Genomic DNA, 56,272 nt, shown 5'->3' on the forward strand with positions numbered 1-56,272 from the left:
TTTCAGGTTAAAGGATACAACTTTAATGTCTCTACACATGAGGGGGTGATGCTTTCGGACGATGAATTTATCCCCAGTAAAACGGTGATATGGACGGCGGGAATGCGGGCCAGCGCGTTAGCCGGGCTCATCCCGGGCGACCACGATAATCTGGGCCGTGTTATTGGGGATGCGTATCTGCGGGCACCTGCCGCCAGGGGTATCTTCGTTACCGGCGATACCGTAAAAGTCCCTACGGATGATGAAGGTAATTATAACGTCATGTCCTGCCAGCATGCGATGAGCCTGGGGCGCGTCGCCGGTCATAACGCGGCAGCAGAAATACTGGGATTACCGCTGCATTCTTACAGCCAGCCAAAATATGTTACCTGTCTTGATCTGGGCAAATGGGGGGCGGTCTACACGGAAGGCTGGGATCATCAGGTTATGTACCAGGGCATGGAAGCGAAAAAAATAAAGCAGGAAATTAATACTCAGTGGATTTATCCGCCAGAACCCGACAGAGAGAAAATGTTTTCTGTTGCTAACCCTGATTACATTATTGTTCCGTAACAGGCCATCTCTGTTGATGCTGCCTGGCGGCAGGCAGCATCAACGCGTGTTCTTTTTTTCACGCCATTGACCGGGGGTCAAGCCTGTTATTTTTCTGAAGGCCTGGGTAAATGCATTTTGCGAGCCATAGCCGCTTTCAATGGCAATTTCTGTAATCAGTTTATCGGTGTGTTGTAACTCGTGGAAAGCGCGTTCCATTACGCGCTGCTTAAGCCACCCGTACGGGGTTAAGCCGGTACTGTTTTTAAAGGCACGGCAGAAATGAGCTGAGGAAACTCCCAGTTCAAGAGCCAGTGATTTAATCGTGACATCACCTATCGGGCTGTTATCCAGTTTTTCCAGCGCCATTTTTAATGCGCGCGAAGACAATACTCCTTGCGACTGGCCTGCGGCTGTCAGCGTGTTGGAGTGGTTTTTTATTAACTGTAATATTAATGACAGTGTTAAGTGCTCGCAGAGCAGTTGGTTAATTTTGTTATTGTCCGAAATGATTTCCGCAACGGCCAGCGTAATTTTTGATGCCGTCTCATCAAAATGCGCTGTGCGTAAGAGTAACTCAGCAGTGGGTATCTCCATTTGATTCAGAAGATCGGCGAAAATATTATCAGGAATATATAAATGCATAACATCTACAAGACCAGCAATATCCCAGCGAGATGTACTTCCCTGAGGAATTGTCGTGATGGCGCCTTTCCGGATCGTGTTTTTAACGATTTTATTTTCTGTTTTTCGCTCAACACGCTGCATATGTCCAACGTGAGCAATAATCACATGTTGATCGAGTGGCGGGATAGTTTCATGCAATGGCCCATGCGGCCAGTGATAACAGCGAATTTGCAGCGCATCTCCACTGTCTATGCCTAATTCAGGTCGGTTCTTTAATACCTGAGCCATTTTATGAACGGCATCGTCAAGAGGAATGTCATGATTTTTCATGAGTATACCTGTTAATAACAGTGGGCATCCTAAGAGTATAGCGATGTTTTAACCCTGTTTCATTGTGTTCTGTCTGCATGTTTATTTTTGATGATGGGAAATAACAGAGGGGAAAAAGTCATTTCTACGGTGTGTATACCCTTAAATCGATTAATTATGTTGTCCGGAGGAAATATGGCGATATCTAAGAATGATGCAGCGTCGTTAGCACCTGTTAATGGTACCTCGCATGTGGAAGCCGTTTATGAAAAGGTGCCATCACGTTATGCACTACAGGTCGGTAAGATTGATGTTCTGGTGATCAGTGACGGCGTGTTGTCATTACCTGGACCCATGTTGGGTCATAACGCGGAGGCCTCCGAACGTACCCACTGGTTTGAAGATAAGTTTCTGCCTGCCGATTTTCTCGACTGGGCATTAAATGTGGTTCTCGTGCATAGCGGTGACCGGACGATCCTGGTTGATGCAGGGATGGGGGAGGCTTTCCCTGATTTACCCCGCGCCGGGCGAACGGTTAACCGCCTGGCGTCAGCGGGGATAGATCTTGCCAGCGTCACGGATGTGATTATCACGCATCTGCATATGGATCACGTTGGTGGGCTGCTTATTGAGGGTGTGAAAGCGCGCATGCGGTCAGATCTTCGCATTCATGTCGCTGCTGCTGAGGTGGAATTTTGGCGTGACCCCGATTTTTCACAGGTTTCCATGCCGCCTGGTTTCCCGGAAGCGCTGCGCCAAACCGCTACCCAATTTTTGCAAGCGTACCAGACTCAACTGCATACATTCGAAGATGAATACGAGGTTGCACCCGGCGTGCGTGTTGTTCGTACAGGCGGGCATACTCCCGGACACAGCGTGGTAAGGCTGGCCTCTGAGGGGGAACGACTCACCTTTGCCGGCGATGCTATTTTCCAGGTTGGGTTTGAACATCCTGACTGGTTCAATGGTTTCGACCATTATCCCGAAGAAGCGGCACAGATTCGCATTCGTCTGTTGCAGGAACTGGCAGATAACAGGGAGTCATTGATCGCTACTCATCTCTCATTCCCGTCTGTCTGCCATGTTGCTGTCGACGGCGATACGTTCCGTTGCATTCCGGGTCCCTGGGATTATTAAGAATACCGCGGATGTCATTTTCACGGATACCGGCAGGAACATAAGAGGCATTACATATACGGCCATCCCTCAGACGAGGGATGGCGTTCAGGGGGGAGAGCGATGTTTACTTCGCCGCTTCCTCAATAAGTGTGGCAACGTCCTGCGGATGAGAAACCATCACGACATGGGATGCGCCCTTGATCACCACGGTGTGTTTTGAGCCCGCGCGTTCAGCCATGAATCGCAAACCCTGGGCGGGGATATTCTTGTCGCCGTCACCGTAAATAAAGTAAGAGGGCAGTTTTTTCCAGGCAGGCGCACCTGACTTTTCAGTTAAAGCCGCTTCGGTAATCGGTCTTTGCCCTGCGGCCATCAGCGCTGCCTCTTTAGCTGAAACGTCATGTGCGAATTGCTGGTGGAACTTCGCCTGGTCGATGGAGAGATCGACGCTACCATCAGCCAGCTTCACCGGTGCGGCGAGCGCCTGGCCAAGCGTGCCGCCAGGGAATTTTCCGGCCAGGTCGGCCGCCGCTTCACCGGCATCCGGAGCAAATGCGGCGACATACACCAGCGATTTCACATTGTTTGTATCACGGGCCGCGTTCGTAATGACCTGGCCACCATAGGAATGGCCGACAAGGACGACCGGCCCCTTAATATTGTTCACCACGGAAGAGACGTAAGCCGCATCAGTCGAAACACTGCGCAGCGGATTCGCCGCAGCGACGACGTTATACCCGTCCTTTTGCAGGATTTGGGTAACGCCATTCCAGCTAGAAGAGTCGGCAAAGGCACCATGAACCAGGACAACAGTCGGCTTAGCGGTTTCTGCGATAGCGCTGGCAGACAGCAAAACGGTGGCAACGGCAAGGGAGGCAGCAAATTTGGACATGATCGTTCCTCTTTTCAATTCAGTTTAAAGGCTATGCGTATGATGGTTGCGGCCTGTCTGGAACAGGCCACCTTGTTAGCTGCGAATAAAGGCCAGTACGTCAGCGTTAAAGCGATCGGCTTCTGTCTCCGCCAGTCCATGTGAACCGCCGGCATATATTGTCAGCGTCGCATTCGCGACGATCTCAGCGGCGCGGTGTGCGGATGCCTTAATGGGGACAATCTGGTCGTCGTCGCCATGAATAATCAGGGTAGGGCGATCAATCTGCTGCAGGTCGTGTGTGTAATCGACTTCAGAGAACTCATGGATGCAGTCATATTGCCCCTTAATACCGCCCTGCAGGCCGATTCTGCGGAAGTTTTCCCGCAACCCGTCATTGGTGGGGACATGGTCACGGTTGAAGCCATAGAACGGAACCGTCAGGTCGAAGTAAAACTGTGAGCGGTTTTTGGCCGTGCCTTCGCGGATGGCATCAAACACCTCCATTGGGGTGCCGTCAGGATTGGCATCCGTCCGGAGCATCAGAGGAGGGACTGCGCCGACCAGAACGACTTTAGCCACACGTGAGGTACCATGACGACCGATATAATGTGCAACTTCGCCGCCCCCTGTTGAGTGACCCACTAAAATCAGATCCTTCAGATCCAGCGCCTCAATCAGCTCAGCGAGATCGTCCGCATACTGATCCATATTGTTACCGTGGAAAGTCTGGTCCGAACGCCCGTGGCTGCGACGGTCGTGTGCGATGACCCGGAAACCCTTCTGGCTGAAAAACAGCATCTGCTGATCCCAGGCATCAGACGATAACGGCCATCCATGAGCGAAGAGGATAGGCTGACCTGAACCCCAGTCTTTGTAGAAAATGCCGGTTCCGTCTGTGGTGGTGAAAGTTGTCATTTCGTTCTCCTGTCATGTGTTGTGCTATTAGTTTGTGTACGACTTGTTTGTGTGCAAATGAATATGGCAGCCCTTTTTGCCTTTGTCAATCGCTTGCAATTAAATCGTATGCAAATTATTTTAGGGAGACTGGAGGACATATGACTAAACACACTACTTCCGAGGATTCCCTGCCCGATGTGCACGGTATGCTCTGTTTCTCTCTTTACTCAGCGGGACATGCTTTTACCCAGCTCTATCGTCCCATGCTCGATAAGCTTGGCCTGACCTATCCCCAGTATCTGGTGATGGTCACCTTGTGGAATCAGGATGGGCGGACAGTGAAGGAACTGAGTGGAATTCTTTTTCTTGAGTCCAGTACGCTGACCCCTTTACTGAAACGGCTGGAGACTGCGGGGTTGATCACCCGGACACGCAATCCGAAGGATGAGCGCGAAGTGCTTATCCACCTAACGGAGAAGGGTGAGGCGCTGAAACGCGAGACCAGCACTATCACGCGCTGTATCGTGGATACCCTTGGGATGGATGCCGACATCATTGCTGACATCAAAGCATCAGTTGATAAGATCCGTGACAAGATCCACCGTGCGCAGAAACCGGACGCCGATGACCTATCCTAATTGAGGCGGATTCGGGTTCCTGATAAGTGTACGTCTGGTGACTGACAAGACAGGTACCGGGGAGTTCCTTTGCTTTAACTGCCGGGGTGGGCGGGTGCAATGTCCGCTGCGCCCCGAAGCGACTCTTCAACAGCGTTCATGCACTGCTGTAAAGAATATTGACTTACCCATTGTTGTTTATTCACTGGCGGTTCAGTTTTGGCAATAACACAAAAAGCAAAAATGACAGTAAGAACATGGCGGTGACTGACATGGCAAGAGGGGTGAGCCCACCCGTAATAAAATGTCCAGTTATGAGTGACCCCAGCGCAGTCGTTATGAAGGTGAGGAAAATCATAAGCGCAGATCCTCTGGCATCATTACTGCCTGCAGAAACGATACCCCTGTAGAAGGCGACGGGGCCCCTTAACCCCAGCGCAAAACCCATTGGCGTAAAGAGTATGGTCATAACAAAAGCCCGGCTTCCGTTCAGGAAACCATATCCCGATAGCGCGAAGGCGCTGAGCAATGCCATAAGCGTGCCGGCAAGAATTACTTTTTCATGGCTAAAACGTTCAGCCAACCCCGGAGAAATGTTGGCGGCGATGATGTAACCTCCTACGTTCAACATTTGCATAAGGATGAAGTCATTCAGGTTCCCGCCCATGGAAAGGATAATGACGCTTGGTGCTCCGAATACGAACGTTATCAGACCGCCAACGGCCAAAGCCTGGCTCAATGCATAGCGAAGATAAACAGCATTTTTCAATAATTGTACGTACGTTCCAGGCGTGTGCTGGCCTGGGTTTCGTTCTGGTCCCTTTGCAAACCTTATCATTACAGCTAAAGCCATCGTCAGTACGCCCAGAGAGATAAACGTGATTCTCCAGTTAAAGAACTGCAGGATAAGTGTACCTACTACAGGGGCTATCGCCGGAACTAATGCCTGTATGCTCCCTAACAATCCAATTGCCCGGGCTGCCTTCCGATGAGGAAATAAACCTCTAATAAATCCAGGGATGAAAACTGATGCTGCAGCAGAAGCCATCCCTTGTATAAATCGTAATATTAAAAGAAGTGTTATTTCTGGAGCATACGCGCAACCAAAAGAAGTTAGTGAAAATAAAAGTAGCGCAAAGAAGAGCATCCTGATTTTGCTGAAGCGGTCGGCCAGGTTACCAAATAGTAATAAACCACAGGCATTACCTGCTACATATATGGAGAGTATCCTTTGTGATATCTCCGATGAGATATTAAAGACTGTAGCAAAAAGTGGAATAGCAGGCAAAACCATATCGGTGCCGGCGGCGGTAGACATCGCACAGAGTATTAGATACAAAAATGTGGTCATGTTATTTCATATTCGATGTAATGAGCGCTCATGCCTGTTGTTTAAATGTATGTCTGGGATTATCACCCCGTAAGATTCGCTTTGAGTTGTTTCTTCAGCGGTAGCGAGGCAAAACATGCGTCAATAGCATTGATATTGCAAACCAGAAATTCTTCTGTGTCCCATCCAAAAACATGATGTAATAGTTGATATTCTTTATCCAGTGAGGTGTTGGCAACGGTTCTGGCATCAGTATTAATGCTTAATGAAATGCCTTCACGAAAAAGCGCATTAACAGGGTGCTCTTCAATGGAAGGATAAATATTACAGACAATGTTACAACCCGGGCAAATCTCCAGATGGATATGCTCTTCAAGCAACCGATCTAGTGTCGCTCTGTCAGCAATGCTTCTGACGCCATGTCCGATGCGAGAAACTTTCAGTTTATTAAGCGTTTCATTTACGCTGACGAAATCCTTAGCCTCTCCTGCATGTGCGATACAGTTGCCTCCATGCTGGCGTACATAATTAAACGCCTCAACATGGTTATCCAGCGGGTAGCGGGCTTCATCAGCTGCAAGGTCAAGCGCGACAACCCCATAATGCAGGTATTTTGTCACCAGTCTTGCCGTCTCAAGGCTCTGTTCTGCCGTAAAATGACGCAGTGTACATAATATTAAATTGGCTTTGATATCAAAAATATGGCTATTTATCTGCATGGCATCCAGGACGGTTTCAATGACCTCTTCAGCCGTAAGATATTGATTAAGATGTAAGAGTGGCGCAAAGCGTAACTCAGCATAAATTACCCCATCAGCATGGAGTTGATCAAACATGTCTTCGACGGCCTGACGTAATGCAGTGTGGGTTTGTAATAAGCTCAGCTGCGGAGAAATTCTTCTTAAAAAATCTCCCAGGTCAGTACATTGACTCGGTGCGATAAAATTCGACTGAAATACTTTAAGATTCAGTGCAGGCATCAGCATTTTTGCGCAATGATAGCTAATACAAGTATCCAAATGAACGTGAAGCTCAATTTTCGGAATCCTTCGGGAATTAAAATGCATCTAAAGTTCCTCTATACATCATTGCGGAGTCTGCGAGTAACGAGAATAATTTCTCTTTGAACATACCACTTTTTATTTTAAGTATAATTCTGGCATTGGGTGCTTTCCCTGTAAGGTCTGTCGCATCGATAACATAATGTCCATACGATGACTCACATTTGTACTCCACCCAGGAATAACGGGAAAACGCCTCCTCAACAATATCAGGAAAAAGCGCTACTGCCATGGTGGTGGGGTCTGGCAAATCAAAACCCTTGCGTACCGTTCGGCCTGCATTAAACTCCATCAAGGATTTGTTGCATCTTACGGCGAACTGACCCAAGGGGCTCAGTTGATTGAGGTATGCTATATCATCTTCATTAATGAAAGCTTCTCCCATGCCTATTTCCCACCCAACGACTGTCATAGGGAGCCCTGATTGCATCACTATATTAGCGGCTTCCGCATCAACAAAAAAATTGAACTCAGCCAGAGGCGTGATATTTCCCGAAGTAAGGCCGGCACCGCCCATGATATAAACATGTTTAATTTTTTTCGCAAGCGTTGGTTCCTTCAGTACTGCCATTGCCAGATTAGTCAGAGGTCCCAGGGTAACGATCTCAAGTTCACCTTTGAATTTTTCTGCATAAAGAAGAATCGCATCTACCGCATGAAGTGATTCCGACTTTAGGGTGGTGGGGGGATTTTCCATATTACCCATACCATCTTTGCCATGAATATGGTGAGAAGTGAAGTGGGTTTTAATAAGCGGCTTTGTCATTCCGGAAAATACAGGAGGAGCATATGTTCCGGCTTTTTCAATACTCACTAATGCGTTTTGAACACACTGTTCGATCTCACAGTTACCAACGACTACTGTGATTGCTTCAACCCTAACGGTACGCTCTCTGAGTGCCATCACAATAGCGACTGCGTCATCAGAAGCGGTATCAGTATCAATAAGTAATTTTCTCATAGTATTTCTCTCAGTAAGGAAGCTTGTCACGAGATAAGATGACGAACAATGCATCCAAAAAAAAGGACATCTATCTCTTTTTAGTGGACATGCCAGTCGGTCTCGCTTCAATAACGATTAGTATTCTGAGCGCTAACTTCGCTAAGATATTTGTGAAAAAATCGTGTGCCATAGTTTTTATATATGGCTAGTGCTTTTATAGAATAAAAAACTTGTGATTAAAAAAGGCTTCATATAAATGAACCATCTTCCGATGGCGTTGAAAGCGGCTGTGGTAGAATGTGGTGCGAAGGTTATTTGCAGATTACTCTGGCTTTAATAATTCACTGTCTTTCACTATGATCGTTTTATTCTTGAGTTCTATGATTTGATTTTCTTGTAACTCTGCTAAAACTCGATTGAGATGTCTCACCGAAATGGAAAGAAATGATGCGACCAATTCTCTTCGCTCAAGCCTGATAACGGAACCATGTTTATTATATTCATTCATGAGGTAATTTGACACTCTCTGTAATGAACTTAAACACATAGTGGTTTTTAATTGAGAAGAGATGAATAATTTATTTGCAAGTTGTTGGCAAAGAAAACGAAGAAAAACTGGCTCATTTAATCCAATAGTATTTATATAGTTAAGTGAAAAATAAACTATCGTTGACGTCTTAAGGATCTTTACTGTACTCAGATTTCTGCTGGTGCTATCATGTTGGAAAATTTCAATGGCACCAATCACAGAAAGAGGTTCTTCTATACAAAAAGTAATATCTTTACCATCTTTAGATAAATGCTCTATTTGTACCTTACCTTTAATTAAACAGTAAACTCCCGATGGGGAATCTCCTTGGTGGAGTAAAATCTCTCCCTTATTAAAAATCAGTAATTTAGCTCTGCTGAGTATGTCATCTGGTAAAATGAATTTAAGTTTAGAGTTCAGAATGTCAGAATGTGATAAATCTATTTGTAATGATTTCATAAAGGTGACTCAACGCTTTGTTTGTGAATTATTATAGATTGCGCATGAAATAATCTCAAGTCATATGCCTGGCATCCCCAGGTTAACCTGTCAGCGATGATATTTCTGGCGCATCTATACCATTTTCTCAAATCGTCATCAACTCTTATAATAAAACTCCTTTCGAAAAAAGGACATGCGTCCTTTTTTTTCGATAAAGCGTTTTTTATACTCCAGGTAAATGGTCTGAGAGTTATTTTATTTGGGGCGGGTTTATGCATTCAGCAACCACTATCGTTACTTTTAGCGGCAAGAAAATTGATTTTCTTAATCTCAGTATAAATGATATAGATATAATTGATATCGCTAAGGGCTTGTCAAATGAATGCCGTTTTGGTGGGCAATGCGAAAGTTTCTATTCAGTGGCTCAGCATTCCGTTCTGGTAAGTTATTTAACGCCAGTGCATTTTGCTCTGGAAGGGCTTCTTCATGATGCCACCGAGGCTTACATAAAAGATTTCCCTTCTCCTTTAAAAAAATGTATGCCGCAGTATATAAACCTTGAGAAAGAAATTGAGTCATTGATCAGAGTGAAATTTAATATTTCCTCCTGTAAAGCCTCAGAAGTTAAGCATGCTGATCGGATCATGCTCGCTACTGAAGCGAGGGATCTGGGTATGGAAAAGGTATTAGACTATCCTTCCCTGCGAGATATATCACCATCGGTTATAATTAAAGTCGTTCCGATGCTACCGAAAGCTGCATTTAGTGCATTTCTTGAGAGATTCGCCGAATTAATAGAGCGTTAAGATGTTAGTCTGCGAATTCACATATAATCACGTGAATTTTTGCTGCGAGGGAGATTGACTTCACCATTAAAAATCTGAAGAAGAGATTTTTGATGTTGTTTTTTTATCTTCATCTGTTCAACGACTATTGATTCTTTTTCACTTTATAAGGGCATTACCTGAACACGGAGCACGCGGATGGCGTTAAGAGAGATGCAACGTATTATATTGGGCGCTACAACGTTTGCTTTTGAGAATAGAAGTCCGCTCTCCCTGTGGCGTTCAACTCATCGTCACAGGAAGATTGGCGTGTTTATCGTGCTCTCTAAATACCAGAATCATTTCTGGCGGGGGAGCGACCGGAAAGAGCAGTAGTACCCTACAGATGCTATAAGGCAGAGCATATACCCGAATGACTCGCTGCCTTCCTCCACGACATTTTTGACTACCCTGACGTAGCTTTGATCAAGTATCGCGTACCATAACCCGTGCATTCCAAACAGTCGGGAGAAGACCAGGACTGCCAACAGACCACTGAGCATCACGCCGTACCACGGGGTACGGGTATAGTCTGCCAGTTGCGTAAGGGTAAGACGATAATGGATAACGGGATAAAGCAAAGCGCAAACGGCGGAAAGCAGTGCAAACCATACCCAGCTTCCGTGAGCCAGAAGATCGAAAAATGCATCCAGTTCTCGAATCAGCATGGAGAGGAAAAAGCCGCCAATCAGGATGTTGCAATAGCGCATGAATGCCCATTTCTTCGCCAGCAGGAAGTGTATAAATACAATGCCCCCTAAAACTGATTCCTGCACAATTTCGGTCAGCGATATCTCCGGTATATCCAGGTTAAATAAATAGATATCCGCCCACAGGCAAAGCACGGGCACAGTGCAGGCTGCTGACGCGAAAAGAAAGAAGAAAAAGCTTTTGAGCACAAACATTAACACCACCACTTTCATTCAAAACACCTATGATAAGTGGCTTCGAACGAAAATCTATTTCACTTTGTGCGCTATAGGCATGAATTTTAAGCATTTTGAGCTACTTAGCGAGGGCGCATTAGCTTTCCACCTCAGACTTCAGCCTTGCATCAGAAATCCAGGTGGAAAGTCGCCTGAGCGATGTAATCCCATGCCACACGAGTTCAGCCTCTGGTTGAGCAGTCACGCGCATACGATGACCCATCGTCAGACGGGTATCCACCCTCAAAAGGGGAAGTATGCTTTAGCTAAACAGGGCGTGAATACGCTGCTCCAGCGCCTTAATTTCCATAGCCATTCAGCCGTCCGGGTGTTTAAGTGGTTATAATAAAAAATAAAAACTTTGCTTAAAAAATTTTTCTGTGCCTAAATAGCGTCATCGGTTTGGAATACAGACCTTATTAAAGCAGTTTAGTAAAGCAGTCCTCAGTTCAGGTGTTATCAATAGATACTCTTCTTCGTGAGCCTCCTCCTAAGTGCCAAATAAGTTACTCTCTAAATACAGGCCATCATCGCCGCGCTTAGTGGCTCAAAAAATAAGGAATTATCTATGTCTAATAAAATGACTGGTTTAGTAAAATGGTTTAACTCTGATAAAGGTTTTGGCTTTATCACTCCTGACGACGGCAGCAAAGATGTATTCGTACACTTCTCTGCTATTCAGAGCGACAGCTACAAATCTCTTGATGAAGGCCAGAAAGTGTCCTTCACCATTGAAAATGGCGCTAAAGGCCCAGCAGCGGGTAACGTTTCTCCGCTGTAAGTCGCCCACATTGTCGGTGAGCCTTACGATAGCGATGAAGACGCGAGTCTGAGCAGTTAAGCTTCACCGATAATAAAAAAACCCGCCGAGTGCGGGTTTTTTTATGGCTTCAGGATGGTGATAGGCTGTCTATTATTCCGTTTGACCGGCCTGTTTTCAAAAAAGCTTAACCTTCACCCGGAGGTGGGGTGCGGTCCCGAAGGCTGTGTTCCTGTGATAAACGCCAGAAATCATGTCCTGCCGGATACTGATATAAGCGGAGCGAGAACTGACCGGCGACAGCGGTGATGTATTCAAATATCGCTGACTGAGTATTCTCATACTCCATCCACAGTACGGAAGAGGTAAAGCAATAAATTTCCAGGGGAATACCCGACGGCGTAGGCTTCAGCGTTCTCACCACAATATACATATCTTTGATAATATCAGGCCGATCGGCGAGCCAGGCCATCAGGTAGTGCCGAAAGAGCGTTAAATTTGTCAGGCCATTATCCATAAACCAACTGTCCGGTATGCCCATGGGATCACGCCCGTCGATGAGTTTTGCCAGCGGTTCATTCGTGCCGCGCAGGGCCAGCATCGGGGCCAGCGTTTCCTGCGTGAGAAATGTAACGGAGTGCTGATCGATCGTGGTGCTGCGCATAATCCGGCGTGCGCCTGACGAAAACATGGCCTGCCAGTTGGTATACGTTTCGGTCAGAAAGTTTTTGGTCGGGATACGCGAGATCGTGTTATCCCAGTTACGGATAGTAATGGTGTGCAGCGCAATGTCGGTCACTTCGCCACTCAGGTTTTTATCGGGCATTTCAATCCAGTCCCCCAACTGCAGGACGTCATTTGACGAAAGCTGGATATTGGCAACGAGCGAAAGCAGGGTATGCTGAAAGACTAACATCAGCACGGCCGCCACGGCCCCGAGGCTGGAAATAATAATCGCGGGGGATTTATTCGACATGACGGCAAGGATCATGATCGCGGCAATGACGTGAATAAATATTTTCCCTATCTGGATATAGCCTTTGATAGAGTGATTTTTACGCTTCGTCTTGCGTAAATATGAGCTGTTGACAATATCCAGCATCTCATTGAAGAAAACCGACAGAAAAATAAAGAATAGAATCCCACAAATGGTATTTATTGCCGTCACCAGCGATGCAGGCATATTGGGCATAAACTGCAGGACGTAATAAACGATAATAACCGGAATGAAATTCGACAGCTTTTCGGCTATGCGACGATCTTTTTCCAGCGGGACATCCTGTTTATGGCTGGCAAAGAAGACCTTACGAACGATTTTTATGAGCAGGAATTTACACATCAGGTGCGCAAAGAAACCTGAGATGACCAACAGAATAAGATTAAATCCAATGGCCAGAGCCGGATTGCTTTCTATAAATGTTAATAAATAATCCAAGTACACCATCGCTTATCGCCTGAATAAGTATGCCATTTTGTATTAACCTTATTCAAAAGATAAATACAAAGATTTAACCAAATCATATAATGGCATATCCGGTACAGACAAGTCCACGACCTGAATCCTAAGTCGCACAGACCTATTTTGTTTCGGCCGGTAACTTTATTTCCAGAACCGTTCCAGGCAATAAAAGCAGACGATGTCCACCTTCAGCATTTGGATCGCTAAAACATATATCCTCTCCCTGCTCGGTACCGAAGCAGGGAGAGGGGCGTAACATTCTCTGCAGAAGTGGAAGAGGGTGGCACGCCGCGTCGCGCTTAGTCGTGGATTTTTACACCCAGACACCCGCGAACAAACTCAGGGTTAAAGTGTTTAACCGCATCGCCAACATAGCCTAAGTCGAGCGAACTGATTTGCGCCATTTCGGCATCAGTCAGAGAGATGTCCCAGATGGCCAGGTTCTCTTCAATCCGGTTCTGGTGCGTGGATTTAGGAATGACGGTAACGCCACGTTGCACATTCCAGCGCAGAATGATCTGAGCGATGGTTTTTTGATGCGCTTCGGCGATCCCCTTGAGCATTTCATTTTCGTACGGTTTGTGCCTTCCGCCGCCAAGTGGTGCCCAGGCTTCTGGCTGAACGTTGTAATATTTCATGGTCTCGAGCGCGTCAGATTGCGCAAAGTAAGGGTGTAATTCCACCTGATTTACCATGGGCTTAATTCTGACCGTTTCACAGAAGTTGGTGAGCACATGGGCGTAGAAATTAGACACGCCAATCGCTTTTAGCTTTCCGGCATCATACGCATCTTCCAAAGCCCGCCACGCGCTGAAATAATCGCGCATTGCCTGATGCAATAAGTAGAGATCGAAATAGTCTAATCCCGATTTTTTTAACGAGGCCTCAATACCGGCTTTGGCGGTCTCGTAGCTTGCCATGTCCTGCACCCACAGCTTAGAGGTAATAAATAACTCCTCGCGGGTACACAGATCTTCAGCGATGGCTTCACGAACGGCATCGCCCACGGCGTCTTCATTGCCGTACACTGCTGCGGTATCAATGAGGCGATAGCCTGTACGAATGGCGCTCAGCACTGACTGTTTACATTCTTCTTTATCGGTGACCTGAAAAACACCAAAACCCGCCATCGGCATTCTGAGGTTGTTGCTTAATACTGTATATTCCACTGAAGAGTCCCTCCACCCTGTTTAGACACCATTCAAAAGTATAAACAGAACCACGACGAACCCGTGGTAATCGTATTTATTCTTTCAAATCGCTGAATACGCTGGTCTACACCCTGTCGGGAATAAACCAGAATGACATCTGATTACTGAACCGTATAACCGCCATCAATTGCCAGAGCCTGTCCGGTGACGAAACTGGCATCGGAACTGCACAACCATAAGACGGCGCGCGCGATCTCTTCGGGCTCGCCCAGGCGACCAATTGGCTGCAGTTTCATGAGCTCGGCCATTGCGTCAGGCTCGCTGTTCAGCATATTTTCGACCATTGGCGTGCGGATAATGCCGGGACAAACGGCGTTGATCTGTATTCCACGTGCGGCATATTCCAGCGCTGCGCTTTTGGTCAGCCCGAGGACGCCATGCTTTGTCGCATGATAAACGCCGCGCCCGGCAATGCCGACCAGCCCGCCCAGAGACGAACAGTTAACGATAGCGCCACTTTTCTGACGGCGCATTTGTTGCAGCTCATATTTCATGCAGTTCCAGATACCCCGCAGGTTAATCGCGTTGACGCGATCAAACTCTTCGCCGCTGGCATCTGCGGTTTCTGCAATGGGGCTCTGAATACCGGCGTTGTTATAGGCGGCGTCGAGCTGACCAAACGCCTGTACTGCGTTCTCAATCATGCGTCTGACCTGCTCTTCGTCAGTCACGTCGCAGACAACGGGTTTCACGGTATACCCTTCAGCCAGTAGCGCATCCGCTTCGCGAGATAACGCATCCTCGCGAATATCCGCCATCACCACCGTTGCGCCAGATTCGCAAAATGCCCTGACGGTCGCGAGCCCCATACCGGAAGCCGCGCCGGTGACCAGCGCCACCTTGCCACTAAAATCATACTTAACCATTTGATACCTCTTACCGTGGAATCACGTGCAATGCAGACGTCTCACGTTGTGTAAAAGTATTCTGCGGGAAATGTGATGTTGTTAAAACTGACTAAATCAAAATGCAGTAATGAGGAATTTTCATAAATTAGATAGACTGCTTCTCGTACAGCGCAGGCGGCCGTCATTTATAATGAACGCCATACCGCCAGAACGCTTTTCGTCTGAAGAGACAGTGTATTGGGATGAATCAGCCACCCATTTTTTCCGGATATCAGAGGCCCAGATTGGCACGAGAAAATCTTAATGACTTAATGGCTTTTATTGCCGTTGCGCGCGAAAAAAGCTTCACCAAAGCTGCGGCCCAATTAGGCGTGTCGCAGTCAGCCCTGAGCCATACTATGCGTACCCTCGAATCTCGTCTGGGGATGAAACTGCTGACTCGCACCACGCGCAGTATTGCGTTAACCGATATTGGTCAGTCCATGCTGGATGACCTGGGGCCTTACATCGATGGTATTCAGGGTCGTTTGCAGTCCCTGAAAGATCTCAACAGCAAACCCGCGGGTACGGTGCGTATATCAACGTCAGATTATGCTATCGGGTCTGTTATCTGGCCGAAGCTGGAACCGCTGCTTAAAGAATATCCTGACATTAGTCTGGAGCTGATTGATGACTATGCCTTGACGGATATTGTTTCCGGGCGGTTTGATGCAGGAACCCGTCTGGGGGAACAGATCTCCAACGGCATGATTTCCGTGCGTATTGGCCCGGATGTCCGTTTTGCCGTGGTCGGCTCACCTGATTATTTTTCCCGCAATCCTCAGCCGCAGCACCCTAACGATCTGATTGATTACAACTGCATCAACCTGCGGTTTCCGACGCATGGCAATTTATACGTCTGGGAATTTGAAAAAGAGGGTAAAAGCCTGAACGTGAAAGTCACTGGCCAGCTGGTCTTTAGCCGGATCTATCAGTGCCTTCAGGCTGCAGTGGAAGGGTACGGCCTGGCGCATGTTCCGCGTGATATCGCAGAAAAGCATATTGCCCGTGGGGAGCTTATTAGCGTGCTCGACGACTGGTGCCCCTACTGGGATGGCTATTATATTTACTATCCCGAGAACCGAAATCTATCGAAAGCATTCCAGCTGGTGGTCGACGCGCTACGCCATTACAAACATCCCTGAAGAGAGACGTTTGTCAGCAACGCAAAGCCAGGCCCATCATCCGGTGCCTGGCGTTTACAGTTGCGTGGCTAAATGTCAGGCATTATCCCTGCCGGCAAACACCTCTTTAAAGACCGGCATCGCCGAGAAAACATTGGGCCAGCCCGCAACAAAGGCCAGTTGCGTCAGGACTTCGGACGCCTGGGTCCGGGTTAAACCATTGTCCATGGCGCGGTTGAGATGGTAAGGAACCTGGGCCACCTGGCCGGCAGTGACCAACGCACTGACCGTGATCAGACTTCTGTCCCGAGGCGCCAGTCCGGGCCTGAGCCACAGGTTCTGGAATAGCGCGTCGGTCGTGTATTTCACTATGCCCGGCGAGACCTTGCCAAAGTTTGATTCAACCAGCGTGGCACGCTTGTTTTCCGACTCCTCATCCAGCGGCAGGAAATCCACCTTTCCGCCTGGCAAGGAAGCGGTATCAATATGGCGTTGCGCAAACAGCTGACGCGTGATCAGCGCCGCAGAGGTGGCTTTCGGCCAGCCGGCGTAAAAAGCCAGGTGGGTGATTGTCTCTGAGATTTCCGCAGGTTTTACGCCGCTGTCCAGCGCCACGTTGAGGTAGTGGGGAAGTTCCGCCGTATCATTGCGGCTGATCAGCGCTGCAACCGTCACCAGGCTTCGATCGCGTCGCGACAGTTCCGGGCGATTCCAGAGATCTTTTTCAATAAACTGTTCTGAATAGGCAGCCATTGCTGGCGCGACCTGGGTTACAGCGTCCCGTGAGTCTTCCGGTTTCATTGTCGAACTCCTGTTTTGAGTAGTCTGGGAGACACATCCGTTAATCAATAAGAGTGAAACGATAAGCAGGGCGGTTCTGTTCAGCATTAATGCCCTCCCGCCTGCAGGTACTGCGCATCGCTGACTTTTTCAAGCCAGTTCACGTTTTGCCCCTGCTCATTCGATTCCTGAATGGCCATATGCACCATCGTGGTTTTATCCGTTGCGCCGTGCCAGTGTTTAACCCCTGGCGGGCATTGAATGACATCCCCGGCGTGCACGGTTTTTCGCTCCTGCCCCCACTCCTGCACCCAGCCCGTCCCGGACGTGACCACCAGTGTTTGCCCAAGCGGATGGGTATGCCAGTCGGAACGTGCGCCGGGCACGAAGGTGACATACGCGGCGCCTGTTCTTTGCGGGGCGACAGGTGAGAAGAGGGGGTCAATGTAAGCACGTCCGGTAAAGTGATCAGCGGGTTCGGCAACCGTCGCGCGACTGCCCGTTTCAGACACGGTCATTTGAGCTGAAGGGGTGGTTTCGCTGTGTGCGGACATACCTGCAAATACCAATAGTGATGCTGCTACAGAGGTGAAACGGATCATCATACTCTCCTGTTGTGAATGAAACGGCAAACCCGGTACCGGGAAAAAGAGAAGGGAATAAATGTGTTGTGATGAGATTTGCCGGCTGTGCCGGAAATACATATTCGGGCGGCTACTTATCCGTCAGTAGCTCAAATCGGGCAGTATATTCAGCAGGTGATACGGGCAAGGCATCCGGTTCGTCTAATTGCCCCAGCGTAATTAATCCCGACGCATATCCGTGTGCTTTATAGAAAATCGCCAGATTTCCCCACTGGGCATATAGCGTGATATCACCCTTAGCGGCCGCGGTTCCCGCGGGTGCGCCGGCCGTGGACAGGCGGCGAGGAAGATCGCTGATTTTCTCTTCCCCGGCATAATCTTTCAGCTGCAGCGTGAGGGGCAACAGTGCGATAAAGTCACGACTGGTTTGGCTGCTATTTAACGTTGCGGTCAGCGTCTTGTCGTTGAGTATAATTTTTATCTTCATCGGGTTTTCCTGTATGAGTTCGTTGCGCCAGCCGGCATTCGTCTGCAGTCATTGGCAACTATTCTTAACAGAAATAAACCGCGTGTTAATAGGCGTTATCAGAATAGAAAAATGAATAAATTTCATTAATCCGATCCGGGAAGCAAAATGTTTGTTATCGGCAGATACAGGCCTCAGGGTCTGGCAACGTGGCGTAACCAGTGCCCAACGCCTTCAGCAGCAGCGTCAATTGCGCCGGCCAGATAACCCGAAAATTGCGGTGACCATTCGCTGGCAATCCCGGTTAATTTATCAGCCCATTCTTCCTGCGCCGGAACCTGTTGAGGCTGTGCGTGCCCGACGTCCTGCTGCAGGTCAAATTCTGTCGTCGTAAACGGATCGGCGGCCCAGTCTTTTATCCACTCGGCTTCAGGCTCTGCCGCGTCTTCTCCGAAGAGTCGCACCAGTTGCTCCCGGCAGAGTCGCTTGAGTTCGGCCTCGCTCACCGTCCATCGCGATTTTGCCGGTACGCCAATAAAACCAAAGATAGCCGTTTTGCCGGTATCGGGCTCTGACACATCGTGAATTTCAACCATTGGACCCACACGGCTGCTTACATCACCGGAGAGATGCTGTGCCTGCAAAAAGTCGGTCTGGTACAGGGCGACATATTTTGCGTGAGGCGCCATCCAGGTTGGCGTTTTACGCCAGTGTGAAAGGACCCGCTCCGGCAATGCTGGCTCGAACGTCATTTTTGCTGCCAGTGCGGGAGGCAGGGCGAGGAAAACGTGTTCACCGGTGAAAAGTGAGCCTTCGCCCGTTTCGGACTGCGTCGCGACCTGCATACCCTCGCCGAGACGGGAAATAGAAACCACCTGATGGTCTGACTTAATCTTCTGCGCCGGGATCTGGCGTGTTAATGCGCTCGTCAGCGTCTGCATTCCACCCTGAAGCCTGAACGACTCCGGTGATGTCACATAGGCAGGATAACGTTGCGCAGGGGACGTCGTCTGGCGTTCATAAAGCATATCCCCTGGTCGCCCCTGAGGGAGAGGCGTTAATCCAAGTTGATGAACCAGGTGTGCGAAGTCAGGCTGAATTTCCGGCCAGAACCAGGTCGCCCCATGTCCACATGAACCCCATCAGGCGTGTTTGCTAACGCCTGACCTGAAAGTACGCGACCGCCGGTTCTTTTCCTCGCTTCCAGTATCACGTAATCCACTCCCGCTTTTTCAAGCAGTGTGCCCGCATACAGGCCGCTGACACCCGCACCAATGATAATAACGCTGCCTTTCATGGTATCGCTCCGGTCAGTGTAGTCGGGCTGAGATGTCCCGTTTTAAGATAAAAAAGTGCCCCAGAGGCGGCGGCCGTCAGCGCCGGCAAATCGCCTTCAGGAAATCTGAGCCAGCTTCCTTTCAGGTAACGACCTTCCGGTGCGCTGATTTCACCTTCGAGAAGCAGGAGCTCGGCTCCTCCGGCGAGCGGAGCGCAGAAGAGTCGTTCACCCGGTGCGATCCTCTGAAGCTGGGTGGTTTCCGCTACGCTTGCGAACAGGGGACAAAGGAGTCTGTGCGGCTGGCCGTGCCAGCGACTCGCCTCGTTGGTATTGATCCTGACCGGTTCCTGTTCTTCGGCGGCGAACTGGCGCAGCTTAACGAACAGGGTGGTGCCGTCACGACTGGACGGTCGATGCGACGAGCCGTCCGGGCTGCGCAGATACCAGCCAGCCGGATAATCGGTTCCGTTTTCCGTAAAGGTACCGCTCAGCACCAGGATCTCTTCTCCGCCGGGGTGGGTGTGCTCAGGAAACACAGAATCAGGGGCATACCTGACAAGGCTGGTTGCGCGGGCCTGCTCGCGGCCAATGCGATCAAGCATGACGCGCTCCACACCGGGTTGCGGGGAGGGCACCCAGCGGTAGTCATCAGGAGTAATGATGGCTCGCTGTGAAAAATCAGAATTCAGTAACATCATAGTCAGTCATTAAACGGCACCGCAGGCGGTGCCGTATGCAGGTTTATTTTGTTGGCAGGTTGTCAAAAACATCCAGAGCCCGGGCGGTGTAGGTTAACGCAGCACCGGCGTTCAGACTGATGGCAACGGAAAGCGCTTCAGCTATCTCTTCACGCGTTGCGCCTTTCTTAACCGCAGCTTCCACATGTACCGCCAGGCAACCATCACAGCGAGTGGTAACGGCAACAGCCAGCGCAATCAGTTCGTGGGTCTTGGGATCAAGGTGCTGATTTTCAGAAGCCCCTTTATCCATCTGCTGTAAGCCTTTCATAAATTCAGGCTGCAGTCTGGCAAATTTCCCGACGGTGGCCAGCAGGCTGGTGCGATATTCATTCCAGTTTAAAAACATTCATAGCTCCGGTACGTGTAGGTTTCAGAAAATGCCCGTTACAGGACGTCGTAAATGCGGATTTCAGGCGCGCTGTTCAGATATGGTTTCAGTGCTTCAACGACGTCCTGGGTGAAAAGCGGACTGCTGAGATACGCCTGTGCCTGGGACACGGTTTTAAATCCGTGCAGGACCTGTACGTCCTCGTCACGAACAAGCAGTTCTTTAGAGGTGGCACCGTCGATGGTGGTCAGGAACGGGGTTTTGTATTGCTGGTAGACCCCGGCGGCTGCCGCACGGTTTTCATTACTGATATCAAGGCTGATTTGCAGATAAGCCATCGTTCTCTCCTTCGCTCAGGGTTAAGGCAAGGCGGCCAGATAAGGTACCGGTCTGCTTTACCGTTCGTTGAGGGCGATTATGAGAAAGCCGGTTATCTTCAACAAATCAGTTAATCTTGCGTTGCAGAAAAGAAAAACTATGTCGGGCGTCTGAGGAAGGAAGCATCATGCCGGTACGCGATGACCCTTGCTGCATGATGCTTAAAAAAGGGGGAGTTAAGGATTGTCAGAGACCACGTCATGAAGAAGCCAGTCGTGAAATATTTTTACTTCTTCACGCATGGCGGTGTGCTGCGGGGTCACCAGGTAGTAAGACCATGTTAACGGCCAGCGATGGTCTGGGTGCAATTGAACCAATTGCCCGGTTTCAATCAGCTGTTTCACCAGCGCGTGACGTACAATCGCCACCCCCCGGCCGCTCAGGGCCGAGAGAATCACGGCGGAGGTGGAGTTAATATGCAGCCTGCTTTCCAGCGCGCCAGGGGCATTGACGGTACGGAGAACGTCGTCCCATGAGGGAAAATTCGCGCCCGGGTGCGGCGTGTCATCGTGGATCAGCTTCTGCGTGGCGAGCCAGTCACCACAGGCAATTTTCTCCGGAGGCACCAGGCGGGGGCTACAGACCAGCACCGCCTCTTCATCCATCAGCCAGGTTTTATTCACGCCGGGCCAGTCTCCCTGTCCGCAGCGAATGCCGATATCCGCCTCGCCGTGCGATACGTCCATCAGCTTTTCCGTGACGTTAAGCCGCAGATCGATTGTGTCATGCGTTTCTGAGAACCGGTTAAGACGCTCCATCAGCCAGTTCATCATCAATACCTGAGAGGCGGTGACGACCACGACAGAACGTGCGCGACGTCCGCGCAGTTTGTTTAACCCGCTTTCCAGCTTGTCCAGGCCCTGCGTAATGTCCTGCAGCGCATCCTGAGCCTCATCCACCAGCGTCAGGCGCTCCTTACCCGACCGCGTACGGCGAAGCAGCGGGTGGCCAACCCAGTCTTCGAGCGAACGAACAAGCTGGCCTACTGCGGCAGGCGTCACGCCAAGCTCTTGTGCCGCACCGGTAAAGCTACCGTGACGGGCGGTCGCTTCAAAAGCATGTAGCCATTTAAGTCTGTTCAGGGAACGCATTGCAGGTACTCCGATTTATTCTTTCTTTCAGTATACCTGAACGAAGAAGATTTTCTTTCCTGTGTCGCAATTTCTTCTCAGTCGTCAACCCTGATGCAGGGTGGCATTCTGGATGCACACGATGAGGAGCGAGGCTTTTCATCAATGACAACCAAATGTTTTAAAAGAGGTTAGCGATGAACGCATCTTTTGCCGGTAAAAAGCTGTTAGTGGTCGGTGGTACAAGCGGTATGGGCTTCGAAACGGCGAAGCGGGTTCTGAAAAACGGTGGCAGCGTGGTGCTGGTGGGGAACCGCAAGGACAAAGCGGAGCAGGCTCGTCAGGCGCTGGCGGTCGACGGGCCGGTATCCATCATCGTGGCTGACCTGATGAAAGAAGAGGGTATGCAGCACGTGATGAATACCATCAATGCTGAACATAAAGACATCAGCCTGCTGGTCAATGCCGCTGGCGTGTTCTTCCCGAAACCGTTTACTGAACATGAAGCGTCAGATTACGACATGTACATGAGCATCAACCGCGCGAACTTCTTCATCACCCGTGATGTGGTGCGCAATATGATTGATGCCGGTATTAAAGGCTCCATCGTCAATATCGGCTCTATGTGGGCACAGCAGGCCATCGGGGCCACGCCGTCTTCCGCATATTCCATGGCGAAAGCCGGCCTGCATGCGTGGACCAAAAACCTGGCTATTGAGCTGGGCGGGAAAGGCATTCGCGTCAATGCCGTGTCTCCGGCCGTTGTTCACACGCCAATTTATGAAGGCTTCATCCCGAAAGACGATGTAAAAGAGGTGATGAACAGCTTCGACAGCTTCCATCCGATTGGCCGCGTGGGTACGCCGGGCGATGTGGCTGAAACGGTTGCCTTCCTGCTTTCTGACAAGACAGGCTGGGTCACCGGCGCAATCTGGGACATTGACGGCGGCGTCATGGCTGGCCGTAACGCATAATACACCGCTCATCACAGGTGATACCGTGAATAAAACTTTTCGTGCTATGCAGGTTTCCTCGCCGGGTATGCTTGAAATGGTCGTTAGACCGTTGCCCGAGCCGGGGCCCGAGGACGTACTGATTAAAATTGAGGTATGCGGGGTTTGTGGTGCCGATCTTCAGGACGCGGAGAAGGTACCGGAAGCGGGGCAGCCCGGGCGCATTCCGGGCCATGAAATTGTGGGCCACATTACCCGGAAAGGAGATGCAGTTCCCGGGATCTGGCACACCGGTCAGCGCGTGGGCGTCGGGCGTCTTGGGGGATATTGCCAGCATTGCCCGCCTTGCCGTAACGGGCTTTTTCACCTGTGTGAAAATCAGCTAACGCCGGGGCTGAGCTGTGACGGAGGTTACGCCGAGTATGTTGTTATCCGCCATACCGCGCTGATTGCCATTCCTTCAGCGCTCACTTCCGTTCACGCGGCCCCGATCTTGTGCGCCGGTACGGCAACCTTTAACGCGTTGCGTCAATCCGGTGCCAGCGCGGGAGACAGGGTGGCTATTCTCGGTATTGGTGGCTTAGGCCATATGGCGATTCAGTACGCCCGGAGGATGGGGTTTGAGGTTATCGTGATTGCGCGCGGCAGTGAAAAGGCACATGACGCTTTACAGCTGGGCGCCCATCACTATATCGATGCGCAGACGGAAAACGCGGCGGAACGGTTGAGAGCGGAAGGCGGCGTCGAGATTATTGTGGCGACTGCCCCGGATGCAGACGCGGTTTCAGCGTTATTGCCAGCCCTGGCCCCCAGAGGAAAAGCGATCCTGTTGGGTGCCGGACGCACACCGTTGCAGGTCATGCCGGGTATGATGATTGGCGCGGAACGCACCCTGACAGGTTCATTTGTCAGCACCCCGTCGCAAACCGAACGCGCACTGCGTTTCAGCCACCTCTTTCAGACGCTGCCAGTCACAGAGCTGATGCCCTTTGAACAGGCAAATGAGGCGCTCGACAGGTTACGGCAGGGAAAGGCGCGCTACCGGATAGTGCTTACGATGAACCCGGATAACTGATCGGCAGAAACACCGTCTGGCGGGGAGCCAGACGGTGGAGAGGTTACGCTTTACGCGTTCCCGCTTTCATTGCGCTCACAAACGTTTTCAGCTCAGCCAGCATTTGCTCTGGCTTGTCCACGTTCTTCTCAATGATTTTAACGATAGCGGAGCCTGAAATTGCACCGGCTGCGTTAGCGTCAATTGCCGCCGTGACCTGATCGGGAGATGAAATCCCAAAGCCCTGCAGCGGAGGGGCCGCGTGGTATTCAGCCAGCTTCTCGACCAGATGATGCAGAGGCAGCGCCGCTTTGTTCTCCGCGCCGGTTACACCCGCACGGGAGAGCAGGTAGGTATACCCGCGACCATAAGAGGCAATCTGGCGCAGCAGTTCATCATCGGCGTTTGGCGGGCAGATGAAGATAGGTGCCACGTTATGGCGCATCGCCGCCTGGCGGAACGGCGCAGATTCTTCAACCGGTACGTCTGCCACCAGCACCGAGTCAACGCCCACGCGCGCGCATTCTGCATAAAAGGTATCAATACCGCGACTGAAGACCAGGTTGGCATACATTAACAGGCCAATCGGAATGGTCGGGTGCTTCTGGCGGATAGCGGCCAGCATCTCGAAACATTGCCCCGGGGTGACACCGGCCGCGAATGCCCGCAGCGTTGCGTTCTGGATAGTCGGGCCATCGGCCAGAGGATCGGAAAACGGAATACCCAGTTCCAGCGCATCGGCACCGGCCTCAATCAGGGTGTCGATAATTTTCAGCGACTGCTCAGGACCCGGATCACCCAGCGTCACGAAGGGAACGAACGCGCCTTCCTGGCGAGATTTCAGTGCTGCAAATGCGTTATCGTAGCGTTCCATCAGATTTCCCCTCGTGCTTTCAAAATATCGTGAACGGTGAAGATATCTTTATCACCGCGACCGGAAAGGTTAACCACCAGCAATTGCTCTTTTTCCGGGTTCTCTTTCATCATTTTTAGCGCATGCGCCAGGGCGTGAGAGGACTCCAGAGCAGGAATGATCCCTTCGTGGCGACAGAGCGTTTTAAACGCCTCCAGGGCTTCGTCATCGGTAATGGAAACGTAGTCTGCACGACCGGTACTGTTCAGGAAGGCATGCTGAGGCCCAACGGAAGGGAAATCGAGGCCTGCCGAGATAGAGTATGACTCTTCAATCTGGCCGTCATCGGTCTGCATCATCGGCGCTTTCATACCGAAGTAGATCCCGACGCGACCATGTTTCAACGGTGCGCCGTGCTCACCGGTTTCAATCCCGTGTCCTGCAGGTTCAACGCCAATCAGCCCGACGCTGGTTTCGTCGATGAAATCAGCGAACATGCCGATAGCGTTAGAGCCACCGCCAACGCAGGCGATCACCGCATCCGGCAGGCGACCCTCTTTTTCCAGGATCTGCGCTTTGGTCTCTTCGCCAATCATGCGCTGGAATTCACGCACAATCGTCGGGAACGGGTGCGGGCCTGCAGCGGTGCCGAGCATATAGTGCGCGGTTTCATAGCTGCCAGACCAGTCGCGCAGCGCTTCGTTACACGCATCCTTCAGCGTCGCGGAGCCGCTGTGCACCGGGATCACTTCAGCGCCCATCAGACGCATACGGAATACGTTAGGTGACTGGCGCTCAACGTCTTTTGCGCCCATGTAAATGCGGCATTTCAGACCGAGAAGGGCGCTGGCAAGGGCTGATGCCACCCCGTGCTGGCCTGCGCCAGTTTCAGCGATGATTTCGGTTTTACCCATCCGTTTTGCAAGCAGCGCCTGACCCAACACCTGGTTGGTTTTATGCGCACCGCCGTGCAGCAAATCTTCACGCTTAAGATACAACGTGGTTTTGGTGCCTTCTGTCAGGTTACGGCATTTCGTCAGGGCCGTTGGACGGCCAGCGTAGTTTTTCAGCAGGTCGGTAAACTCAGCCTGAAACGCCGGATCTTTCTGCGCGCTCACGAACGCTTCTTCCAGCTGGCGCAGGGCGGGCATCAGGATTTGCGGGACGTACATCCCGCCGAACTCACCAAAATAGGGGTTTAGTAATGTCGTCATCTTCTCTTCCTTAATATGCACGCAGAGTTTTAAATACCGAGGCCAGCTTACTGGCATCTTTGATGCCCGGTTGCGACTCTACGCCTGAATTGAAATCGAGGCCCGCGCAGCCCGCTTTGGCGGCTTCCACGCAGTTATCCGGGCTAAGTCCACCCGCCAGCAAAACATTGTCCAGCACTTCGCCGTGCAACAGGGACCAGTCAAAACGCTGTCCCGTGCCGCCCTGGCCATTATCGAGTACGTATTTATCAACATGATTCAGGTTACGCTCAGGCAACCTGTCGCCCACGCTCTGCGCTTTCCAGATTTGCACCTGAGGTGCCAGCGCGCTTCGCAGGGAATCGATATAGGCCTGATCTTCGTTGCCATGAAGCTGTACCGCATGCAGAGATAACGCTTCGGCTTTTGCTACCACGTCGGCGATATCCGCGTTGCGAAAGACCCCCACATAGCTGAGTGGCGCTGCCGTCATCACCTGACGCGCCTGCGCTTCGGTCACCACGCGCGGGGAAGAGGCGACAAAAATCAGCCCGCCGTAAATCGCACCGGCGTCATACGCAGCCAGGGCATCCTCTTCACGGGTTAAGCCGCACACTTTGTTTTCACCCAAGAGTACGCGGCGCACCGCGGCATTGAGATCGTCATGTTCCATCATTGCAGAACCAATCAGGAAACCGTTGGCGAAATGGCTCAGCTCGCGGACCTGAGCGTAGCTGTTAATACCGGATTCACTGATCACGGTGACGCCAGAGCCCAGACGCGGCGCCAGCTGGCGCGTGCGGTTCAGGTCAATCGACAGGTCACGCAGATCGCGGTTGTTGATGCCGACCACTTTGGCTTTCAGCGCAATGGCGCGTTCCAGCTCCTCTTCGTTGCTCACTTCGGTCAGCACGCCCATGTTCAGACTGTGCGCGACCGCAGCGAGCTGGCGATACTGTTCGTCATCCAGCACTGAGAGCATCAGCAGGCAGGCATCGGCCTGGTAAAAGCGAGCGAGCCAAATCTGATACGGGTCGATAATAAAGTCTTTGCACAGGATCGGTTGTGGCGCGATCCCGCTGACAACAGGCAGGAAATCGAAGCTGCCCTGGAAATACTTCTCATCCGTCAGCACGGAGATGGCTGACGCATGATGTTTGTAGATACCGGCAATTCGCGCCGGATCGAAATCGTCACGGATAACGCCTTTCGACGGAGACGCTTTTTTGCACTCAAGAATAAACGCGGTGCGTGCGCCCTGCAGAGCATCATAGAAACGACGGCTGCTCGGGACAACGTCATTCTGGAAGCTGGCCAGCGGCTGCTGTGCTTTACGTGCTTCCACCCAGATGGCCTTATCGGCAACGATTTTCGCTAAAACGGTCTGCATTCTTTACCCTCTTGCCGCAAGTGCGGTAACGCGATCGTAAGCTGCACCTGAGCGCAGTACGTTCAGAACTTTTTGTGCGTTGGCTTTGAGATCTTCCTCGCCGTGCAAACGCATCAGCATCGCGACGTTGGCAGCCACGGCGGCCTCGTGGGCGACCTCTCCTTTACCTTGTAATAAGCGCGTCAGAATGTCACGGTTTTCTTCAGGCGTGCCGCCCGCCAGCGCTTCCTGATGGTAAGGCGTTAAACCAAAGTCGCTCGCCTCCAGCTGATAGCTCAGGATTTCACCGTCGCGAAGTTCGGCCACCAGCGTTGGCGCATGCAGCGACACTTCATCCATTCCCCCACTGTGAACCACCGCGGCACGTTGATAACCCAGCACGCGCAGGGTCTCTGCAATCGGCAGAACCAGCTCCGGGCTGTAGACGCCAATTAGCGCCAGCGGCGGATGGGCCGGGTTGATCAGCGGGCCGAGCACGTTAAACAGCGTGCGGGTTTTAAGCTGCTGGCGAACCGGCATCGCATGGCGGAAACCGGTGTGATATTTCGGCGCAAACAGGAAGCAGACGCCCAGGTCGTCCAGGGCTTCACGCGAACGTTCGGCGTTCATCTCGAGGTTGATACCGAATGCGGCCAGCAGATCTGACGATCCCGACCGGCTGGAGACGCTGCGGTTACCGTGCTTTGCCACTTTCAAACCACAGGCAGCCGCCACGAAGGCGCTGGCGGTGGAGATATTGATGCTGTTGCTGCCGTCACCACCGGTACCGACGATATCCGCAAACATATAGTCCGGGCGCGGGAACGGGGCGGCATTTTCCAGCAGCGCCGTTGCCGCACCGGCAATTTCCTGCGGGCTTTCACCGCGAACTTTCATGCTCACCAGCGCGGCCGCCAGTTGTTCAGGCTTCAGTTCACCGCGAACCACGGCGGAGAAGAGCTGGTGGCTCTCCTGCTGGCTCAGGGTCTGTGCCTGGTACAATTTTTCCAGAACAGGTTGCAGGGTGTTGGTCTGTTCCAGTTTCTGCAGCGCCCAGTCCAGGGTCTGTTCCAGCAGACGCGCGCCGTGAGAGGTGAGGATTGACTCCGGATGGAACTGCATCCCACAGACACGATCGGTATCGTGACGTACGGCCATCACCATGCCTTCGAACGAGGCGTTAATGGTCAGGCCTGCCGGGATGTTGCTGCCGACCAGCGAGTGGTAGCGCGCCACCGGCAGCGGATTCGGCAGCCCGGCAAACATCGCCTGACCGTCATGTTCAATGCTGGAGGCTTTACCGTGCAGGATTTCACCCGCCTGGCCGACGTATCCGCCATAGGCTTCAACAATCGCCTGATGCCCCAGGCAGATGCCGATAATAGGCAACTTGCCGCGCATACGGGTCAGCAGTTCAGGCATACAGCCCGCTTCACTGGGGGCGCCGGGGCCAGGAGAGAGCATCAGCACCGGGTTTTGCATGGTTGCCAGACGCTCAATCAGGGTTTGCGCCGGCACGTGGTTACGATAGATAACGACGTTGTGACCATTCGCACGCAGCTGATCTGCCAGGTTATAGGTAAAGGAGTCGATGTTATCGAGCAGCAGAATGTCAGCCATCAGAAAATCTCCTGTGCATGGTGTGCGGTAGCGATGGCGCGCAATACCGCGCGAGCTTTATTGCGCGTTTCGTCAGCTTCAGACTGCGGAACAGAATCAAGAACCACCCCGGCGCCCGCCTGGACGGTGGCAATGCCGTCTTCAACATAGGCAGAGCGGATAACGATGCAGGTATCAAGGTCACCGTGCGCAGTGAAATAACCCACCGCACCGCCATAGCTGCCGCGACGACGCCCTTCGGCGGCGGCGATAAGCTGCATCGCACGGACTTTCGGCGCACCGCTCAGGGTGCCCATGTTCATGCAGGCGCGATAGGCGTGCAGCACGTCGAGGTCGTTGCGCAGTTCACCCACCACGCGGGAGACCAGGTGCATCACGAAGGAGTAACGGTCGACTTTCGTTAAGTCAGCCACATAGCGGCTGCCGGGAGTACAAATGCGGGCCAGGTCGTTACGCGCCAGGTCGACCAGCATCAGGTGCTCGGAGAGCTCTTTGTGGTCGGTGCGCATTTCCAGTTCGATACGGCTGTCGAGATCGCGATCCAGAGAGCCATCGGCGCGACGCCCGCGCGGGCGTGTACCGGCAATCGGGTAGATCTCGATCTGGCGGCTGGTGGCGTCGTATTTCAGGGAGCTTTCCGGTGACGCACCAAACAGGGTGAACTCGTTGTCCTGCATAAAGAACATATACGGGCTTGGGTTGCTCTTTTTCAGCACGTCATAGGCCGCCAGCGGCGACGGGCAGGGCAGTGAGAAACGTCGGGACGGGACGACCTGGAAAATTTCACCGGCGCGAATCGCCTTTTGCATCTGACGCACCACGGCACCGTACTGATCGTCGGTCTGGTTAACCTCACAGGTCATCTTCTCTACATGCTGAACCGGCAGAGCGGGTGGCGCTTCGGTCATTTGCTGTTGCAGCTGAGCAATGCGCTGCTCAAGACGTGTTTTCTCGGTCACGGATGGCGTGAACAGGCTCGCCTGAATACGGGTGTATTTTTTCTGATGGTCGATCACCAGCAGGGTTTCGGCCAGGTAGAAGCAGTAGTCAGGGCAGCGGTTGCCCTGTTCGGTTTCCGGCAGGTCTTCGAAACCGGCGACCAGATCGTAAGCAAACAGCCCGCCAAAGAACATCGCTTCGCGTTCATCTTCTGGTACCGAGACCAGGTTTTGCAACAGGCGGAAGGCATCGAAGACTGACAAAGAACAGAGGCGTGCATCTTCGTCCAGCAGTTGGCTGACCGGCGGGAAATGCAGTACCCGCACTTCCGGGTGACTTTCATTCTCGATGCCCGCTGGCAGGGAAGCGTCCAGCAGTGGCAGCAGCGCGGCACCGTTCTCAGAGAGCGCTTTTATCGTGACAGTGTCACCCAGCGCGGTAATGCGCAATGCGCTGTCGACCAGCAGCAGGCTCTTAAGATCATCTTTACTGTCAATATCCGCGGATTCCAGCAGCAACGTTGCCGGACGCGCACCGCAGACCTGATGAAACAGCGCGGTTGGGTTGTGGCGATAGACCGCCTCGCAGGTCAGCAATTCGAGGTGTGGTTTGGCTGTTTGCATTATGTTGTTCTCATTTATTCTGTTCAAAAAAAAGCCCGCTTAGTCGCGGGCTGGGTATCTGTTTGCATTTCGCAGACGTGTGACACTGCCCGATAATCAGGATGTGCGCCACCAACCGTGCAGAGTGAAATGCGCTGTCATTTTCAGATACCTTTCTCGTGTGAACTTGCGTACTAGTTAACTAGTTCGATGGCAAGTTGTCAACCCTTGATTTCAGAATTTCGCGCCAAGCCGTTATCATAGGGGTTTCGGATGTCTTTAACCTGCTATGGGAAGTGCTTTGAGCGATACCACCTACGCCGTAATTTATGATTTACACAGCCATACTCAGGCCTCTGATGGCCTGCTGACACCCGAAGCCCTGGTTCATCGCGCCGTTGAAATGCGTGTCGGCACGCTGGCGATAACCGATCACGATACGACAGATGCCATTCCCGCGGCGCGCGCCGAAATTGCCCGCAGCGGACTGGCGCTGAATCTGGTGCCCGGCGTCGAAATTTCGACAGTCTGGGAAAATCACGAAATACACATTGTTGGCCTCAATATCGATATTGAACATCCGGCAATGCGTGCGTTTTTGCAAGAACAAAAATCGCGCCGCAACGAACGCGCCGAAATGATTGGTGAGCGACTGGAAAAAGCGCATATTCCCGGAGCGCTGGAAGGTGCACAGAAACTGGCAAACGGTGGGGCGGTGACGCGCGGCCATTTTGCCCGTTTTCTGGTTGAGGCGGGCAAAGCCACGACGATGGCGGACGTGTTTAAAAAATATCTGGCACGCGGGAAAACCGGTTACGTTCCGCCACAGTGGTGTACAATAAAACAAGCTATTGATGTCATTCATCATTCTGGCGGTAAGGCCGTGCTCGCCCATCCGGGGCGGTATAATCTTTCTGCTAAGTGGCTGAAAAGACTGCTGGCACACTTTGCCGAATGTGGCGGTGAGGCGATGGAAGTCGCCCAGTGTCAGCAGGCGCCCAATGAGCGTGCGCAGCTTGCGACCTACGCTCGTCAGTTCGGTCTGCTGGGTTCGCAAGGGTCGGATTTCCATCAGCCCTGTGCGTGGATCGAGCTGGGACGCAAGCTCTGGTTGCCCGCAGGCGTTGAGCCCGTCTGGCAGCTCTGGGAACAGCCGCAGAAAATTGAAGAGAGGGAAGTATGAGTCAGTTTTTCTATATTCATCCGGATAACCCGCAGCCACGCTTAATTAATCAGGCCGTGGAGATCGTTCGCAAAGGCGGCGTGATTGTCTACCCGACCGATTCTGGCTACGCGCTGGGCTGTAAAATTGAAGACAAAGGGGCGATGGAGCGCATTTGCCGCATTCGTCAGCTGCCGGACGGCCATAACTTTACCCTGATGTGCCGCGATCTTTCCGAACTGTCGACCTACGCGTATGTCGATAACGTGGCGTTTCGTCTGATCAAAAATAACACGCCGGGCAACTACACCTTTATTCTTAAAGGAACCAAGGAAGTGCCGCGCCGACTGTTACAGGAAAAGCGTAAAACCATCGGGATGCGCGTACCGTCCAACCCGATTGCGCAGGCGCTGCTGGAAACCCTCGGCGAGCCGATGCTTTCGACTTCTTTAATGTTGCCTGGCAGCGAGTTCACCGAATCCGATCCCGAAGAGATTAAAGACCGTCTGGAAAAGGTGGTCGAGTTAATTATTCATGGTGGCTACCTTGGTCAGCAGCCAACCACCGTTGTTGACTTAACCGAAGATGCGCCAGAAGTAATTCGTGAAGGCGTGGGTGATGTTAAGCCTTTCTTGTAAGGGTGTAAGCAGATATACTACGCGGCCATCAAAGCAGGGCTGAGCCCTCTTTTGACCTGATTCGACGCCTGTGAAGGCGACACCTGAGGAAGCTCAATGAGCGAGAAGTTACAGAAAGTGCTGGCGCGTGCCGGCCACGGTTCACGCCGTGAAATCGAAGCCATTATTGAAGCGGGTCGCGTGAGTGTGGACGGTAAAATCGCCACGCTGGGTGACCGCGTAGAAATCGTACCGGGATTGAAGATCCGCATCGACGGTCATCTTATTTCCGTGAAAGAGTCCGCTGAGCAGATCTGCCGCGTGCTGGCGTATTACAAGCCAGAAGGCGAGCTGTGTACGCGCAACGACCCTGAAGGTCGCCCGACGGTGTTTGACCGTCTGCCTAAACTGCGCGGCGCTCGCTGGATTGCCGTGGGTCGTCTGGACGTGAATACCTGCGGCCTGCTGCTGTTTACCACTGATGGTGAACTGGCAAACCGTCTGATGCACCCTAGCCGTGAAGTGGAACGCGAATACGCCGTGCGTGTCTTCGGCCAGGTTGATGAGAATAAACTGCGCGATCTGTCTCGCGGCGTTCAGCTGGAAGACGGTCCTGCGGCATTTAAAACCATCAAATTTACCGGTGGCGAAGGCATTAACCAGTGGTACAACGTTACCCTGACTGAAGGCCGTAACCGCGAAGTGCGTCGTCTTTGGGAAGCGGTAGGCGTTCAGGTGAGCCGTCTGATCCGTGTCCGTTATGGCGACATCCTGCTGCCAAAAGGTCTGCCACGGGGTGGTTATACCGAGCTGGATCTGACACAGACTAACTACCTGCGTGAACTGGTCGGCCTGACGCCAGAAACCACCTCTAAAGTGGCGGTGGAAAAAGATCGTCGTCGTATGAAGGCGAATCAGATCCGTCGTGCGGTGAAACGCCATAGCCAGGTGAGCAGCAACCGCCGTTCTGGCAGCCGTAACAACAACGGTTAACATAAAAGCCCGGTGATGATCACCGGGCTTTTTTCTTAGTAATCAATACCGATTTGCGCTTTGATTCCCGCGTCAAACGCGTGTTTGACCGGACGCAGTTCGCTGACGGTATCAGCAAGCTCCAGTATTTCCCGATGACAGCCACGCCCCGTGACGATAACCGTCTGGTGCGCCGGGCGTTGTTGTAACGCCTCCAGTACCGCATCCAGCGGGAGATAGTCGTAGGCCACCATATAGGTTATCTCATCCAGCAGAACCATATTGAGGGCGGGGTCTGCCAGCATTCTTTTGGCGTGCTCCCAGACTGCAAGACAAGCTGCAGTATCGGTTTCCCGGTTCTGCGTATCCCATGTAAAACCTGTCGCCATCACCTGAAATTCAACGCCATGCGGTTCAAGCAGATTACGTTCGCCGTTCGGCCATTCGCCTTTGATGAACTGAATGACGCCCACTTTCTGCCCGTGACCGACAGCACGCGTGGCGGTGCCAAATGCCGCGGTAGTTTTACCTTTGCCGTTACCGGTAAAGACGATAATTATCCCGCGCTCGTCCTGTGCGGCCGCAACGCGCGCATCGACCTGTTCCTTCAGACGCTGCTGGCGTTGTTGATGGCGTTCTTCACTCATTGCGAAATCCCTGGTTTACGGCCCGGCTGGGCATCGAAGGTCATCCCCGTTTTACGACGACTGTCGTCGCCCATCAGCCAGAGATAGAGCGGCATAATGTCTGCGGGTGTTTTCAGTTTCTGCGGGTCTTCCGACGGGAAGGCGCTGGCGCGCATTTTGGTGCGCGTTCCACCCGGGTTAATGCAATTTACGCGCAGATGGCGGCTTTGATACTCTTCCGCCAGCACCTGCATCATCCCTTCAGTCGCGAATTTCGAGACGGCATATGCCCCCCAGTTGGCTCGACCTTCGCGGCCTACGCTTGAGGAGGTAAAGACCAGCGAGCCGGACTCGGATTTAAGTAATAAAGGAAGCAATGCCTGCGTCAGGAAAAACGTGCCGTTGACGTTGACCTGCATCACCTGCTGCCAGATATCGGGATCCTGTTCATCCATAGGACGGACTTCTCCCAGCAACCCCGCATTGTGCAGGACACCGTCCAGCCGCGGATAGTGGGCGCTAATACGGTGAGCAAGCTCCTGGCACACCGCTGGCGTGCAGGTGAGTAAATCGAGGGTATACCACGGGGCCTGAATGCCGCCTGCCGCCTCTATTTCCTGCGCGACGCTTTTCAGTTTCTCTTCGTTACGACCAATAAGAATAACGCTCGCGCCATAGTCAGCGTAGGTCAGGGCAGCCTCGCGACCAATTCCGTCACTGGCACCGGTGACCAGAATGATGCGATTTTGCAGCAGATTTTTTTGCGGTTGATAATGCACGGGGACTCCTCTGGCGCGCAGTGACGCAATGACGCCTTCTTTATGACTTTTCGGCTTTATGCCCGAATTAGCATGAGAATTCAATCAGTCTACAGGAGGCATTACTGTAAAATTAACAATTTGCAAATATTTAAACCCCCATGAGGGGATTCCTGAAGCAGGCTCGCAGAGGTAATGTCACGAGCGAGACGCATGGGCAGGGCTGTTGTACACTGCCGTGAAAGAATCGTGGTTAAACAAGGTGGAACGCGTGGAATTACTTTCTCAGTATGGGTTGTTTTTGGCCAAAATCGCAACGGTGGTGATTGCCATTGCGGTGATTGCCGTTCTGATTGTAAACCTGACGCAGCGTAAGCGTCAGCGTGGGGAGTTACGCATTACCCGCCTGAGTGAGCAGTATAAAGAGATGCAGGAAGATATGTCTCTGTCGCTGCTCGATAGCCATCAACAGAAGCAGTGGCTTAAAGTGCAGAAGAAAAAGCATAAACAAGAAGCCAAAGCGGCAAAAGCGAAAGCCAAGCTCAATGCACCGCAGGATGAGGCAAAGCCACGCGTCTATGTGCTCGACTTTAAAGGCAGCATGGATGCGCATGAAGTTTCTTCTCTGCGCGAAGAGGTCACTGCCGTTCTTGCCGTGGCAAAACCGCAGGATCAGGTGGTGGTGCGTCTTGAAAGCCCGGGCGGTGTGGTACACGGTTATGGACTGGCTGCGTCACAGCTGCAGCGCCTGCGTGAAAAACAGATCCCGCTGACCGTTGCGGTGGATAAAGTCGCGGCGAGCGGTGGCTACATGATGGCCTGCGTCGCGGATAAAATTGTGGCGGCACCGTTTTCTATTATTGGTTCAATCGGTGTGGTTGCGCAAATCCCTAACTTTAACCGCTTCCTCAAAAACAAAGAGATCGACATTGAACTGCACACGGCCGGGCAGTACAAACGCACTCTGACGCTGCTGGGGGAAAACACGGAAGAGGGGCGTCAGAAATTCCGTGAAGATCTCAATGAAACGCACCACCTCTTTAAAGACTTTGTGCACCGCATGCGCCCATCGCTCGATATTGAGCAGGTCGCGACGGGGGAGCACTGGTACGGTATCCAGGCCCAGGAGAAAGGACTGGTAGATGAAGTGGGCACCAGCGATGACCTGCTGCTGAACCTGATGGATGGCCGTGAGCTGGTGGGCGTGCGCTTTACGCAGCGCAAGCGTCTGCTCGATCGCTTTACCAACAGTGCGGCAGAAAGTGCCGATCGGCTGTTGCTCCGCTGGCTACAGCGCGGACAAAAACCGTTGCTGTAAACAAAAACGCGAGGCTCAGGCCTCGCGTTTTGCATTAATCAACCAGGTGATATTTCTCTGAAAGCGTATGCGCCAGGTATTTAAACATGTTAAACACGGCGGTGCTTTTCGGGGTAGGTAGCCCCTGTTCGTCAAGAAAGTATTCGCCGCTGAAAACCAGCACGCCATTACGCTGTTCTACGCCGGTGGCTTCAATGCCCGCCAGAGTATCTTCATGATCACGGATAAGCTTGTTTGCTTCGATAAGCAGAGAGACTCGGTCAATTGGTTGGGTCGTATTGTGCATAATCCACTCCTTAAACAGTGACAATAGTCTACGCCGAGGGCGCTTTGGGGGCAAATTTTCCCTGTAATCTGAGGGGATAAGGCGCAGGAGCCTGGCTGGCGTGATTTGCTTTTGCATGCTAATAAAGTTGCGTAACGGATTTTATCAGGTAGAGTGTGCGCTTTCGTCATTCTGGCAACAGAATTGCTTGACATTCGACCGGTAATTCGTCACGAATCATATGAGGCGTGAGAAAAATACCCGAAAACTCAATCACCTGGGCGTCTTTTCTCTGACGTTCGGTAAGACAAAGGGGTTGATATCCCCTGACGCAGTCGCAATATCAATGACGCGTCGTCAGTGGAAGGGAAATCAACGTGCGGCGTATTCCTGGAAGAATTAAATTAGGTAAAGGTGAATATGGGTAAAGCTCTCGTCATCGTTGAGTCCCCGGCAAAAGCCAAAACGATCAATAAGTATCTGGGTAATGACTACGTGGTTAAGTCCAGCGTCGGTCATATCCGCGATTTGCCGACCAGTGGCTCAGCCAGCAAAAAGAGCGCAGACTCTACCTCCACCAAAGGGGCTAAAAAGCCTAAAAAGGATGAACGTAGCGCGCTTGTCAACCGCATGGGTGTTAACCCATGGCACAACTGGGATGCACAATACGAAGTGCTGCCCGGGAAAGAAAAAGTCGTTAATGAGCTGAAACAGCTTGCTGAAAAAGCAGACCACATCTATCTCGCAACCGACCTTGACCGCGAAGGGGAAGCCATTGCGTGGCACCTGCGGGAAGTGATCGGTGGTGATGACAAACGCTACAGCCGCGTAGTGTTTAACGAAATTACGAAGAATGCGATTCGTCAGGCGTTTGAAAAGCCGGGCGAACTGAACATTGACCGTGTAAACGCGCAGCAGGCACGTCGCTTTATGGACCGTGTTGTGGGCTACATGGTGTCTCCACTGCTGTGGAAAAAGATTGCCCGTGGTCTGTCCGCAGGCCGTGTGCAATCCGTTGCCGTGCGTCTTGTCGTTGAACGTGAACGCGAAATTAAAGCGTTTGTGCCAGAAGAGTTCTGGGAAGTCGACGCGAATGTCACCACGCCGGGCGGGGATGCTCTGCCGCTGCAGGTGAGCCATCAGAACGACAAGCCTTTCCGTCCTGAAAACCGTGACCAGACCATGGCCGCGGTGGCGCTGCTGGAAAAAGCACGCTATCAGGTTCTGGAGCGTGAAGACAAACCGACCAGCAGTAAGCCTGGCGCACCATTTATTACCTCTACGCTGCAACAGGCTGCAAGCACGCGTCTGGGTTATGGCGTGAAGAAAACCATGATGATGGCCCAGCGCTTGTATGAAGCGGGTTACATCACCTACATGCGTACTGACTCGACTAACCTCAGTCAGGATGCGGTTAACATGGTGCGCGGCTATATCGGTGACAATTTCGGTAAGAAATACCTGCCGGAAAGCGCTAACCAGTACGCCAGCAAAGAGAACTCACAGGAAGCACACGAAGCCATCCGTCCTTCTGACGTCTCTGTGTTAGCGGAATCGCTGAAGGATATGGAAGCCGACGCCCAGAAGCTGTACCAGCTTATCTGGCGCCAGTTTGTCGCGTGTCAAATGACACCCGCGCAGTATGATTCCACTACGCTTACCGTTGGTGCGGGTGATTTCCGTCTGAAAGCGCGTGGCCGTATCCTGCGTTTCGACGGCTGGACGAAAGTCATGCCTGCACTGCGTAAAGGCGACGAAGACCGAACGCTGCCCGCGGTGAACAAAGGGGATGAACTCTCTCTGGTTGACCTTGTGCCAGCTCAGCACTTTACCAAGCCGCCTGCGCGCTTTAGCGAAGCATCGCTGGTGAAAGAGCTGGAAAAACGCGGTATTGGTCGTCCGTCAACCTATGCGTCAATCATTTCGACCATTCAGGATCGTGGTTATGTGCGTGTTGAAAACCGCCGTTTCTACGCTGAAAAAATGGGTGAGATCGTAACCGACCGTCTGGAAGCTAACTTCCGCGAGTTGATGAACTACGACTTTACCGCACAGATGGAAGACAGCCTTGACCAGGTTGCCAGCCATCAGGCGGAATGGAAGAAAGTGCTCGACAGCTTCTTCAGCGACTTTACCAACCAGCTTGAAAAAGCGGAGAAAGATCCTGAAGAGGGCGGCATGCTGCCTAACCAGATGGTACTGACCAGCATCGATTGCCCAACCTGTGGCCGTAAGATGGGGATCCGTACTGCGACAACAGGCGTCTTCCTCGGTTGCTCCGGCTATGCGTTATCGCCGAAAGAGCGCTGCAAAACCACCATCAACCTGGTACCTGAGAACGAAGTTCTTAACGTGCTGGAAGGTGACGATGCAGAAACCAATGCCCTGCGTGCCAAACGTCGTTGTAAGAAATGTGGCACGGCGATGGACAGCTACCTGATCGATCCGAAACGTAAATTGCACGTCTGCGGGAATAACCCAACGTGTGATGGTTATGAGATCGAAGAGGGTGAGTTCCGCATCAAAGGCTATGACGGCCCTATCGTTGAGTGTGAGAAGTGTGGCTCGGAAATGCACCTGAAAATGGGGCGTTTCGGGAAATACATGGCGTGCACCAACGACGAGTGTAAGAACACCCGTAAGATTCTGCGTAACGGTGAAGTCGCGCCGCCGAAGGAAGATCCGGTTCCGCTGCCAGAATTGCCGTGTGAGAAGTCTGACGCCTATTTCGTGCTGCGTGACGGTGCTGCCGGGGTCTTCCTCGCGGCCAACACCTTCCCGAAATCGCGTGAAACCCGCGCGCCGCTGGTGGAAGAGCTGCATCGCTTCCGCGACCGTCTGCCTGAGAAATTGCGTTATCTGGCCGATGCGCCACAGCAGGATCCTGAAGGGAATAAAACGGTGGTACGTTTTAGCCGTAAAACAAAACAGCAGTACGTTGCGGCTGAGAAAGAGGGGAAAGCGACCGGTTGGTCCGCCTTCTTTGTCGACGGAAAATGGGTTGAAGGCAAGAAATAATCTTCCCTTACCGTAACTTACCTGTAAAAGGGCCGGACTTCCGGCCCTTTTTTATTACCTTGTTATTATTTTTTGTTCCGTACTATACAGTCAGGCTATAAATGATATAGTGGTTATAGTTAACCCTTTTCTTATTATCAAATCGTCTTAAGCGATTGACCGCGTGCGCTAAATCGGATGGTCTGGCATGAAATTACAGCAGCTTCGTTATATCGTTGAGGTGGTGAATCACAACCTCAACGTCTCTTCTACCGCTGAGGGGTTATATACCTCGCAACCGGGCATCAGCAAACAGGTTCGTATGCTGGAGGACGAATTAGGTATCCAGATTTTCGCTCGCAGCGGTAAGCACCTCACGCAGGTGACACCCGCCGGGCAGGAAATCATTCGTATTGCCCGGGAAGTCCTCTCTAAAGTTGACGCTATTAAGTCCGTGGCGGGTGAACATACCTGGCCTGATAAAGGCTCGCTTTATATTGCCACAACGCATACTCAGGCGCGTTATGCGCTGCCAGGCGTTATTAAGGGCTTTATAGAACGTTATCCGCGCGTCTCTTTGCATATGCATCAGGGCTCGCCCACGCAAATCGCTGAAGCGGTTTCAAAGGGCAACGCGGACTTTGCCATCGCGACAGAAGCGCTTCACCTGTATGACGATCTGGTTATGCTACCGTGCTACCACTGGAACCGTTCTATTGTAGTGACCCCGGATCATCCGCTGGCGGGGAAAGGGTCGGTGACTATTGAAGAGCTGGCGCAATATCCTTTAGTGACATACACCTTCGGCTTCACCGGACGCTCTGAGCTTGATACGGCCTTTAACCGGGCGGGATTAACGCCGCGCATTGTCTTTACCGCCACGGATGCTGATGTCATTAAAACCTATGTGCGGCTTGGCCTGGGCGTTGGGGTGATTGCCAGCATGGCCGTCGACCCGGTTTCAGACCCGGATTTGGTTCGTCTTGATGCGCACGATATTTTCAGCCACAGCACGACCAAAATTGGTTTCCGTCGCAGCACCTTCCTGCGCAGCTATATGTATGATTTTATTCAACGCTTTGCCCCGCATTTAACGCGTGACGTGGTCGATACGGCGGTTGCATTACGCTCAAATGAAGATATTGAAGAGATGTTTAAAGACATCAAACTTCCGGCAAAATAATCACTCCCGGTATCTTTCCCTCATGGAAAGATACCGAATTAACTCCTCAAAGCTAAATCATAATTATCATCATCTACATTTTCCCTGCCATATAATGTCATTACCCATTTAATCTGTATGGTTTTAATGTCGTGAATTGGCGACAAAAGTAGAAAGTAATTTACGGCTACGCAAATATTTCTTTTCAATTATTTATTTCTGGTCAAAAGATTGAATATTTCCCACCCATTGATGCGTAAATTCACTGGCTTTTCGGCTAAAGTTTCTTTAGGATTTATCTCAACAGATGATTAATTGTACCAATTGTTTGGTCCTAAATGATAAGCGATATCGATTGTATGAGGTTAGCAATGCCTTCAGGAAGTGAAGAACCGCAAAGGGATCCTGCGCTCAAGCGTAAAGCCTGGCTGGCGGTCTTTCTCGTCTCCGCCCTGTTTTGGGTAGTGGTTGCTCTCCTGGCCTGGAAATATTGGGGTTGAATATGGCAGTGACGGTACGTACAGAAACGGTAAAACAGATGTGTCAGCATCGTGACAGTGGTCACAAAGGACGCAAAGCACCTGCGACCGTTGTCCCCGCGTCCTGGAAACTGACGCCACAGCAGCAAGCCTTTATTGATGTGTTCGCAGAAGACGAACCCAAAAAACAATAATTTAGTTAATTGCGTAATGATGCAAATAGTCTGAATAAAGACTCTGCACCTTTGTACTCTTTAATAAATACACATCAGCAATATAGAACTGAGGGCAAACCTCGGAGCCTTTTTAAAAATAATGCCTGGTGTACCCTATGATGAATAACATGATGTCTCACAAATACTGGTCATGGCTCGGCGTTTTTTCTGTGTCGATCCTGTTCTGGTCTCAGCTCATCTGGCTGGCCTTCCTGTAAATCCAAAACCTCGCTGCGGCGGGGTTTTTTGTTTTCGCACTTCACTGGACCATTCCTAAATTTATCAATTCGGGTTGTTATCAAAACGTTACGACATCTTTGTGTTATCTTTAATTACAGCCCTGATGATTGTCAGGACATCTCTGTAATTAAGGAGGAGCTTATGTCGTTAACCCTACGCGAAGCCAGTAAGGACACATTACAGGCAGAAAACAAAACCTGGCATTACTATAGCCTGCCACTGGCTGCCAGAACGCTTGGGGACATTTCGCGTTTACCCAAGTCCTTGAAAGTTTTGCTGGAAAACCTCTTACGCTGGCAGGATGGCGATTCCGTCACCCTCGAGGATATCCAGGCGCTGGCGGGATGGCTGAAGAGTGCCCATGCCGACAGAGAAATAGCCTATCGCCCGGCGAGGGTCCTGATGCAGGACTTTACCGGTGTTCCTGCCGTGGTTGATTTAGCCGCCATGCGCGAAGCCGTTAAGCGCCTCGGGGGCGATACGGCAAAAGTGAATCCGCTTTCTCCCGTTGACCTCGTGATTGACCACTCCGTGACCGTTGACCACTTTGGTAATGATGACGCTTTTGGTGAAAACGTACGTCTGGAGATGGAACGTAACCACGAGCGCTATGTCTTTCTGAAATGGGGGCAACAGGCGTTCAGCCGCTTTAGCGTGGTTCCGCCTGGAACCGGTATTTGCCATCAGGTTAACCTCGAATATCTGGGCAAAGCCGTCTGGAGTGAATTGCAGGATAAAGAGTGGGTGGCTTATCCGGATACGCTGGTCGGGACGGATTCACATACCACCATGATTAACGGCCTCGGTGTGCTGGGGTGGGGCGTCGGGGGGATTGAAGCGGAAGCGGCTATGCTTGGTCAGCCGGTGTCGATGCTCATTCCTGATGTGGTGGGCTTCAAGCTCACCGGTAAGCTGTCGGAAGACATTACCGCGACCGATCTGGTGTTAACCGTCACCCAGATGCTGCGTAAGCATGGGGTGGTGGGTAAATTTGTTGAATTCTACGGTGATGGGCTGGATTCGCTGCCGCTGGCCGATCGCGCCACGATCGCCAATATGGCGCCGGAATATGGCGCGACCTGTGGCTTCTTCCCCATCGATGACGTCACGCTGGAATATATGCGCCTGAGTGGTCGCAGTGAAGAGCAGGTCGCGCTGGTCGAGGCCTACACTAAAGCGCAGGGGATGTGGCGAAACCCGGGTGATGAGCCGGTATTTACCAGCACGCTTGAGCTGGATATGGGAAGCGTCGAGGCGAGCCTTGCCGGGCCAAAACGCCCGCAGGATCGGGTCGCGTTACCGGACGTGCCGAAAGCTTTTGCCGCCAGCAATGAACTGGAAGTCAATGTCGCGAAAAAAGATCACCGTCCAATAGACTATGTCCTGAACGGACATCAGTATCAACTTCCGGATGGCGCGGTGGTTATTGCCGCTATCACCTCCTGCACCAACACCTCGAACCCAAGCGTTTTGATGGCCGCGGGACTGTTGGCCAAAAAAGCCGTTGAGCTTGGACTGAAACCGCAGCCGTGGGTTAAGGCTTCGCTGGCCCCGGGCTCTAAAGTGGTTTCAGATTACCTGGCGCAGGCAAAACTCACCCCGTACCTTGACGAGCTGGGCTTTAACCTCGTGGGTTACGGATGTACTACCTGTATCGGTAACTCCGGTCCGCTGCCTGAGCCGATTGAAACGGCGATCAAGCAGGGCGATCTTACCGTGGGTGCGGTTCTTTCCGGTAACCGCAACTTTGAAGGGCGTATTCATCCGCTAGTGAAAACCAACTGGCTGGCCTCGCCGCCGCTGGTTGTGGCTTACGCGCTGGCGGGAAACATGAATATCAATCTCACGACAGACCCGATTGGTCACGATCGCAAGAACGAGCCTGTTTACCTGAAAGATATCTGGCCGTCTTCACGCGACATCGCGCGAGCCGTTGAAAAGGTCTCAACCGAAATGTTCCGCAAAGAGTATGCGGAAGTGTTTGAAGGCACACCGGAATGGAAAACAATTAACGTCGTGGGCTCGGATACCTATGACTGGCAGGATGATTCGACCTATATTCGTCTGTCACCGTTCTTCGATGACATGCTGGCTGAACCTGCTCCGCTTAAGGATATCCACGGGGCGCGTATTCTGGCGATGCTGGGCGATTCCGTTACCACGGACCACATCTCGCCGGCGGGCAGTATCAAAGCCGACAGTCCGGCAGGCCGCTATCTGCAAAGCCGTGGGGTGGAACGCCGGGACTTCAACTCCTACGGATCGCGTCGTGGTAACCACGAAGTGATGATGCGCGGGACGTTTGCCAACATCCGCATCCGCAACGAAATGGTTCCAGGCGTGGAAGGGGGCATGACGCGTCATTTACCTGGCACGGAAGTGGTTTCGATTTATGATGCCGCCGTCAAATACCAACAGGAAGGCACGCCGCTGGCGGTGATTGCCGGTAAAGAGTACGGCTCCGGCTCCAGTCGAGACTGGGCAGCGAAAGGTCCGCGCCTGCTTGGGGTACGCGTGGTCATTGCCGAATCTTTCGAGCGTATTCACCGTTCGAATCTTATCGGGATGGGGATCCTGCCGCTAGAGTTCCCGCAGGGCGTCACCCGTAAAACGCTGGGGCTGACCGGGGAAGAGCAGATTGATATTAGTGGTCTGCAAAACCTGCAGCCGGGTAAAACGGTTCCGGTGACGTTAACGCGAGCAGACGGTAAAACGGAAGTGCTTGAATGCCGGTGTCGCATTGATACGGCAACCGAGCTGACTTACTACCAGAACGACGGCATATTACATTACGTAATTCGTAAAATGCTGGATTGACGCACTCAGCCCGGCTCGCGATGGCGATGCCGGGCATCTCGCGATCACTCGCTCAGGAGGTGACCCATTTTGGCGGCTTTGGTATCAAGATAGTGGGCGTTTTTCGGGTTACGGCCGACAATCAGCGGAACACGTTCGACGATATTGATCCCCGCTTCGGTCAGGATTTCCACCTTTTTCGGGTTATTGGTCAGCAGACGGACCTCATCTACCCCAAGAAGCTTGAACATATCGGCGCACAGGGTAAAGTCGCGCTCATCGGCGGCAAACCCGAGCTGGTGGTTCGCTTCAACCGTATCGTATCCCTGATCCTGCAGCGCGTAGGCGCGGATTTTATTCAGCAGGCCAATATTACGACCTTCCTGACGGTGATAAAGCAGCACCCCACGACCTTCTTCAGCGATGTGAGAAAGGGCTGCTTCAAGCTGGAAACCGCAATCACAGCGCAGGCTGAACAAGGCATCGCCAGTCAGACACTCCGAATGTACGCGAGAGAGTACCGGCGTCTGTCCTGAAATGTCACCGAACACCAGCGCGACATGATCCTGTCCGGTTGCCAGTTCTTCAAATCCCACCATCAGGAAATCGCCCCATGGGGTTGGCAGTTTGGCTTCTGCCACACGTTTAAGCTGCATGTGATTCTCCAGAGTAGGCTGACACGTTTCGTGCCTTTCGCCTGTTTGGCTTTCTGTATCTGTTCATTTTGCCACAAGCTCAGCACGTTCGCCTAATGGGCGCCATGCTATATGGACGTTAAACGCACGATCCGACATATCCACCCAACAGATGAATTTCAGTTATGATTGTGGTGCTTAGCGAAAAAGGAGAAGACATGCTTTCAATCGCCAGACGTACGGCAGCAGGTGCGGCCATTCTACTTATTATGCCGCTGGCCGTATGGGTCTCAGGCTGGATGTGGCAGCCGGGGCAGAACGCCACATGGCTGAAAACATTATACTGGATAACGGAGACGGTCACCCAGCCGTGGGGAATTATCACGCATGTGATCCTTTGCGCCTGGTTTCTGTGGTGTTTGCGCTTTCGTCTGCGTGCGGCGCTGATGCTCTTTGCGATACTCGGTGGGGCGATCCTCATCGGGCAGGGCGTGAAGTCCTGGGTTAAAGATCATGTCCAGGAGCCGCGTCCTTTTGTCGTCTGGCTGGAAAAAGCGCACCATGTTCCGGTGGATGAGTTCTACAATTTAAAACGCAAAGATCGTGGTGCGCTGGTCAAAGAACAGCTTGCGGAACAGCAGGATATCCCGAAGTTCTTACGTAAACACTGGCAAAAAGAGACCGGGTTTGCTTTTCCTTCCGGCCATACCATGTTTGCCGCCAGCTGGGCGTTACTGGGAGTAGGGCTGCTTTGGCCACGGCGACGTACGGTCACGATCGCGATTTTACTGGTCTGGGCCACAGGGGTGATGGGCAGTCGTTTGCTGCTGGGGATGCACTGGCCGCGGGATTTGGTGGTGGCTACGCTGATCTCATGGCTGCTTGTGACGCTGGCAACATGGCTTGCTGAACGCATCTGCGGTCCGTTAACGCCACCGCCTGTCGAGGAAGAAGAGATCGCCGAAAGGGACCAAAGCGACGCCTGACGGTTGATATTCCGTGTTTTGCCCATAAATCCATGACTGGCGCGTCACTTTTTCCGTTTCGCGCCCGTCACTAAAATGGTAGTTTATAAGGCTGATTGCGGTGAGTTGAACACACTTTATTCGCTTGAACCACATAACGGGAAGTAATGTGAAATATTTACTCATTTTCTTACTGGTATTGGCGATTTTTGTCATTTCAGTCACATTGGGTGCACAAAACGATCAACAGGTGACGTTTAACTATCTGCTGGCGCAGGGCGAGTATCGTGTATCGAGCCTTCTGGCGGTTTTATTCGCCGCGGGCTTTGCGATTGGCTGGCTGGTATGCGGTCTTTTCTGGTTGAAAGTTCGTGTTTCACTTGCGCGCGCTGAACGTAAAATTAAACGACTCGAACATCAAATTGCGCCTGCGTCCGACATTCCGGAAAGCTCTGGTGTGCCGGTCGTCAAGGAATAATCGACTATGCTGGAGTTGTTGTTTCTGCTTTTGCCTGTAGCCGCAGCCTATGGCTGGTATATGGGCCGCAGAAGTGCGCAACAAACAAAACAGGATGAGGCTAACCGACTCTCCCGCGACTACGTTGCTGGGGTGAACTTCCTCCTGAGCAATCAACAGGACAAAGCAGTAGACCTGTTCCTCGATATGCTCAAAGAGGATACGGGCACCGTTGAAGCGCATCTCACCCTGGGAAACCTGTTCCGCTCGCGCGGCGAGGTTGACCGCGCCATTCGTATTCACCAGACCCTTATGGAAAGCGCCTCGTTGACCTACGATCAACGCCTGCTGGCGGTACAACAGCTGGGCCGTGATTACATGGCGGCGGGGCTGTACGACCGTGCAGAAGACATGTTCTCGCAGCTGGTGGATGAAACGGATTTCCGCGTCAGCGCCTTGCAGCAGCTGCTGCAGATTTATCAGGCCACCAGTGACTGGCAGAAAGCCATTGATACGGCCGAGCGTCTGGTGAAGCTGGGCAAAGATAAGCAGCGAGTTGAGATAGCCCACTTCTACTGTGAACTGGCCCTTCAGCAAATGGGCAACGACGACATGGACAAAGCCATGGCGTTGCTTAAAAAGGGTGCCGCCGCTGACCGTAACAGCGCACGTATCTCCATCATGATGGGGCGGGTATTTATGGCAAATGGTGACTATGCCAAAGCTGTAGAGAGCCTGTTGCGAGTTATTGACCAGGATAAAGAGCTGGTCAGTGAAACCCTCGACATGCTGCAAACCTGCTACCAGCAACTGGATAAGCAGGATGAATGGGTAGCGTTCCTGCGTCGTTGCGTGGAAGAGAACACCGGCGCGACTGCCGAACTGATGCTCTCGGACGTGGTTGAGCAGTATGAGGGCAGTGATACCGCGCAGGTCTATATTACGCGTCAGCTGCAACGTCATCCGACCATGCGGGTTTTCCATAAACTGATGGACTACCACCTCAACGATGCAGAGGAAGGGCGCGCCAAAGAGAGCCTGATGGTACTGCGCGACATGGTAGGCGAGCAGGTACGAAGCAAACCGCGCTATCGTTGCCAGAAGTGTGGGTTTACGGCGTATACGCTGTACTGGCACTGTCCTTCATGCCGGGCATGGTCGACCATCAAGCCAATCCGAGGCCTTGATGGGCAGTAATTTTTAAAAACGATCTATTTTAGTTACAACATACTAATGGGTTTTCAGAACCCATCGAGTCCGTGCGGTTTGCCGGCCAGCCAGGAGAGCAAATCGATCCTGTCAATTTGCAGCGCTGGCAGGTAGAATGCTCGCCGTTTATCTGTTCCGCGCCGCTGCGCGCCCATAGACGAAAAGGGCTGGTCATGACGTCTGTTACTTCCTCCGCTTCCCGCGTAATTACTGATTCTCCTGTTGTTGTTGCGCTTGATTACAATAAACGTGACGCGGCACTGGCCTTTGTCGACGGTATAGACCCTCGCGACTGCCGTCTGAAAGTTGGCAAAGAGATGTTCACGCTGTTTGGACCGCAAATCGTACGCGACCTGCAACAGCGCGGTTTTGACGTTTTCCTCGACCTTAAATTCCACGATATCCCAAATACCACCGCGCACGCCGTGGCTGCTGCTGCAGAACTGGGGGTATGGATGGTCAATGTTCATGCATCGGGTGGGGCAAGAATGATGACCGCGGCCCGTGAAGCGCTCCTGCCGTTCGGCAGCGATGCACCGTTGCTGATTGCCGTAACCGTGCTGACCAGTATGGATGAGAGTGATTTACGCGATCTCGGCGTGACGTTGTCACCTGCTGAGCATGCAGAGCGTCTCGCGCGCCTGACGCAAAATTGCGGGCTTGATGGTGTCGTTTGTTCCGCGCAGGAAGCCGTGCGTTTCAAATCAGAACTGGGCCAGGCTTTCAAACTTGTTACCCCAGGTATCCGCCCGGCCGGCAGCGAGGCAGGCGATCAGCGTCGCATTATGACGCCTGAACAGGCGCTGGCGGCAGGGGTAGACTATATGGTCATTGGGCGTCCTGTGACGCAGTCTGCTAACCCGTCAGAGACGCTCAAGGCGATCAACGCATCACTGAAAAAGGGGGCATAATGACTGATTCAAACAGTCGTCTGGTCTACTCAACAGAAAGTGGGCGTATAGACGAACCAAAAGCGAAAGCCGAGCGCCCGAAGGGGGACGGTATTGTTCGTATCCAGCGTCAGACCAGTGGGCGCAAAGGTAAGGGCGTATGCCTTATCTCCGGCATTGATCTTGACGACGCGGAACTGGTTAAGCTGGCCGCCGATCTGAAAAAGAAATGTGGCTGCGGTGGTGCCGTGAAAGCCGGCATTATCGAAATCCAGGGCGATAAACGTGATTTAATTAAATCCCTGCTCGAAGCCAAAGGCATGAAAGTGAAACTGGCGGGCGGCTAAAATAGATGAGCCACGGCATTTGCCGTGGCTCTTTTTTTTACGTGCGTAAGTCAGACCTGAAATGCGTTCTAATATCGCAGTACCGGTGGAGGCTTATTTAATAATTATTTGCCGACCTGGTGACCGATAATACCACCGACAGCAGCGCCACCTAATGTACCCAGCGTACTACCATCTGTTAATACCGCACCGCCCAGAGCACCAGCACCGGCACCAATTGCGGTGTTGCGGTCACGTTTAGACCAGTTAGAGCAAGCGCTCAGGGACATTGCTACAGTGATTGCCAGAACAGCGGCGGCTAATTTTTTGCTGGTTAAGGTCATAATACTTTCTCCTGAATTATCGATTCACGGAAAGAGCTACGCTTTAAGTATAGACGAATTGAATACTTAAAAACTGTTTTCCGTGAAAGCTGGTCGCGCAGGCGTTACGTAATCACGCAGGTGATAGTCACTTCCTGTTATATCGCTAACATTAATTTTACGACTTTAAGGCGGGTTAAACAGGTAAAAACTCTTAAAGGAGGGTTAGGAATCATCTCAGACAGTAGGGACATAGGCGCCCGACATTCGGGCGCTTAAAGGACTCAGGACGACTTTTTAATAATATTGACGATAAGACCGTCATCTTCCAGTTTAATACGATGCTCATCGCTCAAACGTTCGTCGGTAATTACGCGGCTAAAGCGAGAGACTGGCCCCATGGTATAAGGGTGAACGGCGCCAAATTTTGAGCTATCAGTCAGCACAATGGCCTCACACTCTTTTTCCAGCACCGCATTCACCACATCAGAACGCATCATATCGCGGCCGGTGAAGCCCGTTTCTGGCTGCCAGCCATCAATACCAATAAAGGCCTTACTGAAATGGACCTGCTGAACATACTGGCGGGTCAGGGGGCCAACCATGCTTTCGCTTTTTTTCTGGTAAATGCCGCCCAGCAGGATCACCTCGCAGCGGGTCTCTTTGAGCAGGTGCGCGATATAGCTACTGACCGTGATGATAGTAACGTCTTTCTGTTCGGCAAGCGTGCGCGCCAGTAAGGCATTGCTACTGCCGTTTTCGATAAACACCGTCTCGCCATTGTTAACTAAAGACGCGGCAAACTCCGCCAGCTCACGCTTCAGGGCGTAGTTGTTCATCATGCGCGTCTCAACATCCTCGCTATCGAGCGGGACCGCATACCCATGCGCACGACGCAGGTAGCTCTGTTTCTCCAGCAGGTTAAGATCCTGGCGGATGGTGACTTCTGAAACGCCGGTGGTTTTAGCGAGATCGACTACGCTGACGCGTCCCTGGTCAATGACCATCTGCAAAATGATTTGTTGTCGGGAATTCATAGCATCCAATTAATAAAGCGAAACAGGTTCGGAAACAGCAGGATCAAACTTCCCACGGCGCTTTTGGCTGTCCGTTCTCAGGCGCGTTTTCAGCACCCTTCTGAGCAAGAAGTTCAGACTTCAGGATCTCCAGATTACGGATCGCCGAGTGATAATCGCCTGCCACCAGGATATCCAGCACGGTATCAATACGTTGTGCTACAGCTTGTGCATCAATAGTAGACATAATCTCACCCCAGGTGCGAAAAGGTAATATTTTCAATGATGCAGAAAATGGGATCAAAAGAGAAGGGAAAAAATGCAATAACTAAATCACATAAATGAAAGTGATAAATTTATTCCCCCACATGCTGCGGGCTTAATGAGTGGATTAGTCTAAAACTGCGCGCAAGGCGCTTTTTCTGTGAGGAATTAGACTATGACAGTTATCAACCAGCCTACCTGCACCCTGTTTACCGATACTGAACGTTTCACACAGTTGTCAGCCTACTACGAGGAAGAGCGGCACACCATCTGGATGATGCTGCGGGCGCAACCTCGTCCTTGTTTTAATCATGCGTTAATTGAGGAGATCATGAACCTCTCCTGGCTGGTTCGCCAGTCCGGGTATCTTGTCGATTTTTGGGTAACCGGGTCACTGGTTCCTGAAATGTATAATGCGGGAGGCGATTTACAGTTCTTCGTAGAGTGCATTCAAAATGGACGGCGTGAAGCGTTACGCGCGTATGCACGTGCCTGCGTCGACTGTGTCCACGCAGCGTCGCGGGGGTTTGATACGGGCGCGGTCTCTCTGGCGATGGTTGAAGGCAGCGCGCTAGGCGGTGGGTTTGAGGCTGCGCTGGCACACCATTTTGTTCTCTCTCAGCGCGATGCCCGTCTGGGCTTCCCGGAAATTGCCTTCAACCTGTTCCCGGGCATGGGGGCATATTCGCTGGTCGCACGTCGGGCAGGGATGAAACTGGCGGAAGAACTCATCTACAAGGGGGAGTCGCATACGGCAGAATGGTACGAACAGCATGGATTGGTCGATGTGCTGTTTGAGCCCGGGCAGAGCTACGTCTCCGTCAGAACCTTCATCGACACGCTGCGGCCGAAGCTGAACGGGGTAAGGGCGATGTTGCGCGCCCGAACCCGGGTACTGCAACTGCCGCGCAGTGAACTGATGGATATCACGGAAGACTGGGTTGATGCGGCGTTCTGCCTCGAGCCAAAAGATATCGCCTATATGGAGCGTCTGGTGATGCTGCAAAACCGCCATCATGGGGCGTTACGCAAAGCCAGTTAACGTTGTTTTCGCGACTGATATCGCTTTAGCCATCGCTCGAATGCGGCAGCGGGCATCGGCTTAGCGAAGAGAAAGCCCTGCCGTTCGTTGACGCCGTTCTTGGTCAGAAAGGCGTCTTCTTTCGCGCTCTCGACCCCTTCAGCAATGACCTGCAGGTTTAAGGCCTGTGCCACCGCGACGATGGCCCGCACCAGAGACTGGGAGATCGATTGTTTATGAATATCCCTGACGAAGGATTGATCGAGTTTAATGGCGTCGATAGGGAACCGCGCCAGCTGCGACAGAGACGAGTAGCCGGTGCCGAAATCATCAAGATGAATTTGCGCGCCAAGTTTGCTGAACTGCTGGATCACAGAGAGCGCCAGCTCTTCGTTTTCGATAAGGCAGCTTTCAGTGAGTTCAACGTCGATAGGGCAGTATTCAAAATCCAGATCCTTCAGCGCCTGCTTTAAATCGCTGAAAATGGTCTGGTCGGCCAGCTGACGTGCAGAGACGTTGACCGCCACGCGCAGGTTAATCCCCTTATCGCGCCATTTAGCCACCTGGCGCACCACATCAAGCATCACCCAGCGGCCCAGCGGGACAATCAATCCCGACTCCTCGGCATAAGAGATAAACTCCAGTGGCGGGATCAAACCGCGCTCCGGCGACTGCCAGCGCACCAGCGCTTCCAGACTTCGGATTTCCCCCCGCCAGGTAATTTTAGGCTGGTAGTGAATCAGAAGCTGATCGTTATCCAGCGCTTTACGCAGGTTGGTATCCAGCCAGAGATATTCAAATACGCGCTGGTTCATCTCGGGTGAGAAGACGCAGAACTTGCCCCGGCCATTCTCTTTCGCCGTGTACATGGCGGTATCGGCATTACGGATGACGCTTTCCCTGTCGTTACCGTGCTGCGGGGCGAGGGCGATACCGAGCGAGCAACCGGTGTAGATTTCTATCAGGCCGATTCTGAACGGCTGGCGCAGACGGGTTAAGATCCGCGACGCCATGGCTTCCAGAGCGCCCTGAGAGGTATCTGTGGCCATGACAATAAACTCATCGCCGCCAAGTCGCGCCAGCACCTGACCGTCATCCAGACAGCTCAGAATGGCCAGAGCGACAGCCTGCAACAGCTGGTCGCCAAACATATGCCCGTAGGCATCGTTGACCTTTTTAAAGTTATCCAGGTCGAGGTACACCACGCCGACCTGCGTTTCACCGCGGCTGGCGATGGCATCAGAAATCAGTTCGTGGATCGCGTTACGGTTTGGCAAACCGGTGATGGTGTCGGTATTGGCCAGCACGCGCAGACGCTCCTGGGCGCGGCGCTCCTCGGTAATGTCGGTGCCGGAACAGATAAGGAAAATTTCATTTTTGCCGCTGCCACTATGAACAAACTTGTTTCTGAACAAAAACAACCGTTGCCCTTTACGCGTTTTGATCCAGCGTTCGACCTCGTAGGAGCTGCCGTTGCGAAAAAAACCGGTGATATTGCGCTTCGAAGCTGCCGCTTCGCTGCGGCTCATAAACAGCTTGAACACGTTCTGGCCAATAACTTCTTGTTCTTTCAGGCCGGTATATTCTTCACTCAGCCGGTTAAAACGCTGAATATTGCCGTTATGATCGAGAATAACGATGACGGAGTTGGCTTCAGAGACAACCTGTTCAGCAAAAGAGAGGCCCTGAGCCAGGTCACGAGCCACGGAGGGCGTATCGTTCCACGCTGACGCGGTGCCGGCCCATTCATTTCGGGTTATTTTGCGCCCCACAAGATGAACCGGGACATCTTCCCCGTACAACGAGAGCGTCATGGAGATGCTGGAGGTAATGACGGTTAACTGGCGGATGAGTTCGGCTTGTTCATCATCCAGCGCCACCACCTCAGTCACATCGGCATTTTCGCTGGCGGCAAGGTGCAGAGCATTGCTGTCAGCTGTCATTCGCCACCAGGGGCTATGCGTACCCATGTAACGAAACAGCAAATTCTGCTCCAGATCGTCCATCATGTTTTCTCCCGCAGCTGCTCATTAGCGCACAAATTATTCATTTGCCGTCGACTTTTCCGTTGTGAAACAGCGGCAACCCCAAAATGAACGTCGTGTTTTTTCCCGGTTTTCTTATAAAAAACGCGTCTGGCGAAAAAGGGTATTTATTGTATAAAGATTCACGTAACCGAATATAACGGCACTCTTTTACTGTAGATAATTATGGCAATTTTGGGCGGGAAGACGCTGAAAATAGTACGAAAAAATAATGATTTTGCGGCGGGGGTTCAAAAGAAAAATTGTCGGCGCTTCCCGAAGGGAAACGGCCGACAGTTTAAGCGGTTATCAGGCGACCGGGCGCGCGATAACGCTGCGGGTTTCCATACGAACTTCAGCGATGTTTACGTCAATCACGTCTGTGACTTTGTAAACTGTTTCACCTTTGATTTGCACAGTACCATTTTCCTGGCTGCAGACCAGTTCGTCACGGACGGCATGCAGGAACGGGGCAGGGATAAAGGCGACGGCACCGTTATCCACCAGGCGAACGCGCATACCGCCCCGGCTGATATCAATGATTTCTGCGGCGAAGCGAGTATCTGTACCCGCTTTATCCTGCAGGTAGCGTGCGTACAGCCAGTCTCCCACGTCACGTTCCGCCATACGGTTCAGGCGACGTCGTTCGGCCATCTGCAGGGTGGTGTCATTTTGCGGACGCGCAATGGACTCACCCTTAATGATCGCCTTCAGCAGACGGTGGTTGACCATGTCGCCATACTTACGAATAGGTGACGTCCAGGTCGCGTAGGCTTCCAGGCCGAGGCCAAAGTGTGGACCCGGCTCGGTGCTGATTTCAGCAAAGGACTGGAAGCGACGGATACGGCTGTCGAGGAAACCGGATGGCTGTGCATCCAGCTCGCGGCGCAGCTTACAGAAGCCCTGCAACGTCAGCACTTCTTCAGGGTCAACGTGCACATCGTGGTTCTTCAGCAGAGCCGCCAGCGCTTCGGTATTGGCCGGATCAAAACCGGTGTGGACGTTGTAAATACCAAAGCCCAGCTTGTCACGCAGGACGCGAGCGGCACAAATGTTGGCAGAAATCATCGCTTCTTCAACAATGCGGTTCGCAATGCGACGCGGTTCAGCCACGATATTCAGCACTTCGCCTTTCTCACCCAGCACAAAGCGATAGTCCGGACGATCCTTAAAGACCAGCGCATGGGTTTTACGCCACTCGCCGCGGTTCAGACAAATGCGGTGCAGCAGGCGGATCTGTGCGGCAATCGCGTCTGATTCCGGTTTCCAGGTGCCGGTATTCTCAAGCCAGTCGGAAACATTGTCGTAGGCCAGCTTGGCTTTCGATTCGATGGTTGCGGCAAAAAATTCAATATCGTCTTCGATCGCGCCATCGGCGGCGATGGTCATGCGGCAGGCAAGGACCGGACGCACTTCATTTGGACGCAGTGAGCAGAGGTCATCTGACAGTTCGCGCGGCAACATGGGGATGTTGAAGCCCGGCAGGTAGTTAGTGAACGATCGGACTTTTGCCATATCGTCCAGCTTGCTGCCTTCAACGATCCAGGCGGTGGGATCGGCAATGGCGACGGTCAAATGCACTTTGCCATCAGCGCTCTCTTCCGCATACAGCGCATCATCCATATCTTCTGTGCTGGCGCTGTCGATAGTGACAAACTCCAGGGCAGTGAGGTCGCGACGCGTCAGGCCTTCGTCCTGCATTTCAGTCGCTACGCCGTCTGGCGCTTCTTTCTCAAGATTATGGCGTGCAAGCGTCACCCACCATGGCACGAAATGGTCGTCGCCAAAGGTGATGAACTGGGTCAGTTCAGCATAAAAGCCACGATCGCCTTTCAGAGGATGACGGCGCATTTCTGCTACGGCCCAGTCACCTTCTTTGAAATCATGCTCAACACCACGGGCGGCGCGGCAAGGAATGGCATCTTTCAGCAGGGGATGATCCGGCACGATAGAAAGACGATCGTCTTTTCGCTGGACCTTGCCCACGAAGCGGGTCAGGAACGGTTCGATCAGTTCTTCCGGCTCGGCGGACTCACGTTCCTTTTCGGTATGAATGACGGCCGTAATGCGGTCGCCATGCATCACTTTCTTCATCTGCGGTGGCGGAATGAAGTAGCTTTTCTGCGCATCAACTTCAAGGAAGCCAAAGCCCTTTTCCGTGGCTTTTACGACCCCTTCTGCACGCGGCGTCTGGGAATGCAGTTGCTGTTTAAGCTGCGCTAGCAGCGGGTTGTCCTGAAACATAATGTTCTATTTTCGTAGCCATTGAGCGGCTGACAGTTTTACGCGATTCTCACTGTCACAGCAAGCGGTCTTTGGGTAATTAGTATGGTTATTCCCCTTTGCCAAACGCGACTTTCAGGCGTTCAAGCCAGCCATCCATCGCGCTCCGGGTGAGCAGTTTTATCGCCCGTACCGCAGGCAGTCCTTGTTCAGTGAGCGGGGTGAACTGTGCGGCACTGAAGCGGTCCGGAGAACGCGTCAACAAGTCGATTGCCGCCGAAAGCGCCGGCGAATCAAGAGAAATATCATCATGGCTGTTTACCAGGATCTCACCCGTCAGGTCGAGCAGGATGGGCTCATGGCTGAGTACCGGCGTCAGCGCTTCAAGGGCGGGTTCGGCCTGCCAGCGGGAAAGCGATTCAAGCTGATGCGCGCTGGCATAACGCAGTTCAACGACAGGTAAAAGCGCCACCCAGGACTCAGGAGCAGCTGGCAGCGTGTGCGGCTGAATATGATGGCCGGGCAGCCAGCGTACAGGATGCCCCAGCAGGGCCTGAAAGACGGCCACCACGCGTGCCTGAAAACCGATAAAGCCGATAATCTGATTAATAAGCACCATGTCGTAGGTTGTCAGG

The 56,272-nt window shown here is 52.2% G+C and carries 58 protein-coding genes, 2 pseudogenes and 1 other annotated feature (1 of these 61 only partly in view); of the genes and pseudogenes, 24 read left to right on the forward strand and 36 right to left on the reverse strand.

Features of this window, described 5'->3' with window-relative positions; genetic code table 11:
- Nucleotides 1–39: 39 nt before the first annotated feature.
- Nucleotides 40–552, forward strand: a pseudogene (locus tag HV157_RS00360) (NAD(P)/FAD-dependent oxidoreductase); the annotation flags it as partial.
- A gap of 39 nt (nt 553–591) precedes the next feature.
- Here HV157_RS00360 and HV157_RS00365 read toward each other — a convergent pair.
- Nucleotides 592–1,488 carry an AraC family transcriptional regulator gene (locus tag HV157_RS00365; protein ID WP_014170406.1) on the reverse strand — a complete coding sequence of 299 codons (897 nt, stop codon included), beginning with the start codon at nt 1,486–1,488 and terminating at the stop codon, nt 592–594.
- A gap of 174 nt (nt 1,489–1,662) precedes the next feature.
- On the opposite strand from HV157_RS00365, the gene HV157_RS00370 reads away from it, so the two are divergent.
- On the forward strand, nt 1,663–2,604 hold the full coding sequence (locus HV157_RS00370) for an MBL fold metallo-hydrolase (RefSeq protein WP_073971023.1): 942 nt from the start codon (nt 1,663–1,665) through the stop codon (nt 2,602–2,604).
- 106 nt (nt 2,605–2,710) lie between these two features.
- Here HV157_RS00370 and HV157_RS00375 read toward each other — a convergent pair whose 3' ends face one another.
- Nucleotides 2,711–3,478, reverse strand: coding sequence for an alpha/beta hydrolase (locus HV157_RS00375; protein ID WP_020882412.1), 768 nt, complete (start codon nt 3,476–3,478; stop codon nt 2,711–2,713).
- 75 nt (nt 3,479–3,553) lie between these two features.
- Complete coding sequence (locus tag HV157_RS00380) at nt 3,554–4,375, reverse strand: alpha/beta hydrolase (protein WP_014170403.1); 822 nt, start codon at nt 4,373–4,375, stop codon at nt 3,554–3,556.
- 140 nt (nt 4,376–4,515) lie between these two features.
- Between HV157_RS00380 and HV157_RS00385 the strand changes: the two genes are divergently transcribed.
- Complete coding sequence (locus HV157_RS00385; RefSeq protein ID WP_047744755.1) at nt 4,516–4,995, forward strand: MarR family transcriptional regulator; 480 nt, start codon at nt 4,516–4,518, stop codon at nt 4,993–4,995.
- A gap of 181 nt (nt 4,996–5,176) precedes the next feature.
- Here the strand turns inward: HV157_RS00385 and HV157_RS00390 are convergent, their stop codons facing one another.
- The 4 genes from HV157_RS00390 to HV157_RS00405 all read right to left on the reverse strand — a co-directional run bounded on the left by HV157_RS00390 (nt 5,177) and on the right by HV157_RS00405 (nt 9,296).
- Complete coding sequence (locus HV157_RS00390; RefSeq protein WP_040017661.1) at nt 5,177–6,325, reverse strand: MFS transporter; 1,149 nt, start codon at nt 6,323–6,325, stop codon at nt 5,177–5,179.
- Nucleotides 6,326–6,387: 62 nt separating this feature from the next.
- A complete protein-coding gene (gene add / locus HV157_RS00395) occupies nt 6,388–7,371 on the reverse strand; it encodes an adenosine deaminase (protein WP_040017659.1) in 984 nt (327 codons plus the stop codon).
- Nucleotides 7,361–8,326, reverse strand: coding sequence for a nucleoside hydrolase (locus HV157_RS00400; RefSeq protein ID WP_182268641.1), 966 nt, complete (start codon nt 8,324–8,326; stop codon nt 7,361–7,363). Before HV157_RS00400 ends, add begins: the two co-directional genes overlap by 11 nt.
- Nucleotides 8,327–8,630: 304 nt before the next feature.
- Nucleotides 8,631–9,296: a Crp/Fnr family transcriptional regulator gene (locus tag HV157_RS00405; RefSeq protein ID WP_020882419.1), complete on the reverse strand. Its 666-nt coding sequence runs from the start codon at nt 9,294–9,296 to the stop codon at nt 8,631–8,633.
- Between the two features lie 254 nt (nt 9,297–9,550).
- Between HV157_RS00405 and HV157_RS00410 the strand changes: the two genes are divergently transcribed.
- The gene (locus tag HV157_RS00410) at nt 9,551–10,084 is read left to right on the forward strand and encodes an HD family hydrolase (protein ID WP_182268640.1); all 534 of its coding nucleotides are present in this window, start codon (nt 9,551–9,553) and stop codon (nt 10,082–10,084) included.
- Between the two features lie 317 nt (nt 10,085–10,401).
- Here HV157_RS00410 and HV157_RS00415 read toward each other — a convergent pair whose 3' ends face one another.
- The gene (locus HV157_RS00415; protein ID WP_050736943.1) at nt 10,402–11,007 is read right to left on the reverse strand and encodes a hypothetical protein; all 606 of its coding nucleotides are present in this window, start codon (nt 11,005–11,007) and stop codon (nt 10,402–10,404) included.
- Between the two features lie 589 nt (nt 11,008–11,596).
- On the opposite strand from HV157_RS00415, the gene cspA reads away from it, so the two are divergent.
- The gene (gene cspA / locus HV157_RS00420) at nt 11,597–11,809 is read left to right on the forward strand and encodes an RNA chaperone/antiterminator CspA (RefSeq protein ID WP_014170400.1); all 213 of its coding nucleotides are present in this window, start codon (nt 11,597–11,599) and stop codon (nt 11,807–11,809) included.
- A 166-nt stretch (nt 11,810–11,975) separates the two neighbouring features.
- Here the strand turns inward: cspA and HV157_RS26125 are convergent, their stop codons facing one another.
- The 4 genes and pseudogenes from HV157_RS26125 to HV157_RS00435 all read right to left on the reverse strand — a co-directional run bounded on the left by HV157_RS26125 (nt 11,976) and on the right by HV157_RS00435 (nt 15,324).
- Nucleotides 11,976–12,890 (reverse strand): mechanosensitive ion channel domain-containing protein, encoded by a 915-nt coding sequence (locus HV157_RS26125; protein WP_223862528.1) that lies wholly within the window; start codon nt 12,888–12,890, stop codon nt 11,976–11,978.
- Nucleotides 12,812–13,232, reverse strand: a pseudogene (locus HV157_RS26130) (hypothetical protein). Before HV157_RS26130 ends, HV157_RS26125 begins: the two are co-directional and overlap by 79 nt.
- Nucleotides 13,233–13,546: 314 nt before the next feature.
- A complete protein-coding gene (locus tag HV157_RS00430; protein WP_182268639.1) occupies nt 13,547–14,416 on the reverse strand; it encodes an aldo/keto reductase in 870 nt (289 codons plus the stop codon).
- 143 nt (nt 14,417–14,559) lie between these two features.
- A complete protein-coding gene (locus HV157_RS00435; protein WP_014170397.1) occupies nt 14,560–15,324 on the reverse strand; it encodes a glucose 1-dehydrogenase in 765 nt (254 codons plus the stop codon).
- Between the two features lie 266 nt (nt 15,325–15,590).
- Here HV157_RS00435 and HV157_RS00440 point away from each other — a divergent pair, with 266 nt between their 5' ends.
- On the forward strand, nt 15,591–16,490 hold the full coding sequence (locus HV157_RS00440) for a LysR family transcriptional regulator (protein WP_014170396.1): 900 nt from the start codon (nt 15,591–15,593) through the stop codon (nt 16,488–16,490).
- Between the two features lie 75 nt (nt 16,491–16,565).
- Here HV157_RS00440 and HV157_RS00445 read toward each other — a convergent pair whose 3' ends face one another.
- The 9 genes from HV157_RS00445 to HV157_RS00480 form a co-directional block, all read right to left on the reverse strand.
- A complete protein-coding gene (locus HV157_RS00445; RefSeq protein ID WP_182268638.1) occupies nt 16,566–17,357 on the reverse strand; it encodes a carboxymuconolactone decarboxylase family protein in 792 nt (263 codons plus the stop codon).
- The gene (locus HV157_RS00450) at nt 17,357–17,854 is read right to left on the reverse strand and encodes a cupin domain-containing protein (RefSeq protein WP_232937587.1); all 498 of its coding nucleotides are present in this window, start codon (nt 17,852–17,854) and stop codon (nt 17,357–17,359) included. Before HV157_RS00450 ends, HV157_RS00445 begins: the two co-directional genes overlap by 1 nt.
- A 109-nt stretch (nt 17,855–17,963) precedes the next feature.
- Nucleotides 17,964–18,320 (reverse strand): cyclophilin-like fold protein, encoded by a 357-nt coding sequence (locus tag HV157_RS00455; RefSeq protein ID WP_182268637.1) that lies wholly within the window; start codon nt 18,318–18,320, stop codon nt 17,964–17,966.
- A gap of 173 nt (nt 18,321–18,493) precedes the next feature.
- Nucleotides 18,494–19,327 carry an FAD-dependent oxidoreductase gene (locus HV157_RS00460; RefSeq protein ID WP_233100365.1) on the reverse strand — a complete coding sequence of 278 codons (834 nt, stop codon included), beginning with the start codon at nt 19,325–19,327 and terminating at the stop codon, nt 18,494–18,496.
- A gap of 29 nt (nt 19,328–19,356) precedes the next feature.
- Nucleotides 19,357–19,596 carry an NAD(P)-binding protein gene (locus HV157_RS26135; protein ID WP_233100366.1) on the reverse strand — a complete coding sequence of 80 codons (240 nt, stop codon included), beginning with the start codon at nt 19,594–19,596 and terminating at the stop codon, nt 19,357–19,359.
- Nucleotides 19,593–20,276, reverse strand: a complete 684-nt coding sequence (locus HV157_RS00465) for a cupin domain-containing protein (protein WP_198922389.1) — start codon at nt 20,274–20,276, stop codon at nt 19,593–19,595. Before HV157_RS00465 ends, HV157_RS26135 begins: the two co-directional genes overlap by 4 nt.
- Before the next feature lie 43 nt (nt 20,277–20,319).
- On the reverse strand, nt 20,320–20,664 hold the full coding sequence (locus HV157_RS00470) for a carboxymuconolactone decarboxylase family protein (protein ID WP_014170390.1): 345 nt from the start codon (nt 20,662–20,664) through the stop codon (nt 20,320–20,322).
- 38 nt (nt 20,665–20,702) lie between these two features.
- The gene (locus HV157_RS00475; protein ID WP_014170391.1) at nt 20,703–20,984 is read right to left on the reverse strand and encodes a hypothetical protein; all 282 of its coding nucleotides are present in this window, start codon (nt 20,982–20,984) and stop codon (nt 20,703–20,705) included.
- Between the two features lie 216 nt (nt 20,985–21,200).
- Complete coding sequence (locus HV157_RS00480) at nt 21,201–22,115, reverse strand: LysR substrate-binding domain-containing protein (RefSeq protein ID WP_014170388.1); 915 nt, start codon at nt 22,113–22,115, stop codon at nt 21,201–21,203.
- A gap of 176 nt (nt 22,116–22,291) precedes the next feature.
- Here HV157_RS00480 and HV157_RS00485 point away from each other — a divergent pair, with 176 nt between their 5' ends.
- The gene (locus tag HV157_RS00485) at nt 22,292–23,068 is read left to right on the forward strand and encodes an SDR family oxidoreductase (protein WP_182268636.1); all 777 of its coding nucleotides are present in this window, start codon (nt 22,292–22,294) and stop codon (nt 23,066–23,068) included.
- Between the two features lie 25 nt (nt 23,069–23,093).
- Nucleotides 23,094–24,122 carry an alcohol dehydrogenase catalytic domain-containing protein gene (locus HV157_RS00490; protein ID WP_182268635.1) on the forward strand — a complete coding sequence of 343 codons (1,029 nt, stop codon included), beginning with the start codon at nt 23,094–23,096 and terminating at the stop codon, nt 24,120–24,122.
- A gap of 43 nt (nt 24,123–24,165) precedes the next feature.
- On the opposite strand, the gene trpA is transcribed toward HV157_RS00490, so the two are convergent.
- From trpA to HV157_RS00515, 5 genes are read right to left on the reverse strand one after another with little or no spacing between them, the layout of a single operon-like run.
- Nucleotides 24,166–24,975, reverse strand: coding sequence for a tryptophan synthase subunit alpha (gene trpA / locus HV157_RS00495; RefSeq protein WP_182268634.1), 810 nt, complete (start codon nt 24,973–24,975; stop codon nt 24,166–24,168).
- Nucleotides 24,975–26,168, reverse strand: a complete 1,194-nt coding sequence (gene trpB / locus HV157_RS00500; RefSeq protein WP_020882431.1) for a tryptophan synthase subunit beta — start codon at nt 26,166–26,168, stop codon at nt 24,975–24,977. Before trpB ends, trpA begins: the two co-directional genes overlap by 1 nt.
- 10 nt (nt 26,169–26,178) lie before the next feature.
- The gene (gene trpCF, locus HV157_RS00505) at nt 26,179–27,537 is read right to left on the reverse strand and encodes a bifunctional indole-3-glycerol-phosphate synthase TrpC/phosphoribosylanthranilate isomerase TrpF (RefSeq protein WP_063156491.1); all 1,359 of its coding nucleotides are present in this window, start codon (nt 27,535–27,537) and stop codon (nt 26,179–26,181) included.
- Nucleotides 27,538–27,540: 3 nt separating this feature from the next.
- Nucleotides 27,541–29,136 (reverse strand): bifunctional anthranilate synthase glutamate amidotransferase component TrpG/anthranilate phosphoribosyltransferase TrpD, encoded by a 1,596-nt coding sequence (gene trpD, locus HV157_RS00510; protein WP_014170382.1) that lies wholly within the window; start codon nt 29,134–29,136, stop codon nt 27,541–27,543.
- The gene (locus HV157_RS00515) at nt 29,136–30,698 is read right to left on the reverse strand and encodes an anthranilate synthase component 1 (RefSeq protein ID WP_182268633.1); all 1,563 of its coding nucleotides are present in this window, start codon (nt 30,696–30,698) and stop codon (nt 29,136–29,138) included. The genes trpD and HV157_RS00515 overlap by 1 nt, the downstream gene beginning before the upstream one ends.
- A 25-nt stretch (nt 30,699–30,723) precedes the next feature.
- Nucleotides 30,724–30,818, reverse strand: a sequence feature (Trp leader region).
- Between the two features lie 148 nt (nt 30,819–30,966).
- Here HV157_RS00515 and rnm point away from each other — a divergent pair.
- The 3 genes from rnm to rluB all read left to right on the forward strand — a co-directional run bounded on the left by rnm (nt 30,967) and on the right by rluB (nt 33,449).
- On the forward strand, nt 30,967–31,860 hold the full coding sequence (rnm, locus tag HV157_RS00525; RefSeq protein ID WP_020882434.1) for an RNase AM: 894 nt from the start codon (nt 30,967–30,969) through the stop codon (nt 31,858–31,860).
- A complete protein-coding gene (locus tag HV157_RS00530; RefSeq protein WP_003856793.1) occupies nt 31,857–32,477 on the forward strand; it encodes an L-threonylcarbamoyladenylate synthase in 621 nt (206 codons plus the stop codon). Before rnm ends, HV157_RS00530 begins: the two co-directional genes overlap by 4 nt.
- Nucleotides 32,478–32,573: 96 nt before the next feature.
- A complete protein-coding gene (rluB, locus tag HV157_RS00535) occupies nt 32,574–33,449 on the forward strand; it encodes a 23S rRNA pseudouridine(2605) synthase RluB (RefSeq protein WP_008502809.1) in 876 nt (291 codons plus the stop codon).
- A gap of 35 nt (nt 33,450–33,484) precedes the next feature.
- Here the strand turns inward: rluB and cobO are convergent, their stop codons facing one another.
- Together cobO and HV157_RS00545 are read right to left on the reverse strand one after the other, a co-directional pair.
- Nucleotides 33,485–34,075 carry a cob(I)yrinic acid a,c-diamide adenosyltransferase gene (gene cobO / locus HV157_RS00540; protein WP_020882435.1) on the reverse strand — a complete coding sequence of 197 codons (591 nt, stop codon included), beginning with the start codon at nt 34,073–34,075 and terminating at the stop codon, nt 33,485–33,487.
- Nucleotides 34,072–34,833: a YciK family oxidoreductase gene (locus HV157_RS00545; protein ID WP_182268632.1), complete on the reverse strand. Its 762-nt coding sequence runs from the start codon at nt 34,831–34,833 to the stop codon at nt 34,072–34,074. Before HV157_RS00545 ends, cobO begins: the two co-directional genes overlap by 4 nt.
- 250 nt (nt 34,834–35,083) lie before the next feature.
- Between HV157_RS00545 and sohB the strand changes: the two genes are divergently transcribed.
- Nucleotides 35,084–36,130 (forward strand): protease SohB, encoded by a 1,047-nt coding sequence (gene sohB / locus HV157_RS00550; RefSeq protein WP_078774416.1) that lies wholly within the window; start codon nt 35,084–35,086, stop codon nt 36,128–36,130.
- Between the two features lie 34 nt (nt 36,131–36,164).
- Here the strand turns inward: sohB and HV157_RS00555 are convergent, their stop codons facing one another.
- Nucleotides 36,165–36,416 carry a YciN family protein gene (locus tag HV157_RS00555; protein ID WP_020882438.1) on the reverse strand — a complete coding sequence of 84 codons (252 nt, stop codon included), beginning with the start codon at nt 36,414–36,416 and terminating at the stop codon, nt 36,165–36,167.
- A gap of 399 nt (nt 36,417–36,815) precedes the next feature.
- Between HV157_RS00555 and topA the strand changes: the two genes are divergently transcribed.
- From topA to acnA, 6 genes are all read left to right on the forward strand, one after another.
- Nucleotides 36,816–39,413 carry a type I DNA topoisomerase gene (gene topA / locus HV157_RS00560; RefSeq protein ID WP_020882439.1) on the forward strand — a complete coding sequence of 866 codons (2,598 nt, stop codon included), beginning with the start codon at nt 36,816–36,818 and terminating at the stop codon, nt 39,411–39,413.
- A 187-nt stretch (nt 39,414–39,600) separates the two neighbouring features.
- Complete coding sequence (cysB, locus tag HV157_RS00565) at nt 39,601–40,575, forward strand: HTH-type transcriptional regulator CysB (RefSeq protein ID WP_006175683.1); 975 nt, start codon at nt 39,601–39,603, stop codon at nt 40,573–40,575.
- A 338-nt stretch (nt 40,576–40,913) separates the two neighbouring features.
- Nucleotides 40,914–41,054: a YmiA family putative membrane protein gene (locus tag HV157_RS00570; protein ID WP_214579162.1), complete on the forward strand. Its 141-nt coding sequence runs from the start codon at nt 40,914–40,916 to the stop codon at nt 41,052–41,054.
- A gap of 2 nt (nt 41,055–41,056) precedes the next feature.
- Nucleotides 41,057–41,227 (forward strand): hypothetical protein, encoded by a 171-nt coding sequence (locus tag HV157_RS00575; RefSeq protein WP_032669764.1) that lies wholly within the window; start codon nt 41,057–41,059, stop codon nt 41,225–41,227.
- A gap of 140 nt (nt 41,228–41,367) precedes the next feature.
- Complete coding sequence (gene ymiC, locus HV157_RS26140; protein ID WP_032669830.1) at nt 41,368–41,466, forward strand: small membrane protein YmiC; 99 nt, start codon at nt 41,368–41,370, stop codon at nt 41,464–41,466.
- Nucleotides 41,467–41,629: 163 nt separating this feature from the next.
- Complete coding sequence (gene acnA / locus HV157_RS00580) at nt 41,630–44,305, forward strand: aconitate hydratase AcnA (protein ID WP_182268631.1); 2,676 nt, start codon at nt 41,630–41,632, stop codon at nt 44,303–44,305.
- A 44-nt stretch (nt 44,306–44,349) separates the two neighbouring features.
- Here acnA and ribA read toward each other — a convergent pair whose 3' ends face one another.
- Nucleotides 44,350–44,940: a GTP cyclohydrolase II gene (gene ribA, locus HV157_RS00585; RefSeq protein ID WP_003856813.1), complete on the reverse strand. Its 591-nt coding sequence runs from the start codon at nt 44,938–44,940 to the stop codon at nt 44,350–44,352.
- Nucleotides 44,941–45,137: 197 nt separating this feature from the next.
- Here ribA and pgpB point away from each other — a divergent pair, with 197 nt between their 5' ends.
- From pgpB to yciH, 5 genes are all read left to right on the forward strand, one after another.
- Nucleotides 45,138–45,905 (forward strand): phosphatidylglycerophosphatase B, encoded by a 768-nt coding sequence (gene pgpB / locus HV157_RS00590; protein ID WP_020882442.1) that lies wholly within the window; start codon nt 45,138–45,140, stop codon nt 45,903–45,905.
- Nucleotides 45,906–46,053: 148 nt separating this feature from the next.
- Nucleotides 46,054–46,362 carry a LapA family protein gene (locus HV157_RS00595; RefSeq protein ID WP_013096374.1) on the forward strand — a complete coding sequence of 103 codons (309 nt, stop codon included), beginning with the start codon at nt 46,054–46,056 and terminating at the stop codon, nt 46,360–46,362.
- Between the two features lie 6 nt (nt 46,363–46,368).
- Complete coding sequence (gene lapB, locus HV157_RS00600; RefSeq protein WP_014170367.1) at nt 46,369–47,538, forward strand: lipopolysaccharide assembly protein LapB; 1,170 nt, start codon at nt 46,369–46,371, stop codon at nt 47,536–47,538.
- 185 nt (nt 47,539–47,723) lie between these two features.
- On the forward strand, nt 47,724–48,461 hold the full coding sequence (gene pyrF / locus HV157_RS00605; protein ID WP_020882443.1) for an orotidine-5'-phosphate decarboxylase: 738 nt from the start codon (nt 47,724–47,726) through the stop codon (nt 48,459–48,461).
- On the forward strand, nt 48,461–48,787 hold the full coding sequence (gene yciH, locus HV157_RS00610; protein ID WP_182268630.1) for a stress response translation initiation inhibitor YciH: 327 nt from the start codon (nt 48,461–48,463) through the stop codon (nt 48,785–48,787). Before pyrF ends, yciH begins: the two co-directional genes overlap by 1 nt.
- A 104-nt stretch (nt 48,788–48,891) precedes the next feature.
- On the opposite strand, the gene osmB is transcribed toward yciH, so the two are convergent.
- From osmB to HV157_RS00625, 3 genes are all read right to left on the reverse strand, one after another.
- Nucleotides 48,892–49,110: an osmotically-inducible lipoprotein OsmB gene (osmB, locus tag HV157_RS00615; RefSeq protein ID WP_008501216.1), complete on the reverse strand. Its 219-nt coding sequence runs from the start codon at nt 49,108–49,110 to the stop codon at nt 48,892–48,894.
- Nucleotides 49,111–49,373: 263 nt separating this feature from the next.
- Complete coding sequence (locus HV157_RS00620; RefSeq protein WP_020882444.1) at nt 49,374–50,126, reverse strand: DNA-binding transcriptional regulator YciT; 753 nt, start codon at nt 50,124–50,126, stop codon at nt 49,374–49,376.
- Between the two features lie 43 nt (nt 50,127–50,169).
- The gene (locus HV157_RS00625) at nt 50,170–50,352 is read right to left on the reverse strand and encodes a hypothetical protein (protein ID WP_025204000.1); all 183 of its coding nucleotides are present in this window, start codon (nt 50,350–50,352) and stop codon (nt 50,170–50,172) included.
- A gap of 192 nt (nt 50,353–50,544) precedes the next feature.
- Here HV157_RS00625 and HV157_RS00630 point away from each other — a divergent pair, with 192 nt between their 5' ends.
- Nucleotides 50,545–51,411: a crotonase/enoyl-CoA hydratase family protein gene (locus tag HV157_RS00630; RefSeq protein ID WP_014170362.1), complete on the forward strand. Its 867-nt coding sequence runs from the start codon at nt 50,545–50,547 to the stop codon at nt 51,409–51,411.
- On the opposite strand, the gene pdeR is transcribed toward HV157_RS00630, so the two are convergent.
- The 3 genes from pdeR to HV157_RS00645 form a co-directional block, all read right to left on the reverse strand.
- Complete coding sequence (pdeR, locus tag HV157_RS00635; RefSeq protein ID WP_014170361.1) at nt 51,408–53,399, reverse strand: cyclic di-GMP phosphodiesterase; 1,992 nt, start codon at nt 53,397–53,399, stop codon at nt 51,408–51,410. The two genes, HV157_RS00630 and pdeR, sit on opposite strands and share 4 nt — an antisense overlap.
- Nucleotides 53,400–53,723: 324 nt before the next feature.
- Entirely contained in the window at nt 53,724–55,658 is a 1,935-nt protein-coding gene (locus HV157_RS00640; RefSeq protein WP_032678288.1) for an exoribonuclease II, read from the reverse strand.
- An 88-nt stretch (nt 55,659–55,746) separates the two neighbouring features.
- Nucleotides 55,747–56,272: the 3' portion of an oxidoreductase gene (locus tag HV157_RS00645; RefSeq protein WP_014170359.1), read on the reverse strand. It continues 461 nt past the right edge of the window; the window shows 526 of its 987 coding nt (coding positions 462–987); its start codon lies beyond the right edge, outside the window; its stop codon occupies nt 55,747–55,749.

Source organism: Enterobacter sp. RHBSTW-00318 (assembly GCF_014101375.1).
Lineage (GTDB): Bacteria > Pseudomonadota > Gammaproteobacteria > Enterobacterales > Enterobacteriaceae > Enterobacter > Enterobacter ludwigii.

Coding starts and splice junctions, on each gene's coding strand:
- HV157_RS00365 (WP_014170406.1), bottom strand. CDS start 1,488: ATGAAAAATCATGACATTCCTCTTGACGATGCCGTTCATAAAATGGCT.
- HV157_RS00370 (WP_073971023.1), top strand. CDS start 1,663: ATGGCGATATCTAAGAATGATGCAGCGTCGTTAGCACCTGTTAATGGT.
- HV157_RS00375 (WP_020882412.1), bottom strand. CDS start 3,478: ATGTCCAAATTTGCTGCCTCCCTTGCCGTTGCCACCGTTTTGCTGTCT.
- HV157_RS00380 (WP_014170403.1), bottom strand. CDS start 4,375: ATGACAACTTTCACCACCACAGACGGAACCGGCATTTTCTACAAAGAC.
- HV157_RS00385 (WP_047744755.1), top strand. CDS start 4,516: ATGACTAAACACACTACTTCCGAGGATTCCCTGCCCGATGTGCACGGT.
- HV157_RS00390 (WP_040017661.1), bottom strand. CDS start 6,325: ATGACCACATTTTTGTATCTAATACTCTGTGCGATGTCTACCGCCGCC.
- add (WP_040017659.1), bottom strand. CDS start 7,371: ATGCATTTTAATTCCCGAAGGATTCCGAAAATTGAGCTTCACGTTCAT.
- HV157_RS00400 (WP_182268641.1), bottom strand. CDS start 8,326: ATGAGAAAATTACTTATTGATACTGATACCGCTTCTGATGACGCAGTC.
- HV157_RS00405 (WP_020882419.1), bottom strand. CDS start 9,296: ATGAAATCATTACAAATAGATTTATCACATTCTGACATTCTGAACTCT.
- HV157_RS00410 (WP_182268640.1), top strand. CDS start 9,551: ATGCATTCAGCAACCACTATCGTTACTTTTAGCGGCAAGAAAATTGAT.
- HV157_RS00415 (WP_050736943.1), bottom strand. CDS start 11,007: ATGTTTGTGCTCAAAAGCTTTTTCTTCTTTCTTTTCGCGTCAGCAGCC.
- cspA (WP_014170400.1), top strand. CDS start 11,597: ATGTCTAATAAAATGACTGGTTTAGTAAAATGGTTTAACTCTGATAAA.
- HV157_RS26125 (WP_223862528.1), bottom strand. CDS start 12,890: ATGCTGGATATTGTCAACAGCTCATATTTACGCAAGACGAAGCGTAAA.
- HV157_RS00435 (WP_014170397.1), bottom strand. CDS start 15,324: ATGGTTAAGTATGATTTTAGTGGCAAGGTGGCGCTGGTCACCGGCGCG.
- HV157_RS00445 (WP_182268638.1), bottom strand. CDS start 17,357: ATGCTGAACAGAACCGCCCTGCTTATCGTTTCACTCTTATTGATTAAC.
- HV157_RS00450 (WP_232937587.1), bottom strand. CDS start 17,854: ATGATGATCCGTTTCACCTCTGTAGCAGCATCACTATTGGTATTTGCA.
- HV157_RS00455 (WP_182268637.1), bottom strand. CDS start 18,320: ATGAAGATAAAAATTATACTCAACGACAAGACGCTGACCGCAACGTTA.
- HV157_RS00460 (WP_233100365.1), bottom strand. CDS start 19,327: ATGCTTTATGAACGCCAGACGACGTCCCCTGCGCAACGTTATCCTGCC.
- HV157_RS26135 (WP_233100366.1), bottom strand. CDS start 19,596: ATGAAAGGCAGCGTTATTATCATTGGTGCGGGTGTCAGCGGCCTGTAT.
- HV157_RS00465 (WP_198922389.1), bottom strand. CDS start 20,276: ATGATGTTACTGAATTCTGATTTTTCACAGCGAGCCATCATTACTCCT.
- HV157_RS00470 (WP_014170390.1), bottom strand. CDS start 20,664: ATGTTTTTAAACTGGAATGAATATCGCACCAGCCTGCTGGCCACCGTC.
- HV157_RS00475 (WP_014170391.1), bottom strand. CDS start 20,984: ATGGCTTATCTGCAAATCAGCCTTGATATCAGTAATGAAAACCGTGCG.
- HV157_RS00480 (WP_014170388.1), bottom strand. CDS start 22,115: ATGCGTTCCCTGAACAGACTTAAATGGCTACATGCTTTTGAAGCGACC.
- HV157_RS00485 (WP_182268636.1), top strand. CDS start 22,292: ATGAACGCATCTTTTGCCGGTAAAAAGCTGTTAGTGGTCGGTGGTACA.
- trpA (WP_182268634.1), bottom strand. CDS start 24,975: ATGGAACGCTACGATAACGCATTTGCAGCACTGAAATCTCGCCAGGAA.
- trpB (WP_020882431.1), bottom strand. CDS start 26,168: ATGACGACATTACTAAACCCCTATTTTGGTGAGTTCGGCGGGATGTAC.
- trpCF (WP_063156491.1), bottom strand. CDS start 27,537: ATGCAGACCGTTTTAGCGAAAATCGTTGCCGATAAGGCCATCTGGGTG.
- trpD (WP_014170382.1), bottom strand. CDS start 29,136: ATGGCTGACATTCTGCTGCTCGATAACATCGACTCCTTTACCTATAAC.
- HV157_RS00515 (WP_182268633.1), bottom strand. CDS start 30,698: ATGCAAACAGCCAAACCACACCTCGAATTGCTGACCTGCGAGGCGGTC.
- rnm (WP_020882434.1), top strand. CDS start 30,967: ATGGGAAGTGCTTTGAGCGATACCACCTACGCCGTAATTTATGATTTA.
- HV157_RS00530 (WP_003856793.1), top strand. CDS start 31,857: ATGAGTCAGTTTTTCTATATTCATCCGGATAACCCGCAGCCACGCTTA.
- rluB (WP_008502809.1), top strand. CDS start 32,574: ATGAGCGAGAAGTTACAGAAAGTGCTGGCGCGTGCCGGCCACGGTTCA.
- cobO (WP_020882435.1), bottom strand. CDS start 34,075: ATGAGTGAAGAACGCCATCAACAACGCCAGCAGCGTCTGAAGGAACAG.
- HV157_RS00555 (WP_020882438.1), bottom strand. CDS start 36,416: ATGCACAATACGACCCAACCAATTGACCGAGTCTCTCTGCTTATCGAA.
- topA (WP_020882439.1), top strand. CDS start 36,816: ATGGGTAAAGCTCTCGTCATCGTTGAGTCCCCGGCAAAAGCCAAAACG.
- cysB (WP_006175683.1), top strand. CDS start 39,601: ATGAAATTACAGCAGCTTCGTTATATCGTTGAGGTGGTGAATCACAAC.
- HV157_RS00570 (WP_214579162.1), top strand. CDS start 40,914: ATGAGGTTAGCAATGCCTTCAGGAAGTGAAGAACCGCAAAGGGATCCT.
- HV157_RS00575 (WP_032669764.1), top strand. CDS start 41,057: ATGGCAGTGACGGTACGTACAGAAACGGTAAAACAGATGTGTCAGCAT.
- ymiC (WP_032669830.1), top strand. CDS start 41,368: ATGAATAACATGATGTCTCACAAATACTGGTCATGGCTCGGCGTTTTT.
- acnA (WP_182268631.1), top strand. CDS start 41,630: ATGTCGTTAACCCTACGCGAAGCCAGTAAGGACACATTACAGGCAGAA.
- ribA (WP_003856813.1), bottom strand. CDS start 44,940: ATGCAGCTTAAACGTGTGGCAGAAGCCAAACTGCCAACCCCATGGGGC.
- pgpB (WP_020882442.1), top strand. CDS start 45,138: ATGCTTTCAATCGCCAGACGTACGGCAGCAGGTGCGGCCATTCTACTT.
- lapB (WP_014170367.1), top strand. CDS start 46,369: ATGCTGGAGTTGTTGTTTCTGCTTTTGCCTGTAGCCGCAGCCTATGGC.
- pyrF (WP_020882443.1), top strand. CDS start 47,724: ATGACGTCTGTTACTTCCTCCGCTTCCCGCGTAATTACTGATTCTCCT.
- yciH (WP_182268630.1), top strand. CDS start 48,461: ATGACTGATTCAAACAGTCGTCTGGTCTACTCAACAGAAAGTGGGCGT.
- osmB (WP_008501216.1), bottom strand. CDS start 49,110: ATGACCTTAACCAGCAAAAAATTAGCCGCCGCTGTTCTGGCAATCACT.
- HV157_RS00620 (WP_020882444.1), bottom strand. CDS start 50,126: ATGAATTCCCGACAACAAATCATTTTGCAGATGGTCATTGACCAGGGA.
- HV157_RS00625 (WP_025204000.1), bottom strand. CDS start 50,352: ATGTCTACTATTGATGCACAAGCTGTAGCACAACGTATTGATACCGTG.
- HV157_RS00630 (WP_014170362.1), top strand. CDS start 50,545: ATGACAGTTATCAACCAGCCTACCTGCACCCTGTTTACCGATACTGAA.
- pdeR (WP_014170361.1), bottom strand. CDS start 53,399: ATGATGGACGATCTGGAGCAGAATTTGCTGTTTCGTTACATGGGTACG.
- HV157_RS00640 (WP_032678288.1), bottom strand. CDS start 55,658: ATGTTTCAGGACAACCCGCTGCTAGCGCAGCTTAAACAGCAACTGCAT.